General features: G+C 53.4%; 43 protein-coding genes and 3 tRNA genes (2 of these 46 cut by a window edge). 18 read left to right on the top strand and 28 right to left on the bottom strand.

All coding sequences use genetic code 11. The features are described from left to right. Both tsf and rpsB read right to left on the bottom strand, forming a co-directional pair. Positions 1 to 157, bottom strand: the beginning of a protein-coding gene (gene tsf / locus AC2A1E_RS12595) for a translation elongation factor Ts (protein WP_459401550.1). 695 nt of this gene lie to the left of the window's left edge; only the first 157 of its 852 coding nucleotides appear in the window; the start codon lies at positions 155 to 157; its stop codon lies beyond the left edge, outside the window. 117 nt (positions 158 to 274) lie between these two features. Further along, a complete protein-coding gene (rpsB, locus tag AC2A1E_RS12590) occupies positions 275 to 1,000 on the bottom strand; it encodes a 30S ribosomal protein S2 (protein WP_459401549.1) in 726 nt (241 codons plus the stop codon). 352 nt (positions 1,001 to 1,352) lie between these two features. Here rpsB and map point away from each other — a divergent pair, with 352 nt between their 5' ends. The 5 genes from map (at position 1,353) to AC2A1E_RS12565 (ending at position 7,411) form a co-directional block, all read left to right on the top strand. Beyond that, positions 1,353 to 2,150 (top strand): type I methionyl aminopeptidase, encoded by a 798-nt coding sequence (gene map / locus AC2A1E_RS12585; protein WP_484384024.1) that lies wholly within the window; start codon positions 1,353 to 1,355, stop codon positions 2,148 to 2,150. A gap of 58 nt (positions 2,151 to 2,208) precedes the next feature. Then, entirely contained in the window at positions 2,209 to 4,887 is a 2,679-nt protein-coding gene (glnD, locus tag AC2A1E_RS12580) for a bifunctional uridylyltransferase/uridylyl-removing protein GlnD (protein ID WP_484384023.1), read from the top strand. Between the two features lie 167 nt (positions 4,888 to 5,054). Continuing rightward, positions 5,055 to 5,879: a 2,3,4,5-tetrahydropyridine-2,6-dicarboxylate N-succinyltransferase gene (dapD, locus tag AC2A1E_RS12575; RefSeq protein ID WP_473188331.1), complete on the top strand. Its 825-nt coding sequence runs from the start codon at positions 5,055 to 5,057 to the stop codon at positions 5,877 to 5,879. A gap of 187 nt (positions 5,880 to 6,066) precedes the next feature. Continuing rightward, positions 6,067 to 6,456, top strand: a complete 390-nt coding sequence (locus tag AC2A1E_RS12570; protein ID WP_459401545.1) for a DUF3461 family protein — start codon at positions 6,067 to 6,069, stop codon at positions 6,454 to 6,456. 220 nt (positions 6,457 to 6,676) lie between these two features. After that, positions 6,677 to 7,411, top strand: a complete 735-nt coding sequence (locus AC2A1E_RS12565; protein WP_484384022.1) for a glucosamine-6-phosphate deaminase — start codon at positions 6,677 to 6,679, stop codon at positions 7,409 to 7,411. 32 nt (positions 7,412 to 7,443) lie between these two features. Here AC2A1E_RS12565 and AC2A1E_RS12560 read toward each other — a convergent pair whose 3' ends face one another. Genes AC2A1E_RS12560 through AC2A1E_RS12550 form a run of 3 tightly spaced genes read right to left on the bottom strand, consistent with a single transcriptional unit; the run spans position 7,444 to position 9,139 of the window. Next, positions 7,444 to 7,893: a flavodoxin gene (locus tag AC2A1E_RS12560; protein WP_484384021.1), complete on the bottom strand. Its 450-nt coding sequence runs from the start codon at positions 7,891 to 7,893 to the stop codon at positions 7,444 to 7,446. 47 nt (positions 7,894 to 7,940) lie between these two features. Further along, positions 7,941 to 8,708: a tRNA pseudouridine(65) synthase TruC gene (gene truC, locus AC2A1E_RS12555; protein ID WP_484384020.1), complete on the bottom strand. Its 768-nt coding sequence runs from the start codon at positions 8,706 to 8,708 to the stop codon at positions 7,941 to 7,943. 17 nt (positions 8,709 to 8,725) lie between these two features. Further along, on the bottom strand, positions 8,726 to 9,139 hold the full coding sequence (locus tag AC2A1E_RS12550; protein ID WP_484384019.1) for an Exc2 family lipoprotein: 414 nt from the start codon (positions 9,137 to 9,139) through the stop codon (positions 8,726 to 8,728). A 376-nt stretch (positions 9,140 to 9,515) separates the two neighbouring features. Between AC2A1E_RS12550 and AC2A1E_RS12545 the strand changes: the two genes are divergently transcribed. Both AC2A1E_RS12545 and dapF read left to right on the top strand, forming a co-directional pair. Continuing rightward, positions 9,516 to 10,262, top strand: a complete 747-nt coding sequence (locus AC2A1E_RS12545; RefSeq protein WP_484384018.1) for a lipoprotein YafT — start codon at positions 9,516 to 9,518, stop codon at positions 10,260 to 10,262. Between the two features lie 131 nt (positions 10,263 to 10,393). Then, positions 10,394 to 11,236 (top strand): diaminopimelate epimerase, encoded by an 843-nt coding sequence (gene dapF / locus AC2A1E_RS12540; RefSeq protein ID WP_484384017.1) that lies wholly within the window; start codon positions 10,394 to 10,396, stop codon positions 11,234 to 11,236. A gap of 122 nt (positions 11,237 to 11,358) precedes the next feature. Here dapF and AC2A1E_RS12535 read toward each other — a convergent pair whose 3' ends face one another. Next, positions 11,359 to 12,975, bottom strand: a complete 1,617-nt coding sequence (locus AC2A1E_RS12535; RefSeq protein WP_484384016.1) for a SulP family inorganic anion transporter — start codon at positions 12,973 to 12,975, stop codon at positions 11,359 to 11,361. 161 nt (positions 12,976 to 13,136) lie between these two features. After that, positions 13,137 to 13,622 carry a hypothetical protein gene (locus AC2A1E_RS12530; RefSeq protein ID WP_484384015.1) on the bottom strand — a complete coding sequence of 162 codons (486 nt, stop codon included), beginning with the start codon at positions 13,620 to 13,622 and terminating at the stop codon, positions 13,137 to 13,139. A gap of 626 nt (positions 13,623 to 14,248) precedes the next feature. On the opposite strand from AC2A1E_RS12530, the gene AC2A1E_RS12525 reads away from it, so the two are divergent. Further along, positions 14,249 to 15,535 (top strand): alpha/beta fold hydrolase, encoded by a 1,287-nt coding sequence (locus AC2A1E_RS12525; RefSeq protein ID WP_484384014.1) that lies wholly within the window; start codon positions 14,249 to 14,251, stop codon positions 15,533 to 15,535. Between the two features lie 51 nt (positions 15,536 to 15,586). On the opposite strand, the gene pbpC is transcribed toward AC2A1E_RS12525, so the two are convergent. The 3 genes from pbpC to AC2A1E_RS12510 all read right to left on the bottom strand — a co-directional run bounded on the left by pbpC (position 15,587) and on the right by AC2A1E_RS12510 (position 24,585). After that, complete coding sequence (pbpC, locus tag AC2A1E_RS12520; RefSeq protein ID WP_484384037.1) at positions 15,587 to 17,953, bottom strand: penicillin-binding protein 1C; 2,367 nt, start codon at positions 17,951 to 17,953, stop codon at positions 15,587 to 15,589. Between the two features lie 60 nt (positions 17,954 to 18,013). Then, positions 18,014 to 24,007, bottom strand: coding sequence for an alpha-2-macroglobulin family protein (locus AC2A1E_RS12515; RefSeq protein WP_484384013.1), 5,994 nt, complete (start codon positions 24,005 to 24,007; stop codon positions 18,014 to 18,016). A gap of 248 nt (positions 24,008 to 24,255) precedes the next feature. Next, positions 24,256 to 24,585 (bottom strand): YqcC family protein, encoded by a 330-nt coding sequence (locus AC2A1E_RS12510; RefSeq protein WP_484384012.1) that lies wholly within the window; start codon positions 24,583 to 24,585, stop codon positions 24,256 to 24,258. A 163-nt stretch (positions 24,586 to 24,748) separates the two neighbouring features. Here AC2A1E_RS12510 and AC2A1E_RS12505 point away from each other — a divergent pair, with 163 nt between their 5' ends. Continuing rightward, positions 24,749 to 25,987 carry an MFS transporter gene (locus tag AC2A1E_RS12505; RefSeq protein ID WP_484384011.1) on the top strand — a complete coding sequence of 413 codons (1,239 nt, stop codon included), beginning with the start codon at positions 24,749 to 24,751 and terminating at the stop codon, positions 25,985 to 25,987. 623 nt (positions 25,988 to 26,610) lie between these two features. On the opposite strand, the gene syd is transcribed toward AC2A1E_RS12505, so the two are convergent. Then, positions 26,611 to 27,159 (bottom strand): SecY-interacting protein, encoded by a 549-nt coding sequence (gene syd / locus AC2A1E_RS12500; RefSeq protein WP_484384010.1) that lies wholly within the window; start codon positions 27,157 to 27,159, stop codon positions 26,611 to 26,613. Positions 27,160 to 27,222: 63 nt separating this feature from the next. On the opposite strand from syd, the gene queF reads away from it, so the two are divergent. From queF to xni, 3 genes are all read left to right on the top strand, one after another. Beyond that, entirely contained in the window at positions 27,223 to 28,068 is an 846-nt protein-coding gene (queF, locus tag AC2A1E_RS12495) for an NADPH-dependent 7-cyano-7-deazaguanine reductase QueF (RefSeq protein ID WP_484384009.1), read from the top strand. 217 nt (positions 28,069 to 28,285) lie between these two features. Beyond that, the gene (ppnN, locus tag AC2A1E_RS12490; protein ID WP_459401531.1) at positions 28,286 to 29,638 is read left to right on the top strand and encodes a nucleotide 5'-monophosphate nucleosidase PpnN; all 1,353 of its coding nucleotides are present in this window, start codon (positions 28,286 to 28,288) and stop codon (positions 29,636 to 29,638) included. Positions 29,639 to 29,692: 54 nt separating this feature from the next. After that, positions 29,693 to 30,451: a flap endonuclease Xni gene (gene xni / locus AC2A1E_RS12485; RefSeq protein ID WP_484384008.1), complete on the top strand. Its 759-nt coding sequence runs from the start codon at positions 29,693 to 29,695 to the stop codon at positions 30,449 to 30,451. A gap of 41 nt (positions 30,452 to 30,492) precedes the next feature. Here xni and rlmM read toward each other — a convergent pair whose 3' ends face one another. From rlmM to AC2A1E_RS12470, 3 genes are read right to left on the bottom strand one after another with little or no spacing between them, the layout of a single operon-like run. Continuing rightward, positions 30,493 to 31,593 carry a 23S rRNA (cytidine(2498)-2'-O)-methyltransferase RlmM gene (rlmM, locus tag AC2A1E_RS12480; protein ID WP_459401529.1) on the bottom strand — a complete coding sequence of 367 codons (1,101 nt, stop codon included), beginning with the start codon at positions 31,591 to 31,593 and terminating at the stop codon, positions 30,493 to 30,495. Continuing rightward, positions 31,586 to 31,981 (bottom strand): DUF423 domain-containing protein, encoded by a 396-nt coding sequence (locus AC2A1E_RS12475; RefSeq protein ID WP_473188348.1) that lies wholly within the window; start codon positions 31,979 to 31,981, stop codon positions 31,586 to 31,588. Before AC2A1E_RS12475 ends, rlmM begins: the two co-directional genes overlap by 8 nt. A 30-nt stretch (positions 31,982 to 32,011) precedes the next feature. Then, positions 32,012 to 32,929 (bottom strand): transcriptional regulator GcvA, encoded by a 918-nt coding sequence (locus AC2A1E_RS12470; RefSeq protein WP_484384007.1) that lies wholly within the window; start codon positions 32,927 to 32,929, stop codon positions 32,012 to 32,014. A gap of 480 nt (positions 32,930 to 33,409) precedes the next feature. On the opposite strand from AC2A1E_RS12470, the gene csdA reads away from it, so the two are divergent. Continuing rightward, the gene (csdA, locus tag AC2A1E_RS12465) at positions 33,410 to 34,615 is read left to right on the top strand and encodes a cysteine desulfurase CsdA (protein WP_484384006.1); all 1,206 of its coding nucleotides are present in this window, start codon (positions 33,410 to 33,412) and stop codon (positions 34,613 to 34,615) included. 7 nt (positions 34,616 to 34,622) lie between these two features. Then, positions 34,623 to 35,057 (top strand): cysteine desulfurase sulfur acceptor subunit CsdE, encoded by a 435-nt coding sequence (gene csdE / locus AC2A1E_RS12460; protein WP_484384036.1) that lies wholly within the window; start codon positions 34,623 to 34,625, stop codon positions 35,055 to 35,057. Here csdE and tcdA read toward each other — a convergent pair. After that, complete coding sequence (gene tcdA / locus AC2A1E_RS12455; protein ID WP_484384005.1) at positions 35,048 to 35,854, bottom strand: tRNA cyclic N6-threonylcarbamoyladenosine(37) synthase TcdA; 807 nt, start codon at positions 35,852 to 35,854, stop codon at positions 35,048 to 35,050. The two genes, csdE and tcdA, sit on opposite strands and share 10 nt — an antisense overlap. Positions 35,855 to 35,937: 83 nt before the next feature. After that, entirely contained in the window at positions 35,938 to 37,083 is a 1,146-nt protein-coding gene (mltA, locus tag AC2A1E_RS12450; RefSeq protein WP_484384004.1) for a murein transglycosylase A, read from the bottom strand. Positions 37,084 to 37,297: 214 nt separating this feature from the next. On the opposite strand from mltA, the gene AC2A1E_RS12445 reads away from it, so the two are divergent. The 3 genes from AC2A1E_RS12445 to AC2A1E_RS12435 all read left to right on the top strand — a co-directional run bounded on the left by AC2A1E_RS12445 (position 37,298) and on the right by AC2A1E_RS12435 (position 37,656). Continuing rightward, a tRNA-Met gene (locus tag AC2A1E_RS12445) sits at positions 37,298 to 37,374 on the top strand. Positions 37,375 to 37,440: 66 nt separating this feature from the next. Next, positions 37,441 to 37,517 (top strand) — tRNA-Met (locus AC2A1E_RS12440). Positions 37,518 to 37,579: 62 nt separating this feature from the next. Beyond that, a tRNA-Met gene (locus AC2A1E_RS12435) sits at positions 37,580 to 37,656 on the top strand. A 93-nt stretch (positions 37,657 to 37,749) separates the two neighbouring features. On the opposite strand, the gene amiC is transcribed toward AC2A1E_RS12435, so the two are convergent. Then, complete coding sequence (gene amiC, locus AC2A1E_RS12430; RefSeq protein ID WP_484384003.1) at positions 37,750 to 39,000, bottom strand: N-acetylmuramoyl-L-alanine amidase AmiC; 1,251 nt, start codon at positions 38,998 to 39,000, stop codon at positions 37,750 to 37,752. A 229-nt stretch (positions 39,001 to 39,229) separates the two neighbouring features. Here amiC and argA point away from each other — a divergent pair, with 229 nt between their 5' ends. Beyond that, a complete protein-coding gene (gene argA, locus AC2A1E_RS12425; RefSeq protein WP_459401522.1) occupies positions 39,230 to 40,555 on the top strand; it encodes an amino-acid N-acetyltransferase in 1,326 nt (441 codons plus the stop codon). Between the two features lie 27 nt (positions 40,556 to 40,582). Here the strand turns inward: argA and recD are convergent, their stop codons facing one another. The 11 genes from recD to ptsP all read right to left on the bottom strand — a co-directional run. Beyond that, entirely contained in the window at positions 40,583 to 42,427 is a 1,845-nt protein-coding gene (gene recD, locus AC2A1E_RS12420) for an exodeoxyribonuclease V subunit alpha (protein ID WP_484384002.1), read from the bottom strand. Then, positions 42,424 to 45,975: an exodeoxyribonuclease V subunit beta gene (gene recB / locus AC2A1E_RS12415; RefSeq protein WP_484384001.1), complete on the bottom strand. Its 3,552-nt coding sequence runs from the start codon at positions 45,973 to 45,975 to the stop codon at positions 42,424 to 42,426. Before recB ends, recD begins: the two co-directional genes overlap by 4 nt. Next, on the bottom strand, positions 45,972 to 48,863 hold the full coding sequence (gene ptrA, locus AC2A1E_RS12410; protein WP_484384000.1) for a pitrilysin: 2,892 nt from the start codon (positions 48,861 to 48,863) through the stop codon (positions 45,972 to 45,974). Before ptrA ends, recB begins: the two co-directional genes overlap by 4 nt. 218 nt (positions 48,864 to 49,081) lie before the next feature. Next, the gene (recC, locus tag AC2A1E_RS12405) at positions 49,082 to 52,453 is read right to left on the bottom strand and encodes an exodeoxyribonuclease V subunit gamma (protein ID WP_484383999.1); all 3,372 of its coding nucleotides are present in this window, start codon (positions 52,451 to 52,453) and stop codon (positions 49,082 to 49,084) included. A 159-nt stretch (positions 52,454 to 52,612) separates the two neighbouring features. Further along, the gene (locus AC2A1E_RS12400) at positions 52,613 to 52,972 is read right to left on the bottom strand and encodes a prepilin-type N-terminal cleavage/methylation domain-containing protein (RefSeq protein WP_484383998.1); all 360 of its coding nucleotides are present in this window, start codon (positions 52,970 to 52,972) and stop codon (positions 52,613 to 52,615) included. Continuing rightward, positions 52,962 to 53,414, bottom strand: coding sequence for a YgdB family protein (locus AC2A1E_RS12395; RefSeq protein WP_484384035.1), 453 nt, complete (start codon positions 53,412 to 53,414; stop codon positions 52,962 to 52,964). The genes AC2A1E_RS12400 and AC2A1E_RS12395 overlap by 11 nt, the downstream gene beginning before the upstream one ends. Further along, positions 53,411 to 53,983 carry a prepilin peptidase-dependent protein gene (locus tag AC2A1E_RS12390; protein WP_484383997.1) on the bottom strand — a complete coding sequence of 191 codons (573 nt, stop codon included), beginning with the start codon at positions 53,981 to 53,983 and terminating at the stop codon, positions 53,411 to 53,413. The genes AC2A1E_RS12395 and AC2A1E_RS12390 overlap by 4 nt, the downstream gene beginning before the upstream one ends. Beyond that, entirely contained in the window at positions 53,971 to 54,477 is a 507-nt protein-coding gene (locus AC2A1E_RS12385) for a prepilin peptidase-dependent protein (RefSeq protein WP_484383996.1), read from the bottom strand. The genes AC2A1E_RS12390 and AC2A1E_RS12385 overlap by 13 nt, the downstream gene beginning before the upstream one ends. A gap of 207 nt (positions 54,478 to 54,684) precedes the next feature. After that, a complete protein-coding gene (gene thyA / locus AC2A1E_RS12380) occupies positions 54,685 to 55,479 on the bottom strand; it encodes a thymidylate synthase (RefSeq protein ID WP_484383995.1) in 795 nt (264 codons plus the stop codon). 6 nt (positions 55,480 to 55,485) lie between these two features. Beyond that, a complete protein-coding gene (gene lgt / locus AC2A1E_RS12375) occupies positions 55,486 to 56,358 on the bottom strand; it encodes a prolipoprotein diacylglyceryl transferase (protein WP_484383994.1) in 873 nt (290 codons plus the stop codon). Positions 56,359 to 56,530: 172 nt separating this feature from the next. After that, a protein-coding gene (ptsP, locus tag AC2A1E_RS12370) for a phosphoenolpyruvate--protein phosphotransferase (RefSeq protein WP_484383993.1) crosses the window boundary here: on the bottom strand, positions 56,531 to 57,671 show its 3' portion. The gene runs 1,106 nt beyond the window's last position; 1,141 of the gene's 2,247 nt are visible here — the last part of the coding sequence; its start codon lies off the right edge, out of view — the gene reads right to left on this strand; the stop codon is at positions 56,531 to 56,533.

The raw sequence follows: 57,671 nt of genomic DNA, 5'->3' as shown, positions 1-57,671 counted from the left end.
CTTTTTTCGCCGCTTTGATCGCACCAGACTTACGCATATTTTCGATAGCCAGTTCGATGTCGCCGTTAGATTCAACCAGCGCTTTCTTACATTCCATCATGCCTGCAGCAGTACGCTCACGCAGTTCTTTTACCAAAGCAGCGGTAATATCAGCCATTTCTTTTTCCTCGGTTATCTCACGTGGAGACAGTTCTCATTCAGATAAGCAAAGGGGGCCTTTAAAGGCCCCCCTAACCAACATATTCAATACCTGGTTAATAAGGGCTTGACCTTATTATTCAGCTTCTACGAAGCTTTCTTCCGCCTGAACGGCCAGATCTTGAGAACGACCTTCACGGACGGCGGCAGCAACGGCAGTCAGGTACAATTTGATTGCACGGATTGCGTCGTCGTTACCAGGGATAATGAAGTCAACGCCGTCTGGATCGGAGTTGGTATCAACGATAGAGAATACCGGGATACCCAGGTTGTTGGCTTCTTTGATCGCGATGTGTTCGTGATCGGCATCGATAACAAACAGAGCGTCTGGCAGACCCCCCATGTCCTTGATACCACCCAGAGAGTTTTCCAGCTTATCCAATTCACGAGTACGCATCAGCGCCTCTTTCTTGGTCAGCTTGTCAAAGGTGCCATCTTGAGACTGGATTTCCAGATCTTTCAAACGTTTGATTGACTGACGAACGGTTTTCCAGTTAGTCAGCATGCCGCCCAACCAGCGATGGTTCACGAAGAACTGGTCGCAGGTGTTGGCATATTCTTTTACCGCTTCGCTTGCTGCGCGCTTGGTACCAACGAACAGGATCTTACCTTTACGGGAAGAGATCTTGGTCAGCTCAGCCAAGGCTGCGTTGGCCATTGGTACGGTTTTTTCCAGGTTGATGATGTGAACCTTGTTACGTGCGCCGAAGATGAAAGGCTTCATTTTCGGGTTCCAGTAACGGGTCTGGTGACCAAAGTGTACACCGGCCTGGAGCATGTCGCGCATGGAAACAGTTGCCATGATTAAACCTCTATAGAGTGATTGGGGTTATGCCTCCACGTATCCCATAACGCCGACCCGGACAATGACCTCAGTCATCTCAAGGCACCCCGGCGAATGTGTCGATACGTGTGTGTTATTTACACAATGTGAGTGCAGTTAAAGTATCTCGGTCATTTCCGCACCACTTACAAAGATTGAAGTGCGGATCTGCCGGCGCGCTTTATACCATAAACCCGCCCCTGACACCAACATTTGTTGCATTTGCACCGCCGTTTCGAAATCAAATTTGGCAGCCTCTGGCCGGGCTGATACCATAAGTCCAAGCCTTTCCTTAATACTGTCTACGATAAGACACCTGCGGACTAATTTCATGGCAATCTCAATTAAAACACCTGATGACATCCAAAAAATGCGCGTTGCAGGCCGCTTGGCCGCTGAAGTGCTGGAGATCATCGAGCCGCACGTCAAACCTGGCGTGACCACCGGCGAACTGGATCGAATCTGTCATAGCTATATCACCAACGAACAGCAGGCCATTTCTGCCTGCCTGGGTTATCACGGCTTTCCGAAATCCGTCTGTATTTCGGTAAATGAAGTGGTGTGCCACGGTATCCCGAGTGATGAAAAAGTGCTGAAAGACGGCGATATCGTCAACATCGACGTGACCGTGATCAAAGACGGTTTCCACGGCGATACTTCCAAGATGTTTATTGTCGGCACCCCCACTATTCTGGGCGAGCGCCTGTGCCGTATTACGCAGGAAAGTCTGTATCTGGCGCTGAAAATGGTCAAGCCGGGTATCCGCCTGCGTACCCTGGGTAAGGCGATCCAGCAGTATGTAGAAGCCGAAAAATTCTCCGTGGTGCGCGAATATTGCGGCCATGGCATTGGTGAGGTGTTCCACGAAGAACCCCAGGTACTGCATTACGATGCTGATGATGGCGGCGTCGTGCTGCAAGCCGGTATGGCCTTCACCATCGAACCTATGGTGAATGCAGGTGATTACCGCATCCGCACCATGAAGGACGGTTGGACGGTAAAAACTAAAGATCGCAGCTTGTCGGCACAGTATGAGCATACTATTGTGGTCACTGATAACGGCTGCGAAATAATGACGTTGCGCAAGGATGACACCATCCCCAACATCATTACGCACGAACAACAGTAAGCACTGCTGTTTCTGGTCACAAGCCGGCTGATGCCGGCTTTTTTATGGGCTGCGAATCATGTCTGAAAATTATCGTGAGCAAGACACACCGGTCAATCTGCAACAGGCCGTGCCAAAGCAGCCTGAGTCCCCCAACGCCTATGGCGATGAAGAGCTCAACTGCGTGGCGCTCAAACAGCGCCTTGAGCTTTTCCAACAGTGGCTGGCGGCGGCCTTCAATGCCGGTTCCAGCGCCGAAAGCCTGGTGGCTGCCCGCAGTAAATTCATTGACCGGCTGCTGCGCCGCTTGTGGGTGTTCTACGGTTTTGAAGCTATCCCGGAAACCGCGCTGGTTGCCGTAGGCGGTTATGGCCGTGGCGAGTTGCACCCGCTTTCCGACATCGACGTGCTGGTGCTCAGCCAACACCGCCTGAACGATGAACAGGCAGCCCGCGTAGGTGAGTTGATTACCCTGCTGTGGGATCTGAAGCTGGAAGTCGGCCACAGCGTGCGGACGTTAGAAGAATGCCTGCTGGAAGGGCTGGCCGATCTGACCGTTGCCACTAACCTGATCGAATCACGCATGATCTGCGGCGATGTCGCCCTGTTCCTGCAAATGCAGAAACACATTTTCAGCGATGGTTTCTGGCCATCGCCCGAATTCTTCCACGCCAAAGAGCTCGAACAACAGGAGCGCCACCAGCGTTACCACGGCACCAGTTACAACCTGGAGCCGGATATCAAAAGCAGCCCCGGCGGCCTGCGCGATATCCATACCTTGCTGTGGGTGGCACGACGCCACTTTGGTGCTACCTCGCTGGACGAAATGGTTGATTTTGGTTTCCTGACCCAGGCCGAGCGCAACGAACTGAAAGAGTGCCAGAGCTTTCTGTGGCGCATCCGTTTTGCCCTGCATCTGGTGCTGCCGCGCTACGACAACCGCCTGCTGTTTGATCGCCAGCTCAGCGTGGCCCAGTTGCTGCGTTACGAAGGCGAAGGCAATGAGCCGGTAGAGCGCATGATGAAAGATTTCTACCGTATGACGCGTCGCGCCAGCGAACTGAATCACATGCTGCTGCAATTGTTTGACGAGGCGATTCTGGCGCTGGATGCCACGGAAAAACCGCGCCCGCTGAATGACGATTTCCAACTGCGTGGCGATCTGATCGATCTGCGCGACGAAACGCTGTTTATTCGCCAGCCAGAAGCCATCATGCGCATGTTCTACCTGATGGTGCGTAATCGCGAAATCAAAGGGATTTACTCCACCACGGTGCGCCAGTTGCGCCATGCGCGCCGTCACCTGAAGCAGCCCCTGTGCAATATTCCCGAAGCCCGCGATCTGTTTATGGCCATTCTGCGCCATCCCGGTGCGGTTTCGCGCGCATTGGTGCCCATGCATCGTCACAGCGTGCTCTGGGCCTATATGCCGCAGTGGGGCAACATCGTCGGCCAGATGCAGTTTGATCTGTTCCATGCCTATACCGTTGACGAGCACACCGTCCGTGTCCTGCAAAAATTGGAAAGCTTCGCCGATGAAGAAACGCGCCCACGCCATCCGCTATGCGTAGAGCTATATCCCCGCTTGCCGCATCCTGAACTGCTGTTACTGGCGGCGCTCTTCCACGATATTGCCAAAGGGCGCGGTGGCGATCACTCCATTCTTGGCGCGCAGGACGCACTGGAGTTTGCTGAGCTGCACGGCCTGAACTCCCGTGAAACGCAGTTGGTTGCCTGGCTGGTACGCTGCCACCTGCTGATGTCCGTCACCGCTCAACGGCGCGATATCCAGGATCCTAACGTGATCCAGCAATTCAGCAGTGAAGTGCAGAGCGAAACCCGCCTGCGTTATCTGGTGTGCCTGACGGTGGCGGATATCTGCGCCACTAACGAAAACTTGTGGAACAGTTGGAAACAGAGCCTGTTGCGCGAACTGTATTTCGCTACCGAAAAGCAACTGCGCCGCGGCATGCAGAACAGCCCGGATCTGCGTGAACGCGTGCGCCATCACCGCCTGCAAGCGCTGGCGTTGCTGCGCATGGATAATATCGACGAAGAGGCACTGCACCACATCTGGAGCCGTTGCCGCGCCGATTACTTCCTGCGCCATTCACCAAATCAGCTGGCGTGGCATGCCCGCCATCTGTTGGTGCATGACTCGACCAAACCGCTGGTGCTGGTCAGCCGTCAACCTACGCGCGGGGGCACCGAGATCTTTATCTGGAGCCCGGATCGCCCTTACCTGTTTGCCGCCGTGGTCGGTGAACTGGATCGGCGTAACCTCAGCGTGCACGACGCCCAGATCTTCACCAACCGTGACGGGATCGCCATGGACACCTTTATTGTGCTGGAGCCGGACGGCAGCCCGCTGGCACAGGATCGCCACGCTGCGATCCGCCATGCGCTGGAGCAAGCGATCACCCAGCGGGAATATCAGCCACCGCGCGCGCGCCGCCCCTCCTCCAAACTGCGCCATTTCAGCGTACCGACCGAGGTTAATTTCCTGCCGACCCATAACGATCGTCGCAGCTATCTGGAACTGATTGCTCTCGATCAGCCCGGCCTGCTGGCGCGGGTCGGTGAAGTGTTTGCCGCGCTTGGGCTGTCGCTGCATGGCGCACGTATTTCCACCATCGGCGAGCGGGTCGAGGACTTATTTATTTTGGCCGACAGCGATCGGCGTGCTCTGAATCCAGAAACGCGCAGAAAGTTGGAACAACGGTTGACAGAGGCACTCAATCCAAACGATAAAATGTGATATACCCGGCATACTTCAAGTTGCAGGTGTGTTGGCTACGCGTGCTCACCCTAGTCACCTACCTAAGTAGGCTCCTAGGGATTCGCTCGCTTGCCGCCTTCCTGCAACTCGAATTATTTAGGGTATACAAGTAACCTTTCGTAACTAAAACCAGGACAGAGAACAGAATGCAGCAATTACAGAACGTTATTGAAAGCGCCTTCGAACGCCGTGCGGATATCACCCCGGCTAACGCAGACACCGTAACGCGTGAAGCGGTAAACCAAGTGATCGCCTTGCTGGACAGCGGCGCTCTGCGCGTTGCCGAGAAGATTGACGGTCAGTGGGTAACGCATCAGTGGCTGAAAAAAGCCGTGCTGCTTTCTTTCCGCATCAACGACAACAAAGTTATGGACGGTGCCGAAACCCGTTACTACGACAAAGTGCCGATGAAGTTCGCCGATTACGACGAAGCGCGTTTCCAGAAAGAAGGCTTCCGTGTGGTGCCACCGGCAACCGTCCGTCAGGGCGCATTTATCGCTCGCAACACCGTGCTGATGCCGTCTTATGTCAACATCGGTGCCTACGTCGATGAAGGCACCATGGTTGATACCTGGGCCACCGTGGGCTCCTGCGCGCAAATTGGTAAAAACGTTCACCTGTCTGGCGGTGTCGGCATTGGTGGCGTGCTGGAACCACTGCAAGCCAACCCAACCATCATCGAAGACAACTGCTTCATCGGCGCACGTTCCGAAGTGGTGGAAGGGGTGATCGTAGAAGAAGGTTCGGTGATCTCAATGGGCGTTTATCTCGGCCAAAGCACCCGCATCTATGACCGTGAAACCGGCGAAGTGCACTATGGCCGCGTACCTGCTGGCTCAGTGGTGGTTTCTGGCAACCTGCCTTCCAAAGACGGTTTATACAGCCTGTACTGCGCGGTGATCGTGAAGAAAGTCGACGCTAAAACGCGCGGCAAAGTCGGGATTAATGAGTTGTTACGCACCATCGACTAATATTGAAGAGCGGGTGAATATCACCCGCTCTTTTTTTGCCTTCAATACGCGAACCGTCACAGTCTCTGGCGGCAGTTTTCACCATAATTCTCACAGTGAAACATCCCTGATGAATGTCAATTTTCAGCTAACATCACTGAGAATTGAAATGAAACCGGTGTAAAATCCATTAAAAGGTGACGCGATTATGTATGACAACCTGAAAAGCTTAGGAATCAATCAACCGGAAGATGTCGATCGCTATAGCCTGCGTCAGGAGGCCAATAACGACATTCTCAAGATTTATTTCCGCAAGGACAAAGGCGAGTTCTTTGCCAAAAGCGTTAAGTTCAAATATCCGCGTCAACGCAAGACCGTAGTAGCCGACAATGCGGGTCAAGGTTACAAAGAAATCCACGAAATTAACCCCAATCTGCGCTACGTGATCGACGAGTTGGATCAGCTTTGCCAACGCGATCAGATCGAAGTGGATCTGAAACGTAAAATTCTTGACGACCTGCGCCATCTGGAAAACGTGGTTTCCCACAAGATTGCCGAGATTGAATCCGATCTGGACAAACTGACTCGCGGTAAATAGCCCCAGCAACAAGGCATTAAACCCGCCTGTTACTGAGTTCACATTTTGACCGTTCCCGGTATGCTAGGGTTAACCTGTCATCAAGATAGGATTGTTACTGCTTAGCAGGCAAAACCTAACTCTTTAACGTTTCCCGCGTATTGGCCTGGGGAGCAGTTAAGGGGTTAGGTTTTTTTTTGCCCTGCATGACCCGGTAATCTATATCATCCAAGGAAAACAGATGAGAATTGAATTATTCCCCAACCAAGAGTTACTCACCACGCAGGCGGTCACTGACATTTTACAGGCCATGCGAGAACGCTCACGCTTTAACTTTGCCCCAACCGGTGGATCAACACCCTTGGCGTTGTATCAAGCATTAACCCCACATCTGTGTAATAACCCGCAATATCGCCATGTGCATTATTACACGCAGGATGAAGTGCCGTTTCATCCGTTTGAGAACGATCAGGGTGCCATTTATCGCCACTTACAACGCCATCTGTTCGAACCTGCCGGAGTACCTGATGAACGGATCCATGCACTGAACGGTAGCAATTATTCTCAAGCGGACCGGCAGATAGAAGCGGATGGAGGTATAGATTTACTGATTCTGGGGCTAGGCAGCGATGGACATATCGCCGCTAATCTGCCGGGTTCGTCGTTTGACAGCGAAGCACGCCGGATTGCTGTTGATCGCAATAACCCCGAACTGACAGCCTTATTGGCAAACGAAGTAGGAGGTAAAGAGTTCGTTCCTGACGCTTATTTCTCTCTAGGGCTCAAAACTATCATGCAAGCCAAAAATATCCTGCTGTTGGTAACCAGTGAGAAAAAAGCGCCAATACTGAAAAAGACGCTGGAAGGCCCGCTGACGGAAGCCATCCCTGCTTCCATACTGCGCTTGCACCCGGCGTGCACATTGTTTGCCGATCTCGACGCAGCACAGTTGCTTACCAACAGCCACGAGCGTTGAGCATCGCAAGAAACACTGCGGCCAGGGGTTTATTATTTCAGCAATAAACCCCACTGCTCGACCCAAGGGCAGGACACCACTTCTGGCTCGGGTTGTTCCTGCGCATCGATTTCCAAGACGGTTCCCACCCGTGTTGCCCCTTGCTCCTGCAGCAGCGCATCAAAAGCACGCCCGGCACCGCAGAAGTTGTCGTAGCTGCTGTCACCGAGCGCAATCAGCCCATAATGCAGTTCCGGCTGATAACCGACCTGATCGCGCAAGGCATGAAACAGCGGCGCAATGCTATCCGGCAGATCGCCCTGCCCGGTGGTCGACGTCACCACTAACACATAGTGCTGGCGATAAAACTGCCAGGCCTCCAGTTCCCCTTCTTCAAACAGTTTGACCTCATGGCCCTGCTCTTTAAGGATATTTTCCGCTTCTTCCGCCACCAGCAATGAATTACCGTAGATCGTCCCTACGAAAATACCAACCTGAGCCATCGCTCCTGCTCCTTTGATGATTTCTTTGGATATGTCTTAAAAAATGCTCAGTTATCCTGACCGTTAGCCGTGGGAAACTCAACCCCAGCAAGCTCAGGGATAACGTCGAGCCAGCCAAATTGAGACATCACCCCCTGCCAAGTCGCATCCCAAGGGGCGGAAATATGCAGCTTTTCACCGGTAATGGGGTGATTAAGTTGCAGATGGCTGGCGTGGAGCATCAGGCGCGGGCAGGCAAAATGCTGTGCCATACCGCGATTCTGGCGCAGATCGCCATGTGCGGTATCTCCAATGATCGGATGGCGGATATGCACCATATGACGGCGCAACTGATGCTTACGGCCGGTTTCCGGCTTCAGTTCAACCAGGCTGTAGCGCGAGGTGGCATAACGGCCAATCGCCACCGGCATTTCCACCGTGGCTAAAGACCGGTAATGGCTCACCGCCGATTTTGGGCCTTTATCTGGGTCGGCATGCTTATCCGCCAGTTTGTCCAGCTCTTCCGTCAGCGCATAATCGATAGTGCCTTCTTCAAGCACATAACCCCGCACCACCGCATGATAAGTTTTCTGCACTTCATGCCGTTCAAACTGCTGCGACAGCATGCGCGCAACGTCGCTGGACAACGCCATCAGTAATACGCCGGAAGTGGGGCGATCGAGGCGATGCACGGTAAATACATGCTGGCCAATCTGATCGCGCACGGTTTGCATCACAAACTTGGTTTCATGACGATCCAACCAACTACGATGCACCAACCAGCCCGCAGGTTTGTTGACTGCAATCAGGTGTTCGTCCTGATACAAAACTTTCATATAAAGATATTCCTAATTCAAGACCGGCCTTCGTACCCATCCCAGTAGGTAGCAACAGCGGCATCCACCAGTATCTGGCGCTGTTTTTGCGGGTTATCTGCTGAATATTTTTGGTTGATAAATATACTTTTCTGTTCCGATTCTTGAAGGAATTCGGGGCTGCGGAAATACGCCTCACGCTGCTGAGCCTGCTGGCGCGTTAGCCCTTTTGCCCGATCGGCTTTCCCTGTCTCATAGAACTGCTTAAAAAACGGTGTGGCGTGCTTTATCGAGCCTGAAATATCCATTCGGCTATTGGGATCAAAATGCACCTGATCCAATTGATAAACAGCACGCTTGGCGTGGCGCTCTGAGCTACTTTGCTGGCCCGAGCAGGCCGTCAGAAATAGGATTGTCAACAAAACAATGGTACGAGGCATAGTAAGGGTCATTATACTTCCTTGAAATAGTAAATCGCTTTTTAACTCATTGAAAAATGGTAATTCGTGGTAAACACTTTATCTTATAAAGAGAGTAACCACTAAACAATAACGGTGTCGTCGGCCTAACCTTTTTAAAGGTTACCCTGTATGGGGCCGGGCCAATATGCTCCGGCACATAGCTCCCCCTCAAAGTTAGGCCACAATGACTGCATATGACTGCTTCGTGTAAAGCCAACCGAACGAGCTCTACCTTTCTACCCACTGCGAATAAATAGACTGTTAACTATCGGGATTTTATTAGATTATTAAATGTGCAATGGGGTAAGTTCTGCGTTCTGGTAATCTTTAATATCAGCTAGCTATCCATAATTTAGGGAATGAATATATGAAAAATAGCTCTATGGGTAAATGGTGTGGGTTATTGTTTGTCGTCTTAGGCATCCTGATGGTATCAGGCTGTGAAACACGTTCCATTTCCAATGCCGGTAATGGGCAAAATCAGTTTTATAACGGTGAATTAAGGGATCAGGACGTACTGGGCGCGATGCCTGAGCAGGGTATTACTGATAACGATATCAAAATGGCCCTCAACAATGCCCGCTCCATTTTCAGACTACCTAAGAATTCGTCTATTTTGCTGATCCAGTCAGGTGCTATGACGCCCGATCCTGCCATGCAGAATGCCCTCAAGCAGTTTTATTCCGTAGCCGTGTTTTCCGGGATCCCCCCAAACTCATGTCGTTATGGCGAAAGCCAGAGTAAAGACTCTACCGTTGATTATCCTAAACTTCTGCGTCTGACAGCCGCTAACGGTGGTAAGGATAAGATTCTGGTTTACTGGGGACAGTTAGAAAGCGGCAGCGAAAATGAAGCCACTAAAGTCATTTCGTGGGTGCCTTTTGTTGGCAGTGTATTACCTGACGAAACTCAGCATATGCGAATCGTGTTGCGTGTTGCTCTAATTGACGTTCTGACTGGTCGCTGGACGAGCTTTACGCCGCAAACTTTCGAGAATTCCGCCGTCAGCAGCCGCCATAACCGGGACTCTAAAGATATGAAGCAGATCATGGAGCTGAAAGCGTTAGCTTATGAAGCCGCCGCTAAAGAGATCTTTGAGCGGTTTAGTGATTGATAAGTAAGCATCCGGCGATCTCACTTCGCTATGCAAGGTGAGATCGATATGAAGAGTCCGTTAACAAACGTTGTTACGAACATGATGCTTTACCAGTATGAATAAAACCGCCACCACTTAATGAGATGCCAATGAACGAACTTATTTTTCACCGCTATCATGGGTTAGGTAACGATTATCTGGTCTGTCAGCGCAAAGTGGCGGAACGCCTGACCAATCAGCAAATACGGCGTATTTGTGATCGTCATTACGGGCTCGGTTCCGATGGATTACTTATCGATATCGACGACCTTGATGTCCCAACTTTACGCATAATCAACCCGGATGGATCTGAAGCTGAGAAGAGTGGTAACGGCCTGCGTATCTATGCTCGTTATTTATTTGATACAGGTCGAGTTTCCCATTCGCCATTCTATGTGAATACCGTGGGTGGACAAGTACGCTGTGAAGTCACGGAAGATTTGCATCAAATCATTGTCGACATGGGGCAAGCCAATTTCACACCGTCTGTACTACCTGCTTTGGTCGAAGGTGAAACTGCGCTGGCATTACCACTTCCTATTGATGGCCATACACTGAGGGCGACATTGGTATCGATGGGTAATCCACACTGCGTTGTTCAGGTGAAAGAATTGGATCTTGCCTTGGTGAAAGAACTGGGAAGAAAAATAGAAACATTATCCATCTTCCCCAAACGCACCAATGTCCAGTTTGTGGAAGTGCAGGATCGCGGCAATATTCACATTGGCATATGGGAGCGTGGTGCAGGCTATACATTGGCGTCAGGTAGCAGCAGTTGTGCCGCCGCCAGTGCGATGCGTAAGCTCGGGCTGGTTGATGACAAGGTTACCGTGCATATGCCCGGTGGGCGGTTGACTATTAGCTTCAGCGGTGATTTCCAAGTCAGAATGTGCGGCCCAGTGCAGAAAATAGCCACATCAGTACTCGATGAAGATTGTTTTTTTGATATGTAACCTGCCATCGGGTAACAATGAAAAACGAGCGTGGCTTAGAGTTTATCGTTAATGCCCATCAACATTGATGGGCATTAACGCGAGGAGAAATAGAACACTCAAATTAACCGCTGACTCACTGGCTATAATGGCACCAAATCCTCAAAACGTTCGACGATCTTGTCTGGTGATACCAGATTTGGGATCAGTCCAATCTTTTCTAACATACTTCGCGGCTGTGCCTGCAATGCGCAGAACATTATCTCAATGCCATTTTGGCGCAGGTTAGTCATCGCGTCCTCGAACGCATATAATCCGCTCTGGTCAATATAAGGCACATTCTCCATACGGAAAATCACGGTTTTCACCTCAGGCAATTCCCGAATGATGCGGTTAAAGCCAAAGATAAAACCAAAGAAAATCGGCCCGTCAAAATGTTGTATATAGACTTGTTCTTCGTGCCCGTGCAGCCATTCTTGCTCATCGGGCAGAACCACTCGTTGATCTTTTGATAGCAAATGCCCTTGGGATTTTTGTTCTGTCAGATCGCCCATCTGTTTCATAAACCACAGTGCGGCCATGACCATCCCAATCCCCACCGCCTGTAAAAGATCGACAAATACGGTGAGTAACGTCACGCTCAGCATAATCACCACATCAGCACGGGGAATTGACCGCAAGTCCCTCAGACTACGGTAGTCAATAATACCGATCCCTACCGTGATCAGAATACCAGCCAACACTGGCACCGGGATCAAGCCAGCATATTTACCGGCCCCCAGCAGAATAAATAACAGAATCAGGCCATGCGTTATTCCTGATAGCCGAGAGTTGCCGCCGGAACGAATATTAACTACCGTTCTTATGGTGGCCCCTGCGCCAGGAAGCCCGCCGAATAACCCCGCCACCGCATTGCCAATCCCCTGCCCAATCAATTCGCGATTAGAGCTGTGCTGGGTACGCGTCATATTATCGGCTACGACAGAGGTAAGCAGGGAGTCGATCGCTCCCAAACTGGCCAGGGTCAATGCGGTAAAAATGATAATGGCAGGGTCATGCCACTCGATCTGAGTAAAAGCATTCAAATGCAGTTCCGGTAACCCCTGTGGTATATCGCCGATGGTGGGGACCTGCAATTTTAACACTATCGACAATATGGTAAAAAACACCAGGGCAACCAGCGTGGCTGGGATGACTTTGGTGATTTTTGGGAACAGATAAATGGTCGCGATGGTTCCCAAGGCCAAAAATAGCGCCTGCAGATTGATACTACCGATGGCCGAACCAACGGCGAGCAGGGTGCTCAACGGCGAACCGGGCGAAGCCAGGCCCATGAGTGGAAAAAGTTGCGTAATGATAATAATCAGACCGATACCGCTCATAAATCCAGAGATAACGGGGTAAGGCATGTAACGAATGTACTGCCCTACTTTGAGCATCCCCATGAGGATCTGTAACAGTCCCGCAAGAACAAATGTCACCACTATGGAGGGTAGCGCAGCTTCCAAGGAGCCAAAGTAGGCAATCTCTGCCGCAATAATGGCGCTGGACACCACGGTCATCGGCCCGGTTGGGCCACTGATCTGCGTACGTGTGCCACCGAACAGTGCTGCCAGAATACCAAGAACAATAGCCCCATAGAGCCCGGCTACAGCCCCCATACCTGATTGTACCCCAAAGGCCAGAGCCAATGGCAAAGCCACGATCGCCGCTGTCAGCCCACCGAAAAGATCGCCGGAAAAACCTTTGCTGATATTCATGACGCACTCTCTCTGCTGGTTCCGTGAAATTAATTTGCGGGCTAATGGAAGTTGTAATGATGTTTTTTATACTTGTAATACTTCAGATTACAGGTGCTTTGGCCCCTTGGTTATTAGCCTCCTCCAGGGCCGCGGCAATTCGTACATATAATCAAGCTGTATTATTTGGCCGGAGGAGTAAAAGGCAACGCTGATTTATGTGCACATAGGCGCAACTGACCATCTGCACAGCGACGGAAAACAAACGTCTTATCGACCATCACTTGCTCGTTATTCTCGCTAATCAGATAGACGTTGCCCATAGTGATCGCAATATCACCATGAATCTGAATACCATTCTCAGCGGCATTGTTGTCGTACCAGACTTTTTGCCACACTTTTAAGGCAAAGCCCGCATCATCAGGAAAATCAGGGTTCCCACCGACGAAGTAAGAAATAGCTCCCTCACGACTACAGCGGAATGTCTTGGCCCCATGTGCCAAAGTGGGCTTGAAGAACACAACGCCATCTTTGTAATCGTATAGTGTATCTACAACAGCCGCAGCGACAGCTTGGTAATCCCCACCCTGACGATACGTCGCCCCGATTCTCACCAAACCATCGCACCAGTCCTGCTGGGCCTGATTGACTTGCGCTTCTGTAATCATGGCTTACTCCATATAGTTATTACGGGGGTGCGTTCGCCTTTCACGATCATGATTTACGACGAAAACAATAAGGTCAGGCATAAAACCTGACCCTGTTTTAAGATATAGTTCCCTATTAAAGGGGTGTCCAATTTTACTTTGCCTTACATGAACGTAGGCCATTTTCGGTGAGATTAAAGAGTTCGCACTGGCGAGGGATGGCGCATCATTAATGACCACACTTAAGCAATCACCGTTGTGCTAACGACCCAGTATCGAACGCAGCAAAACCAGCTTGATCGCTCAGCATGAACGCGGGCATTAAAAGCTATCATCAATATTGTGATGGCGATCATTTTACATTGCGTTAACGTACTAGCACAGATCCGTCTTCGCGAGTTATGTTCATCATGTTCGGGGTCGTTTGATAAAGCCTCACCTCTGCTTGTAGGTCAAACCAAGCACGATGTAAACCAAACGAAACTAACCTTTCAGTCAGGAAAATCAGTCGGTTCTGAAAAGAGCACCTTATTGACCCAATGAGATGGTCTTGGCCAATTCCTTGGTGCTAGAACAGCTTCGTAAAATGCCGTTGGCAGTATAAAGCCACTGAAAAGTGAGGAAAGAACAAAAGGGAAGAAAACAACATGACTGTTAAACGAGAGTATTTGCTACCCGCAATTTGGGTGCGTGAACATATTATCCAGGTACCATTGAAATGGTTCGACGATCAGGATACAAGCACCATTGAGGTTTTTGCCCGCGAATTGGTGGATCCTACACGTCGCGAAGAACAACTACCTTGCCTGCTGTTTCTCCAGGGTGGGCCCGGCGGGAAAAGCCCACGCCCCACCGCGCGCAGCAGTTGGATCGCAGAAGCCCTGAAAACCTACAGGGTGATCTTGCTCGATCAGCGCGGTACCGGGCGCAGCAGCCGGGTTGAAGGCAAAAGCCTGGCCGGGCTCAGCGACGTTCAGGCAGCCGATTATCTGTCCTGCTTCCGGGCAGACTCGATTGTAGCTGATGCCGAATATCTGCGTAAAACCTGCTTTGGCGATCGCCCCTGGAGTACGCTCGGGCAAAGTTACGGCGGCTTTATTACTTTGACTTACCTTTCCCAGGCACCGGAAGGCTTACACACCTGTTTTATGACCGGTGGCCTTGCGAGCTTGCAGCCAGACGCCGATCAGGTTTATGCACATACCTACCCGCAAGTGGTAGCGAAAAACCGGATTTTCTATCAGCGCTATCCGCAGCTTGAAGAACAGATAGGCTTGATCGCCGATCGGCTTGAGCAGCAGGAAGTCTTGCTGCCCGATGGCGATCGCCTGACCGTCAAACGCCTGCAAAGCCTGGGAATCGATCTGGGTATGAGCGAAGGTTATGAACGGCTGCTGTGGCTGTTCGACGAGGCCTTTAATCCTGATGGGCAGTTCAGCGATACTTTCCTGTCACAGGTTATGACCCTCACCAGCTATGCGGAAAACCCGCTGTTTGCCGTGCTGCATGAAAGTATCTACGCGCAGGATAAAGCCACCAATTGGGCCGCGCAGCGCCTGCGGCATAATTTTGATGCCTTTGCGGAAGATCGTCGGCCACTCTACCTGACCGGTGAGATGATCTATCCTTGGATGTTTACCGACATTGCGGCACTGCGCCCGTTCAACGACGCCGTCAAGTTATTGGCCGAACGCCGGGTCTGGTCACCGTTGTATAACAGCGAGCGCTTGCTCGAAAACCAAGTACCGGTATTCGCCGCGGTTTACTTCAGCGATATGTACGTCGATGTCCGGCTGTCGCTGGAGACCGCGCAGCAAGTGGGGAATCTGACCCCCTGGATCACCAATGAGTATGAGCACAACGGTCTGCGCGTCGGTAATGTGTTTGGCCACCTGCAATCTATGGCGCAGAAAGCCGGAGTGCTCTGCGTATAACGACAGTGACCGGCAGTGCTCAAGGAAGATATTCCTCTTGTACAACGCCGGTCAATTCACCAGTTCAATCATTATCATCCGGCTGTCCGCCCGGCCACGATCGTCCACCGCCCTGATGCGATACTGGCCGTTATTGACCGGACGCCAGTCGATTGCTGTTTTGCTGGCGCTGCTGCCAAGATAGATATCATCCACAAACCAGTACACCGTTTTACTGTCGGCATCGGTAACGGCATTGAAGGCTATTTTGTCCCGCCCTTGCTGCGACTGCCTTAAGGTATAGGTCGTATTTTTCAGCGGTGAAGTAATGCGCGGCGGATTGCCGCTGATGGCAATACCGTTATCTTTACAACGATTCACCGGAGGAGCGCGTTTCGGCAAGCCAGCCTGCGCAAACACGTTCGCCAGATCGGAAGGCCAAAACTCAAACACTTCGGTGCGGGTTTGCGTTTCATCATAGGGCGGGCAAGCCACCTCCCCACTCTGGATATCCAGCACTACCGGGCGATATACGGTATCCACCTTAATCGGCGATTTGCCAGGGATAAACCAGGTTTTGCCTTTTTGCTGGCACCATGGTGTCGGCAAATTACCACTGGCTAGGCAGATATCCACCCGCTTAAGCTGTTTTGGCAGCGGACGCTTCGGCTCCTGCAACGCCGGGTAGCTGGCATTCACACTGTCGATGATATTGAAAAACAGCGGTGCGGCAGCGTCAGCGCCGACAAACACGTTGTTGCCTTTGCTGTCAAAATTCCCTTCCCAAACCACCAGCACATAGGGGCCGAAAATACCCACGCTCCAGGCGTCACGGAATCCCCAGGAAGTGCCAGTTTTCCAATAGACCGGCAGCGAAGATGAACGCTGGGCCAGAGTATCGCCGGGCCGACGGTGCTGGCGCAGCATATCCAAAGTGATAAAGCTGGCTTCTTCACTGAGCAAACGTATCGGCTGAGGGGAAACATCATTTTTTTGCATGCGTAACGGGCGCAGTGCGCCGTGATTTGCCAACAGCGCATACAGTTTTGCCAGTTCCTGCGCCGTGACTTCGCCACCGCCTAGCACCAGCGAAAGCCCGTAGTGGTTCTCACTGGCCATATTAGCCACGCCGGACAAGCGTAAAAACTGATAGAACGTCGGCTGCCGTAGCTGTGAAGCAACATAAACGGCTGGAATATTACGGCTGAAATTGAGCGCATCCGTGGCAGTTACCGGCCCCAGAAAGCGCCGATCAAAATTCTCCGGCGCATAAGCCCCAAAAGATGAGGGCACGTCTTTCAAAATGGTCATCGGGTGCAATACGCCCTGCTCCATACCCAGCGCATAAATAAACGGCTTAAGCGTGGAACCCGGCGAGCGTTTAGCATTGGTGCCGTTCACCTGCCCCTGGATCTCGCGGTTGTAATAATCGGCAGAGCCCACCAGCGCGCGCACGCCCATATCCCGGCTATCCACCAGTAATACCGAGGCATTATGGATCCCCCGGCTCTGATTGCGAGTAATGAACGCGTTCACCTGCTTTTCAATCAGCCGCTGCAAGCTTGCATCCAACGTGGTATCGATGCGGGTATCACGCTGAACCAGTTGTTGCTTCTGTTGGCGCAGTTGCTCGATAAAATGCGGGGCAATATATGGCATCTGCTCCGGTTGGCGCAGTGCAAGCGGTAACTGAAACAAGGCTTGCTGGCTGCTGTCAGCGGCATAAACCCCTTGCCAGCGCAGGAACAGGCGATTGCGTGCCTGCGTCAGGGCATTACCCAGCACACCGGTTTTTGGATCGATACGGTAACTGGGGGATTGTGGCAAAACGGAGAGCGTCAGCGCTTCCGGCAATGTCAGATCTTGCGGTGCCTTGGCGAAGTAAATCAGGCTGGCGGCACCGATGCTTTCAATGTTGCGGCCATAAGGGGCGTAATTCAGATAGGCTTCCAGAATATCGTGTTTGGAATAGCTGAGTTCCAACTGTACGGCTCGCACTATCTGCATCAGTTTACCGCTTGGCGTGCGGGTATTCAGATGCCAATGCATCCTTGCCAGTTGCATGGTGATGGTCGATCCGCCCTGCATTTTGCCCCCGGCAACATAACTGCGCCAAAAACCACGCACCAGGCTGATCGGGTTAAAACCAGGGTTGTAATAGAACCAGCGATCTTCATGCAGCAAAATGCCGCGCACCACCAGCGGAGAAACCTGTTCCAATGGTGTCCACAAGCGATAACGATCGTCATTCGCCAGCGTAATGCGCATCAGCACACCCTGGCTATCGTAATAAACCGAAGAGAGAGGCACGCCCTGAGATAGCGGCGGATGCGGCCAGAGGCGCACACCGAGGAACACCAGTGACAGCAGAATGATCGCCATAAAAATATTCTGCAACCAGCGTTTAACCGCCGCAGAGAAAGCCGGGGGGATTTTCATCATTGACTCACTACATCCCCCCCGCCGTTGATCAACGACAGGGGGGTTGATGGTGGTTTATTAGTTTTTCGCTGGTACAACAACCAATTTACCGCTACTGACCGATACCGCCTGCACTTCACGATCGTACATGGCTTCACCGTAAGCAGGTGGGATCACAAAGCTACCGGTGTTGGTCGCTTTGATCTGGTAAACAAACTCCTGCACATCGGTCGTGGCACTGCCATAAATGATCACCCGATCTTCGCGGATATCACTGTAGTCCGGCGCCCAGGTGGAACCTGATACCGCCAGCGGCGACTGCCAACCAGCGTCTGTATCATCACTACCTTCCCCTTCGCTCTCCGTTGCCGGTGGTGGAGGCGTTTGCTGCACCACCTCAAACCCGCCAGGCAACAGATCGACAATCGCCAGATTATCCTGCCCCTCTTTCGAGTTGGCGCGGATTTTCAGATGCACATTGATTTTCTGCCCCAGCGTCACCTGCGCTAGCGGTTTACCTTGCTCGTCGGTGTAATCACGGGTGATTTCCAGGCCGCGCGAAATCGCTTTCTGTGGCGCAGCCAGATCGTAACCGGCCTGCGTCACCACGTACCAAGCTGGCGCGTCACGAGTATTCTCAAAGTGGATAGCTTGCGCATCAGCAGTAAACTGCCCTTTGATAAACCGCCCTTCCAGCGCCGAAATGATCTGTGGATCAATATCACTACGCTTGCTGGTTTGCGCGATCTTCAGCGTCTCCGCCGAGGAAGACTGCGCCGTCACCTGTGCCGAATAGCTCTCCAGCGCCAGAATGCTCATGGCCGAAGAATAGGTGGTATAGCGCTCTTCTCTCAGCGCCTTGACCATATTCTCCAGCACCTGCGGAGGTATGGCAGACACTTTTTCCGGGAAGTGGCGGGTAATCAGATACAACCGCGTGGCGTCCTGCACCAGCGGATCGAAGTAATTCTGCGTCCACCAGCCCTTATCATAGGCTTTGCTGAGTTGATTCCAGCTTGGTTGCAACAGAGCATTGGCTTCATCATCCATTTTTAACAGGCGGTAAGACGAAGCCAGATACAACGCGCTCAGATCGGTTTTCCAGCTCTCTGGATACAGTTTCTGCAACGTATCCTGCACCGAAGCCAGCAAGTTAGTGGTGATTTCCCCCTGTAGGGTCAGCAGGTAAACCGCCCAGGTACGCAGGCGCAAATGATACAGATCGTCATAACGACTGGCAGCCAGTTCACGCAGCGCACCGTTGGCATCCTCCAGCATACCGGTTGGTAACGCGTAACCCGCCGCTTTGACCTCCAGCAGATATTGCACCACATACGGCGTCACAAACGGATCGGCATCCGGCGATGAACGCCATGCGCCAATCGCACCGCTGTCATTCTGGCGTGAACGCAGTACGCCGAGCAGGTTTTTCAACTGTTTGCTGACTTCTGCCTGGCTCAGGCTGCTGTTCATTTCCGGGTGCTGTCCTTGCAGCATCAGCGGGATTGAGCGGCTGACAATCTGTTCAGAACAGTAATACGGATAATCCGCCAGATATTGTGCCAAGCCGCTGGTCAGCACCAATGGCGAATAAGAGACTGCCGCTCGGCGTTGTGCGTAAGCATCAAACATCTGGCGCAGATTGTCGATATTCTGGTTGCTGCCGTTCATCCGGCCCATCACCGACTGCGTGCGATAAGGCATCGCCGGGCGTACCGAGGTGCTGATGGTACGGCGGCTGGTTTTGTCGCCATAGCGGGCATCGAACACCAGCGGTGCATCGCCGAGGGATGATTTGGCACGCAGGCGGAAGCTCACCACCCCTTCGCGTTTTTCTGCCAACGACAGGTTTTGTTCAGCATTGCCTACCACTTCCAGCTGTGGCGGCGGTGTCAGTTGGATACTCACCGCAACGGCTTGGCCATTCAACCCTTCGAGGTTGTTGCTGACCCCTACGCTGACATCAAACTCATCACCCGGCGCCACCATCGCAGGCACATTCGGCGTCATGATAAAGTTGTCACGCACCGTTGCAGAAGTCTGCGCTTTGCCGATTTTATCCGGCGTAACCGAAATCGCCATCACCCGAATTTTGCCGTTGAAGTAATCCGGTACCGGATAGTCGAACTGTTTCTCACCGTTCACTTCGGTAATACCCGACCAGTAGGCAACCGGCTTATCACGCTTACGCTTGAACGGATTCAGGTTGAGATCAAGCCCTTCACCACCATCACCGCCCGGTGCCGCGGTCAGCGCCATCAGTTTGCTGAACTCCGGCAGGATCAAATCGAGAATTTGTGAACTTTCAACCCTCAGTTCCCGCTTACGGAAGAAGTACTCCAGCGGATCTTTCAGGCGATAGCGTGCCACCTGCAGGATCCCTTCATCTACGGCAAACAGCGCTACCTGCTGCGGGCCGTCGGTTTTCACCGTCATTGCCAGATTTTCACCCGGCTTGATCACCTCAGGAGCCAACACTTCAAGGCTGTTCTGACGGGCGCGAGTGCTGATTTTAAACGGCATCACGCCGTAGCTCAGCGGGCTCATAAAGATTTCGCTGGAATTCACATCACGCACAAACTGCACGTTAACGTAACCGTTACCTTCCATCCCGGCAGGAACACGGATTTTTTGTACCGAACTGGTGGTATCGGTATGGAACCATTGCCAGCCGTACACCCGATCTTTCTCAATGGTGATCAAACCGCTGCCGGTATAAGGAGCATTGATCGAGACTTCGATCTCTTCACCAGGCTGATATTCCGCCTGGTTCAGTTTCAGCTTCAGTTCGGCATTGCGATCCAGTGAACGGCTGAGGTTGGCATTGCCCGCCACGCTGTAGCCAATGCGATTGAGCACTTTGCCTTGCGCATCTTCAATCACCAGCACAAAGTCGCCCGGTTTATCGGTCGCCAGCGTCAGATCGTTACCCTGTTCAGTCAATGCCAGTGGCTGTTCGGAGAGCTGAACTTCTTTCATCTTCGACTGGTATTTGTAAACCCCGGAATCCTGCTTGGTAAGCACAGAAATGTAGCGTTGCTCGATCAACACCAGCTTCAAATCAGGTAACGCAATCTGCTTGAGCGCAGGATCGATGGCAATCACGTTCAGGTGACGTGCCGCATCACGGTTGATATAGCCTAAGTCGCCGTCCGGCTTCACGCCGATCAGATAATCATAAGGTGATACCAGCACCCGCGCAGTCGCTGCCACTGAGCGACCACCACCGGCGACAAAAGCTTCAGACAGCAATTGCAGTTGGTAAGTGGCATCCGCATAGGATTTCAGATCCAGCGGGATATTTGCCACACCCTGCTCATTGGTGGTTCTGTCTTCCAGTTCGGTTTCAAAACCATCGCTGTTCTGGCGGTTCTCGTAGAAAGTGTAATCTGGGAATTGGTCAAAATTCGGATACATCGGCCGCAGCGTCAGCTTCGAGGTTACCCGGCGATCTTGCGCTGGCGTGCCGAACAAGTTTTGCACATCAATATTGGCCTGCAATTCAGAGGGTTTCACCCACCCTTGCTGGCGGTTTGGCGTCAGTTCCAGCTTCACTTTCAACTGATCGGGCTCGAATTCCTTCACGTTCACGGCGGTATGGCCGAGCAACGCCGTGGTGTCATTATTCTTGCCAATCAGGTACAGGTAGACGTTCCATTCACCCGTAGGCGCGTTTTCGTCGGTGGTATAACTCAGTTCGTTGAAACCACTGCTGCCGAGAGTCAGCGGCACCGTGGTCATCAGTTTGTCGCGCGGATCACGGATCTCGGCACGCACCGGCACACCGGCAAGAGCAACGCTCCAGTCGGCAGCGCGGGTAATCAAGCCGATATTAAAGCTATCCCCAGGCCGATAAACGCCCCGGTCAGAGAACAGGTAGCTGCTCAGAGTGCGCGGATCAACCGGCGTTTCTTCGCCTGAGATATCAAAACGTGAGAAATCCAGCCCACGATCGTTATAGTCACCGGTTGGCAGGAAGGAAACGTCACCTTCTTTTTCCACCAGGAACATCACTGGCTTACGCTCGTTGGTATAGACATCTAGCGCAGGGAAACGCACATGGCCGTTGGCATCGGTCGTCTGGCTGAGCAATGCCACCCCGTTTTTAGCAATCACCGACACTTTGGCATTGCTGACCGGCGCCCCGTTATTGATCGACTGCACAAAGACATCGCGCGTTTTATCCTGAGAGCGCTTGGCAATAATCCCCAGATCGGTCACGACGACAAAGCGCGAGTCCCCTACGCTGGGCACATCATCGCTTTCTTCTTCGGTCTGTTCACTTTCCTCTTCTTCCACAACCTGTGGCTGTTTCTTCTTCTCCGGCTGCCATTCCGACAGCGTTAACAAAAATACGCCGCGATGGGAGTCTGGGTTAGTAGAAAGATAACGAGAGAGATCAATACCCTGATAGTTCACTTCACCCGGTTTATCATTGTTGATCACCGTCTGGTATTTGAAGTGTTCAGTAAAATACTCGTCATTAAGCTGGTTGAACTGTGCCGATGAGTATTCACTGCTTTTGAAAGAGACAATATGTTGTAACTGGCTCGGGATCACCCGCTTAATGTCTAAACGCAGGCCCGGTACGTTGCGGGCCGCCACGCTGATTTGCTTGTCACCATTGACCGACAACAACGAACCCTGCGACATAAACTGCAAGGATTTTGGATAATCGGGCACTTCGACAATGCGATAGACCTTTTCCGGCATTTTATAGCCGCCGGAGGAGGTCATCAGATCATCAATTTCTATCAGCATAAAGCGGTGAGCAGGTGCATCAAACTTGAAGCTGAACTGCGGCTGATAGCTTTCTTCCGCCTCGTTGAGCGTGATACTCAGCGGCGTCGACTGCGCCAGCACGCTATTATCAACGCTCTGGACACTCCAGCGATAAAACTGGTTCGGATCCCAATCGACTTCAGCCTCATTAGGGTCGTGCTGCGGCAGCAACCAGGCTTTGACCGCACGGCCAACGTCGGTATCTTTCACCGCATCGCTAAAGGCGACGATCAATGCACGCTGGCCTTTAGCCCCATCGGCATCCACCACTTGAGCATTGGTATCCTTCACCATCAGGCTGTACAGCGTTGGCACAGATACCCAGTTATCTTTGGTTTCCGTAGTCGCATTGGCAGATACCACAGATTTAACGCCCTGACCGATAGCAAGATGCACGGAACCACCGTGATCCAATGCTTTCAGTGGTTCCGAATGTACCCAGGCATTCAGTTTTTTCTCGTCATAGACCAAAGAAAAATTGAGTTTCTTTTCCGATTTGGCCTTGGCTTCCGTCAGCCCAAGCGCGATCTGCTTTTCAAAACTCGCCACATCGACTGGCGCATTGAATTTTACGTTGAAGATAGCGCTACGCTTTTGCGGATCTTGTGGGTCCTGATAATACTCGGCTTTCCCCAATTGATAGCCGAACGCAGGCACGTTAAAACTGTAGCTTGTGTTATTAAGCTTAATTTGCGGAGCAAGCAACACGGCAGGATCGAGGTTAACCTCAAATTTAGCGCCCATCGGCAACGGATTTTTTGGCGTAAATACCAGAGTCCAAGCATTACGCCATTGCCACTGCCCCTCTGCGGCGGGGTTAAGCGTAACGCCTTTTTCCACCACTTTACCCACATCGGTCAGCGGAGCGACCGAGTTGCGGAAAGCAAGAACCACTTCCTGCGGTGCAGATTTTGCTAGCGCATAATTGACGGGTTCGGGATCAGAAACCTTGACGCTGGTCTCCTGATATACCATTGGTGCCGGTTCAATCGGCTGCGGCCGGTTTAGCCACCAGTTCCAGCCATAGAACGCGCCACCAGCAGCGCACAATAACACCAGCAGCGCCAGGCTGATGGCTTTTGGATATTTGTCCACCCCGCTTTCCAACCGCAGGAAACCACGCTTCAACCCACCTGACAGCACTACCGCCCAGGCAGGGGCATTCCAGTTAACGTTGCCGATCACCGGCTTGAACAGCCGCCCCAGCAAACCCAGAATAAAAGCCAACAGGCGAAACACGCCTTTTATCAACGTAAACGGCAGACGAAGGATGAACTTTAATAAATCCATTATTGCAGCACCTTATGATCCCTTATAGATACCCAGAAGAATCTTCTAATTCTTAAATCCACCTATTGAATGCAGCGTTATGCATACAAGTGAATACAACGAAATAAATCGGCTTCTTAGTCTATATATCATCAAAAAATTTAGCTTCATTTTTCAGCAGAATTGCTTCACAGGCCGCACAACGGCCTGCAAATCTGCAAAAATAGCCTAAAAGGCAATGTATCTCTGAGCCGAAACACAGCAATACGTTATTGTGGTTCTTTATTCAGTAACGAATCCAAACGCTGCAACAACACCAACAGTGGCATACAGTTTGGCTGCTTATCCTTCAGCGCCTCTTCAAAATAAGGTGCGATCATAAAGCGCGTTGGTAATGGAGCTTTGGCATCCAGCAACGCGGTCATACGCGGTAGCAACACCCACTGCAGCCACTCCTCTGCCCGCATACTGTCTAGGCAGAAAGGCTCAGAGCTGGAGAAAGCCTCAGGCTCAGGCGGTGCAGCCTGCCACAGTGCCAAATCCCGCATGGCTTGTTCAATCGCCTGTAAACTGCGGCGAACCTGGTTTTCTATACTCATTTGCCTTCCCAAACTGTGTGGCCCTGATATCAGCGCGAAAGCATAGCATTTAAGCCATGCGTCCCCCAACTCCGCTGAGTTGGTGATATATGTATATTTTATCTGGTGACGCCGCGCGCGGCACGGCACAATACGCCCACTCAAAACCACACAGATGAAAGACATGTCCGCAATCTCATCAACAAAAAATCACGCGACACCCGGTAAAGCCATGTTGGCTTCGGTTACCGGTTATGCAATGGATGGCTTCGATTTGCTGATACTCGGCTTTATGCTGCCGGTGATCACCTCTGAATTGGGTCTGACCTCATCGGAAGCGGGTTCTCTGGTCACCTGGACGCTGATCGGCGCAGTGATTGGCGGCGTGATCTTCGGCCACCTCAGCGACCGTTTCGGGCGCATCCGCATTCTGACCCTCACCATTTTGATGTTCTCCCTGTTTACCGGCCTGTGTGCTATCGCCGTTGGCTACTGGGATCTGCTCGCTTACCGCACGTTAGCCGGTATCGGGCTAGGTGGTGAGTTTGGCATCGGCATGGCGCTGATCGCCGAAGCCTGGCCAGCAGAAAAACGCAACCGCGCCTCAGCCTATGTCGGCATGGGTTGGCAGCTTGGTGTGCTTGCCGCCGCCTTCCTGACCCCGCTGTTACTGCCTTATATCGGCTGGCGTGGCATGTTCCTGGTTGGCCTGCTGCCAGCGCTGGTTTCTTTCTTTATCCGCCGCACCATGGGTGAACCCAAAGAATTTGTGCAGCAGCAAGCCGGTGAACAACATCTGTCCTTCACTCAGCGGGTAAAACTGCTGTTCAAGGATCGTGCTACAAGCAGAGCCAGCGTAGGGATCCTCATCCTTTGTTCGGTACAAAACTTCGGTTATTACGGGCTGATGATTTGGATGCCAACCTATCTGGCAAAAAACTTTGGTTTTTCGCTGACCAAATCCGGTGTCTGGACTGCGGTCACCGTGCTTGGCATGACCTTTGGTATTTGGCTGTTCGGGATATTGGCTGACCGCTTCCCACGCTGGAAAATCTTCGTGATCTACCAGATCGGTGCAGTAGTGATGGTGATTTGCTACGCCCAGCTCAGCGACCCAACCTTGATGCTGTTTGCGGGTGCGCTAATGGGAGTATTTGTTAACGGTATGATTGGTGGCTATGGCGCTTTGATTTCGGATACTTACCCGGTGCAGGCGCGTGCTACGGCGCAAAATATCCTGTTCAACCTGGGGCGTGGCGTTGGCGGACTTGGGCCGTTAGTGATTGGTGCGCTAGTGACGCAGGTTTCCTTTACGGCAGCTATCAGCCTGTTGGCGGGTATTTACCTGTTGGATATTTACGCCACTCTGTTCCTGTTGCCAAAGAAGCAAAGCACGGGGGATGTATTGGGGGCTATTGGTTAATAACGGAAGTTAATTATTAACAACATTAATCATTTTTAGTTATCGGGCACTGAAAGCCAAAAAGTTGGGGGCACTGCGTTAACAGTGCCCCCGGTTCGTTTTATAGCAATCCCGCTAAACAGTGTGCTCCCTGCTCAATCCCTGAAAACTTTTCCTTCGGCCATCCTGACCAAACAATCCTTGCTATGTCCTGTAGCATCGTCCTGACGCGGTTCCTTAGTCTTCCTGACCCACCAGCAGTCCTGCGCTAGCTCTCAATCTCCGTCCTGGAGGTGTCCTTGGTTTCAATCCTGAAACATCCTAGGCATCGTCCTGATACCAATCCTTTTCACTCTTCCTGAGTGCATCCATTTCTTCTTCCTGAAGCTACATCATCCTGATGTTTTCCTGCTCCAACCAGTTCCTATCCGGTAGACATAAGATCGCTTAATTCCTTCCGTCTCACAAGGCTATGTAAGACAGATTACATCAAACTTTATTAAGGGATTATCCTAAGTCCATTTTAACTGATTGATCTGGATAGCAATAAGTCCAATCTAAGCCACCCATCAGAAAAAATTAAAAGCGATCTCTTACAGCCTTTGTAAGAGATCTCTCACACGCGCCCGATACAAAAAGGACAACTAATCCAACACAGGACGTAGCATACGGAGAAAATCAGCCAGTGAGTTGGACAAAAACGTACGCTTGTCGCTGCCAAATTGCTCAAGCACCACATTACCGCTGACGTTACACAGTGATACCATCGTCATCTCTGATTCTGTCGTTGCCAGGAATAACGTTGGGGAAAGTTTGAGGCGTTTTTGTGTGACCAGATGCCCGATCAGGTTCTCCTGCAAGCGGATAAAATCATCCTCGCTCCATACCTGTAACAGCGTCATTCGATGCGCTTCAAACTGCGCACTCATATCCCCAGCATATTGCTGGGTATAAAAGGTATGGATATCCGGCTGTAATTGCAGTTCCAGTGCATTTTCCACCTTCACCAACGTCGCCTCAGGGATAAACGACTGCGGCAACCACAACACTTGATCATCACGGTTTTCTACAATGCACGGTGAAGCGACACCGTACAGCTCCTGGCTTGCGGGCGCATGACCACGCTGCTGCTGCCAGAGATCGACATAACGCCGGGTAAATTCACGCAGTGCGTGCGATACATCCTGGTCCATATTTTTTCTCACATACGCTAAACTGGCGGCTATTGTACCTTTCCAAGACCAAGGTGACAGCTTATGTCCTCTTATCAAGACCATCAGGCTCTTTCGGCGCTGACGCTGGGCAAACCGACCGCTTACCATGACCGCTACGACGCTGCGTTGCTACAGGCGGTTCCACGCAGTATGAATCGTGAACCTTTGGGGCTTTATCCCGATAACCTGCCGTTCCATGGTGCCGATATCTGGACGCTGTATGAGCTTTCCTGGTTGAATGCAAAAGGCCTGCCGCAGGTCGCGGTTGGCGAAATCAGCCTGAATGCCAACAGCATCAACCTGATCGAATCCAAAAGCTTTAAGCTCTACCTCAACAGTTTTAACCAGACCCATTTCCCTGATTGGGAAACAGTGCGCAATACGCTGCAACGCGATTTGTCAGCCTGCGCACAGGGGGAAGTCGGCGTGACCTTGTACAGCGTCGAGCAGATCGCAGGTTCGCCGATCGCCCATTTTGCGGGTGAGTGTATTGATGCGCAAGACATCAGCATTGATGACTATGAATTCAACGCAGGTTATCTGGAGGGTGCCACCAGCGAACAACAAGTGGAAGAAACGCTGGTCAGCCATCTGCTGAAATCCAACTGCTTGATCACCCATCAGCCGGATTGGGGTTCCGTGCAAATCCGCTATCGTGGCCCGCAAATCAACCGTGAAGCGCTGCTGCGCTATCTGGTTTCATTCCGCCATCACAATGAATTTCATGAGCAATGCGTTGAGCGCATTTTTAACGATCTGCTGCGTTTCTGCCAACCGGAGCAACTGAGCGTTTATGCACGTTATACCCGGCGTGGCGGGTTGGATATCAACCCATGGCGCAGCAATGTGCTTTTCGAGCCTACTCGCGGCCGTCTAGCCCGCCAATAATGCGAGACAGTGCTCAACAACTGAGCTAACGAGCGGTTTTTATTGGTAAAAATCCGGGGACGGCGGTAAGGTTAAATCAAGAGTGTCTGCCATTTAGCCCGATATTCTGGCAGGAAATTCAAAATCCTTACCGCAGTGTGCAAAAGATGAATGCACAAAAGCTGTTCTGCTGCGGTATGGATTATTACCGCCCCAGCGTGGGCGTAAAGGAGTGACCTTGATTACACATATCAGCCCGCTTGGCTCTATGGATCTGTTGTCGCAGCTAGAAGTCGATATGCTAAAGCGTACTGCCAGCAGCGATCTGTACCGTTTATTCCGCAATTGTTCTTTGGCAGTGTTGAACTCCGGCAGCCAGACTGACAGCAGCAAACAGTTGCTGTCCCGCTATGAAACTTTTGATATCAACGTGCTGCGCCGCGAACGTGGGGTGAAGCTGGAGCTGGTCAACCCGCCAGAAGACGCTTTCGTTGATGGCCGCATCATCCGTTCACTACAGGCTAACCTGTTTGCCGTTTTGCGCGATATTCTGTTTGTACATGGTCAACTCGTCAGCGCCCGGCATCTCCAGGAAGATTCCATCCATATCACCAACCTGGTGTTCTCTATTCTGCGTAATGCCCGCACGCTGCACCTTGATGAAGATCCAAACCTGGTGGTGTGCTGGGGCGGCCATTCGATTAACGAAAATGAGTACCTGTATGCGCGCAAAGTGGGTAGCCAACTGGGCCTGCGTGAGCTGAACATCTGCACCGGCTGTGGGCCGGGAGCCATGGAAGCCCCGATGAAAGGGGCCGCCGTGGGCCATGCACAGCAGCGCTACCGTAACAGCCGTTTTATCGGTATGACCGAGCCTTCCATCATCGCCGCAGAGCCGCCGAATCCACTGGTGAATGAACTGGTGATCATGCCAGACATCGAGAAACGCCTGGAAGCCTTTGTACGTATCGCCCACGGTATCATCATCTTCCCTGGCGGGGTTGGCACCGCAGAAGAACTGCTGTATTTGCTGGGTATTCTGATGAACCCGGAAAACAGCGAACAAGTGCTGCCGCTGATCCTCACCGGGCCGAAAGAGAGCGCCGACTATTTCCAAGTGCTTGATGCATTCATTATGAATACGCTGGGTGATGCAGCACGCCGTCATTACACCATCATCATCGACGATCCGGCAGAAGTTGCCCGTCAGATGAAAAAAGCCATGCCATTGGTGAAAGAGAACCGCCGTAATAGCGGGGATGCTTACAGCTTCAACTGGTCGATTCGTATTGCGCCGGATCTGCAACTGCCATTTGAGCCAACCCATGAAAACATGGCCAACCTCAACTTGTATCCGAATCAACCCGCAGAACAGCTGGCTGCCGCGCTGCGTCGGGCGTTCTCCGGCATCGTGGCAGGTAACGTGAAAGAGAATGGCATTCATGCCATTGAGCAGTTTGGCCCCTACAAACTGCACGGTGATACGCAGATGATGAAACAGATGGATAGTCTGTTACAGGGTTTTGTCGCCCAGCACCGCATGAAACTGCCGGGGACCGCTTACGTGCCCTGTTATGAGATTGTGGCCTGATCATCAATCCCGGGCGGCGTGAAGCCGCCCCTCTTTTTTCTGATGTTGCCGCCCATGCCAATACACTTACTGATCGTTGACGCACTTAACTTAATCCGCCGCATTCACGCTGTTCAGGGCTCTCCATGCCTGAATGCCTGCCAGAACGCGTTGCAACAGTTGATCCAGCACAGCCAGCCAACTCATGCGGTCGCCGTGTTCGACGAAGACGATCGCAGCGAAAGCTGGCGTCACCAAGCGCTGCCTGATTACAAAGCCGGGCGCTCACCAATGCCGGAAAACCTGCAACAGGAAATGCCGCAACTGCGCCAGGCTTTTGCCGCCTTAGGTGTGGCCAGTTGGCATTCGGCAGGTAATGAAGCGGACGATCTGGCCGCCACGCTGGCCACCAAGGTGGCTAACGGCGGCTATCAGGTCACGATCGTTTCTACCGACAAAGGCTATTGCCAGTTACTGGCACCGAACATACAAATCCGTGATTACTTTCAGAAACGCTGGCTGGACTTGCCGTTTGTGCAAAACGAGTTCGGCGTACTGCCGCAGCAGTTGCCGGACTATTGGGGATTGGCGGGGATCAGCAGCAGCAAGATCCCCGGTGTCGCAGGTATCGGGCCTAAAACGGCGGTCTTGCTGTTACAGCAGGCAGGTAACCTGGACGCCCTGTTCGCCGACCTGCAACAGGTGCCAGAGAAATGGCGTGGCAAGCTACAGCAACACCGTGAGATGGCCTATATCAGTAAACAGGTAGCCACATTGCGCACCGATCTGACCTTGACCGGTAACCTACAGCAACTGCGGTTACCGGCGCGGTAATCTCCCTTGGCGCAACGGAACGCCAAAGGAGAGTGTGGCGATCAACGCTCGTCGCGACGGCCAGGAATGGCCGACCACATGCGGCGCACATGCACGGTGACTTCTTCACGATCGTGGTACAGCTGTTTGGCATGAATTTCTGCGCTGATATCCGCCGCGGCCAAAGCTTCCCGAATACTTTGCAGATTCTGGGAAACCTCTTCATAGCGCTTCTTCATCGGCAATTTCAGGTTGAAGATTGCCTCGCGGCACCAACCGTTGATCAGCCAGTGAATCATCAGGCCCGTCACGCGCGCCGGTTGTTCCACCATATCGCACACCAGCCAATAGATTTTGCTGCTGGTCGGTTCGAATTTAAAACCGTCAGCGCGGTGATGAGTCACCTGCCCGGTATCCATCAGGCTCTGGGCCATCGTGCCGTTATCCACCGCATGTACCATCATGCTGCGTTTTACCAGTTGATAGGTCCAGCCTCCGGGGCAAGCCCCCAGATCGACCGCATGCATACCGCTGCCCAGGCGCTCCTCCCACTCGTCGGCAGGAATAAACACGTGGAACGCCTCTTCCAGCTTCAGCGTGGAACGGCTTGGCGCATCCGATGGGAACTTCAGGCGCGGGATCCCCATATAGAACGGGGAGTTGTTGTTACTGTAGGAGTAACCCACGTAGCAGCAACCGGGGGCGATAAAGAACACATGCACTACCGGACGCGTTGGGTTTTCACGCGCCATCAGCACCTTTTGTTCGCGCATGGCAATACGCAGCGGCACCGTCAGTTTGCGGCAGAACTTCATCAGTTCTTTGCTTTCGTTGGTATCCGGCACTTCCACCCGCAGTTCACCACCGCGATCAACCACGCCCATCAGCATCCCGACAATCGGCGATACCCGATCTTCCGGCGGTAAATCACGCAGCAACTCCCCCACCACGATCATCTGACGAACAAAGATCAGCTCACGGAACGGAATTTCTTTGGCCAGACGATCGGCATCGTCCGGCTGATAGCATTCAAACAGCACATAACCGCTGTTCTCTTTGACCCGCGCAAAGCCGAATATTTCCAACTGGGCGGCTTTGTCGGTAATTTCCGCCGCACACTCTTTTTCAAAACCAGGGCGGCAGTACAACGCGATTTTATTCATGGCGCTCGGCCTTTTTCCTCAGACGCAAAGCGCCAATCAACATCAATGCCCAACCGATCAGAAAGCACATGCCCCCCACCGGTGTGAGATAAACCCAGAACTTCAGGTGAGACAGCGCCAGGCAATACAGACTGCCGCTGAAAAACAGAATACCTAACGCCAACAGCGCCCCACTCCAGTAAAACCACAGGCTGACCCGGCGCTGCATCGCGATAGCCAAGGCCAGAATAGCCAAGGTGTGAAAGCCTTGGTACTCAAGCCCGGTACGTATCCAGGCCATTTCGTTGGCCCCCAGCGTATTACTCAATACGTGCGCACCAAATGCTCCTAAAGCGACATATAAAAAACCACTGATAGCGGCAAAAATCAGCATAGAACGACTACTCATCGTTATTCACCTTATAGAGATTAACCGGCCTTACTGTTCATAGCGAAAGCGGAACTTTTCCTGCTCACTGGCTGCACGCGCCAGGATCCATTGGCGAAAGGCGGCTATTTTACCCAGTTCTGCCTGGCTGTCATGGCATACCAGATAAAAAGCATTTTTACTTACCAGCACATCGTTGAACGGGCATACCAAGCGCCCGGCTTCGATTTCGGTTTGCGCCATCACGTTATTGACCAGCGCAATGCCTTGGCCATGCACCGCCGCCTGAACCACCATGGCACTGTGGCTGAAGATGGGCCCCTGCTGCACATTAATGTGCTGTAATCCCAGCTGCCGGGTATAGGCCAGCCAGTCGCGGCGTGAAGTATCATGCAGAAGCGTGTGATAAGCCAGATCGGCTGGCGCTTTTAGCGCATGTTCGCCCGTCAGCAGCGTTGGCGAGCAGACCGGCAGCAGATATTCCGCATACAGACGCTCGGCACGCACCCCCAGCCAGTTGCCACGGCCATAGAAGATTGCCACGTCAACGTCGTCTGCCAGTTTATCTTCTTCACGGTCAATGGCTTGTATACGGACATCGATCCCCGGATAAGCTGAATTAAAGCCAGAAAGGCGCGGCACCAGCCACTGAATGGCAAAGCTGGGTGGCAGGCTTACCGTCAAAGCCCCCTTGGCGCTACGTGCCTGAAGCTTGCGCGTTGCTTCATTAATCGACGTGAAAATCTCTTTTATATCCAGGTAATAACTTTGCCCTTCCTCGGTTAGCAGCAGTGAACGGTTACGCCGCCGGAACAGCTTCAACCCAAGAAAATCTTCCAGCGATTTAATCTGGTGACTCACTGCCGCTTGAGTCACAAACAGTTCCTCTGCCGCTTTGGTAAAGCTCAGATGACGGGCTGCCGCATCAAAAACCCGCAGCGCATTAAGAGGTGGTAAGCGTTTAGACATGAATTAGCTACTTTTGTGTAACAACTTTCCGAATTATTCGGCATAAAAAATCAGGCAGCGTTATCTATAACGCAGTGGCCCCGCCGGAGTGAGTTATTTCCATTAGTTTTTTTAATCCGAGCCATTATAAATTGTCCGTTGAGCCTGCGCCAGTAAATACCTATAGTGGCGACACTTCCTGAGCCGGAACGAAAAGGAATTGGGTGTCGAAGACGCCGATGAACTTTTGGCTCTGTGGTTGTGATGTTGTGTTTGCAAATTGTCCGCGAGTCCGGACGTGGTAGCTAAGCTACTGTTTTTTCAATTTCTGTATATTTACCCTGTCTGTCCATAGTGATTTTATGCAGCACCGCAAGATTTGCGGTGCTTTTTTTTGCCGGTAATTCAGCATTCTTTTCACCTCGAATTATTCAGGAAACTTGTCTCAGCCGAAAAAATAGGACAGGATCATGGCCTGACAAAGCCAGTGATAACCCGCTTATGACACCTTTCGATCCCACCGATTTCCGCCGCCAGTTTCCGGCCCTCAAACAGCCTGGAATCTATCTCGACAGCGCCGCAACTGCACTGAAACCGCAGGTAGTGATCGACGCCACGCAGCAGTTCTACAGCGCAGATGCTGCCACCGTCCATCGCAGCCAGCACCGGGCAGCGCAGGATCTGACTGCCCGTTTCGAGCGTGCGCGTCAGCAGGTGGCAACGCTGATTAATGCTCCGCAGGCAGATGACATCGTCTGGACGCGTGGGACCACCGAAGCGATCAACCTGGTCGCACAAAGTTATGCCCGCCCGCGCCTGCAACCAGGCGATCAGATCCTGGTGAGCGAAGCCGAACACCATGCCAACCTGATCCCCTGGCTGATGGTGGCGGAGCAAACCGGAGCTCAGGTGGTGAAACTGCCGCTGGGTAGCGATCGGCTGCCGGATCTGGCGTTGCTCCCCACCCTGCTCAGTGAGAAAACCCGGATTTTGGCGCTGGGGCAGATGTCCAACGTCACCGGAGGTTGCCCGGACTTGGCTTTCGCGATCGAACAGGCGCACGCCGCCGGTGCCGTGGTGATGATCGACGGGGCGCAGGGCGTGGTGCATTGCCCGGCAGATGTTCAGCAACTGGATATCGATTTTTACGCGTTCTCGGGGCATAAAATCTATGGCCCGACCGGCATTGGTGCACTGTATGGTAAAACTGCGCTACTGGCAGCAATGGGCCCATGGCAAGGCGGCGGCAAAATGCTGACCGCAGCTTCCTTCAGCGGTTTTACCGCACAAAAACCACCACACTGTTTTGAAGCGGGTACCCCCAATATCGCTGGCGTACTTGGGCTGGCTGCGGCCCTCGATTGGCTAAACACTCAGGATATGGCGGCAGCCGAACAATACAGCCGCGATTTGGCACGCAGTGCCGAGCAGCGCTTGGCCCGGTTGCCGGGGTTCCGCAGTTTCCGCTGTTCCGGCTCCAGCCTGTTGGCGTTTGATATTGCCGGTATTCATCATAGCGATATCATTACCTTACTGGCTGAACAGGGCATCGCGCTGCGTGCCGGCCAGCATTGCGCTCAACCGCTAATCGCCGCCCTTGGGGTCAGCGGTACGCTGCGCGCCTCGTTCGCCCCTTACAACCGGCCAGAAGATGTGGATGCTTTAGTCAACGCGCTGGAAAGCGCCATCGAATTGCTGGCGGAATAAGATGAACCTGCTTGCCCCTCATCCTTTTGGCAGTGAAATTACCGCCGAAACGCTGACAGCTAAATTTAACGCGCTGAAACAGTGGGAAGACCGCTATCGTCAGTTGATCATGCTGGCAAAACAGTTACCACCGTTGCCAGAAGAACTCCGGCAAGCGGAAATGGAGCTGAGCGGTTGTGAAAACCGTGTCTGGCTTGGGCATCAGCGGCTGGAAGATGGCTCATTGCACTTCTATGGCGACAGCGAAGGCCGCATCGTGCGCGGTTTGTTGGCGATCCTGCTGACCGCCGTAGAGGGCAAAACACCACAACAGATCCTGGCCGCAGATCCCCTGGCTTTGTTCGATAGTCTGGCGCTGCGTAGCCAACTCAGCGCTACGCGCGCCAGCGGCCTGCAAGCGCTGGCTACCGCAGTCAAAGGTATTGCAGCGCGCTACGCCTGACGCGCTGCCTTGGCCATCATCTTTTTCAGCGCATGAGAAACGGCAACAAAGCCAAAGGTGGCGGTAACCATGGTTGCCGCGCCAAAACCTGCACTGCAATCCATTTTCTTCGGCCCTTCTGCCGTGCTGCGGGAAGCGCAGACGGTGCCATCCGGCTGCGGATAAACCAGCGGTTCGGTGGAGAACACACAATCAATTCCCAGCTTGCCTTTGCTGTTTTTCACCACGTTGAAGTCATTCTTCAGCCTTTCACGCAGTTTCGCCGCCAGCGGATCCTGAATGGTCTTTGACAGATCGGCGACTTCAATCCGCGTTGGATCGATCTGCCCACCGGCCCCACCGGTAGTCACCACCGGGACTTTGAAGCGGCGGCAATAGGCCAGCAGCGCCGCTTTCGGCCGCACGCTGTCAATCGCATCAATCACATAGCTGAAATTATGGTTCAGCAGCTCAGCGACATTGTCTGGCGTAATGAAGTCATCTACGCAAGTCACTCGGCATTCTGGGTTAATCGCCAGAATACGCTCCGCCATTACCTCAGTTTTGGACTGGCCAACATGCTGGCGTAACGCATGGATCTGACGATTGGTATTCGTGACGCACACATCATCCATGTCGATCAACGTAATAGCACCGATACCGGTTCTTGCCAGCGCCTCCGCCGCCCACGACCCTACTCCGCCAATGCCAATCACACACACGTGCGCCTGGGCAAACAGCGCCAGCGCAGGCTGGCCGTACAAACGCGCGGTGCCGCCAAAACGCTGTAAATAGGCCTCTGAATAGGGTGTACTCATCTCGCTTTTATTACCTTAAACTTGCAAATGATAAGGGCCGGAAGATCCGGCCCCTGCGGGTCAAATTCTATGTCTTTTGCCCTTCAGCGGGTGACCAGTTGGGAACCGCCCGAGGTAGACTGCGGCTGGTAAGCACCAAACTGCGGCATATCGCCATCGGCCCCTTTCAACACCCACACGCGGCCATAGTGGTTATAGTAACCCGCCGAATGACCGGCTTCTGGGCCAATACCCTGATACATGTCGAAGTGCTGGCCTTTAATCGCGCCACCCACATCTAAGGCGACCATCAGACGCATTTCGTATTTTCCCGTGAACTTGCCCTGGTTGTCCAGCAGAGGAACTTCTGCCAGCAACGTGGTACCCGCCGGGATCAATGAACGATCGGATGCCACCGAGGCTTTGGCCACCAGCGGTACGGCACTGGCGCCCTTCACCGGGGCAAAATGTTGCGGATGGAAAAACACAAAGGAAGGATTCTGCTCCAGCAGTTCGCGCACTTCTGCTTCGCTGTGGTTCTCCGCCCACTGGCGGATCGCCTGCATCGACATATCGGCCTTGGTCACTTCACCACGATCGATCAACACCTTGCCGATACTGCGATAGGCATGGCCATTCTTGCCGCTATAGCCAAAGAACACCAACGGCTGGCCGTTGCCGAAATCGACATAACCGCTGCCCTGGACTTCCATCATAAAGTTATCCATCAGCGAATTGGTATAAGCGATGATGTAACGGCTATCGAGTGCGCCGGAATAAATGGCCGCGCGATCCGGCAAGCGGCGTTTACCTTTGGTTGGCATGCGGTATAACGGATAGCGGAACTCGCCCTGTTGAGTATAACGCGCCTGCAAAACCGGGGTGTAATAACCGGTAAACTGGACGTTACCGTAGTTATCCACGCCTTCCATCTGATAGGCGCTCAGGCCGAACTGACTCAGTTGGCGAGTATCCGCGCCGGAAGCCATCCAGTTTTGCACCGCTTGATAAGTGGTGTTGTTGCGGCCAAAAAGGGCTGGAGAAGCATTCTTAATCTGCATCAATTGCTCGGAGTAGTCTTGGGCGTTAACGGGAACGCCTCTGGTGTTGGGCTGATTCACCAACTCCAGCGCCTGATCCAGACGGCCGTCTTTATACTGCTGCCCGTGGTCGGTCGGTTTTGATGAACACCCTGCCAGTACGGCAATCACTAATCCACCCAGCAGGTATTTGCCCCAACGTCCTTTCATTACATGCTCTCTCAGGCTGATATGTTCTATCGGCGAACGATAACAAACGGCTATAAATAAAGGAATCTTTGCCGCCAAAAATTCCCGGTCAAGTGATTATGATGAAAAAGAAGCCAATCTGAGGACTAATTCAGCATACAGATGGCTTTGAGGGGAATATTTGCAAAAAGGGTTGCAACAAAACGCATGGAGAGTATAGTGCGCTTCCATCGGACGCGGGGTGGAGCAGCCTGGTAGCTCGTCGGGCTCATAACCCGAAGGTCGTCGGTTCAAATCCGGCCTCCGCAACCAACCGATACTGCAACAGCAGTATCAGATAAAAGGTTGAATCCGATGGCAAAACAGGTATTATACGGACGCGGGGTGGAGCAGCCTGGTAGCTCGTCGGGCTCATAACCCGAAGGTCGTCGGTTCAAATCCGGCCCCCGCAACCAGCCGATACTGTACCAGCGGTATCACATGAAAGTGGGTTCGATAATATCAGTATCAAGACGGACGCGGGGTGGAGCAGCCTGGTAGCTCGTCGGGCTCATAACCCGAAGGTCGTCGGTTCAAATCCGGCCTCCGCAACCAATCTTGATAACCACGAACAAGCACCTTAACTGGTGTTTTTTTGTATCTGGAGTTTGTGAAACTGGCCATTAACCGGGCATCCTGCCCTACTGGTTAGTGACGAGCCTGCGCCCCGCCGTTGGCGAAGTAAGCCTTAATCCCCGCCAGAATAGATTCCGCGATCTGCTGCTGAAAATGGCTGGTACGCAGTTTGCGTTCTTCCTCAATATTACTGATAAACGCCGTTTCAACCAGGATTGATGGGATATCCGGCGCCTTTAGCACGGCAAAACCGGCCTGATCGACACTTTTTTTGTGCAAAGGATTAATTTTCCCCATTCGGCTGAGCACTTCCTTGCCGAACTTCAGGCTGTCATTGATGGTGGCGGTTTGCAGCAAATCAAACAGCGTATGATCCAGATAGCGGTCACCGCTCTTGCTTACACCACCAATCTCATCGGAAGCGTTCTGGGTCTGCGCCAGAAATTTGGCGGTATTGCTGGTCGCGCCCTTGGTCGACAGGGCAAAAACCGAAGAGCCGCGCGCTGTGCGGTTGCTAAACGCATCGGCATGGATGGAGACAAACAGATCGGCGCGCTGCTTGCGGGCTTTTGCCACGCGCACCTTCAGCGGGATAAACACGTCATCGTTGCGCGTCATAAACACTTTCATGTTTGGCTCACGCTTGATCAGCGCACTAAGACGGCGCGCAATCTGCAACACCACATCTTTTTCACGCGTCTTATTTTTGCCGATTGCACCAGGGTCTTCACCGCCGTGCCCTGGATCCAGCATGATCACCATCGGCCGATCGCGCCCTGCTTTACCAGCCTGCGGCGCTTCCGCCGGTAACGATCGCTCCAGATCCCCTTTGTTGTAATCTTCCAGCAATGCCAGCAGCGGATCATACTCTTCGCCGGTGCCGCCCTTGGTGGGATAGAGATCCACCACCAGTCGATTGCGGTATTCAGCCACCGGCGCCAAGGTAAACATATTCGGGCTAACGCTCTGCTTAAGCTCCAACACCAACCTGATGGTGTTTTTATCGAACTGGCCGACGCGCGCCTGCTTCAGGTAAGGGTCTTCCTTGCGCACCTGCCCGGCCAGCCCTTTGAGCACGCTATTGAGGTGAACACCTTCGATGTCGATCACGATGCGGTCAGGATTGGCAAGCGCAAACTGTTGGTATTTCAGCGGCACGCTGGATTCCAACGTCACGCGGGTGTAGGTCGAGGAAGGCCAGACGCGAACGGCAATCACATTCGCAGCGGCGGCAAAACCTACGCGGCTCACACTCAGCAACCAGGTTGCGGCAACCCCCTGTAACAAACGACGGCGGCCTGGATTGTGGTTAGCGTTAGTCATGCGGCTCCAGCGGCGATAAAGATTTAAGAAAACACCCAAAAGTGAGAATGGCAAAAACTTTAACCAATCCATTCGTGGCTGTCATTAGGAAATCTTTTTATGTTTTTTCAATTTGTTAATGAAATAACTGAGTTAACCAAGATCGCCACGCAAATTCCTGCTTGCCATCGGGGCAATAAAAGAATAAAAATACAAAAATACCGTATAAATATGCAAAAGAGGTTTTGCCGTGAAGGAACGTAGCACAGAGCTGGTCCAAGGATTCCGTCACTCAGTTCCCTATATTAATGCTCACCGTGGCAAGACGTTTGTCATCATGCTGGGTGGGGAAGCCATTGAGCATGAAAATTTCTCCAGTATCGTCAATGATATCGGGCTCTTGCACAGCTTGGGGATCCGTCTGGTGGTGGTGTATGGTGCACGGCCGCAGATTGACAGTAATCTGGCGCAGCACAATTACGAACCGATTTATCACAAGCATACCCGCGTTACCGATGCCCATGCGCTGGAGCTGGTCAAACAGGCTGCTGGCCTGCTGCAACTGGATATCACTGCACGGCTCTCCATGAGCCTGAACAACACACCGCTGCAAGGGGCGCACATCAACGTGGTAAGCGGCAACTTTATCATTGCCCAACCGCTCGGTGTGGATGATGGCGTTGACTATTGTCACAGCGGCCGTATCCGCCGCATCGATGAAGAAGCCATCCATCGCCAGCTCGACAGCAATGCAATTGTGCTGATTGGCCCGGTGGCGGTTTCCGTTACCGGTGAGAGCTTCAATCTGACTTCTGAAGAGGTAGCCACGCAGTTAGCCATCAAACTGAAGGCAGAAAAAATGATTGGTTTCTGCTCATCGCAAGGGGTGGCTAACGCAGAGGGGCAGATCGCACCCGAACTGTTCCCCAACGATGCGCAAAAACGCATTGAGCAACTGGAAGCAACCGGCGATTACTACTCTGGCACCGTGCGTTTCCTGCGCGGTGCGGTCAAAGCCTGCCGCAGCGGCGTACGCCGCAGCCACCTGATCAGCTATCAGGAAGACGGGGCGCTGGTGCAGGAACTGTTCTCACGCGACGGTATCGGTACTCAGATCGTCATGGAGAGCGCAGAACAGGTACGTCGTGCGACGATCAACGACATCGGTGGCATACTCGAGCTGATTCGCCCGCTGGAGCAGCAAGGCATTCTGGTGCGCCGTTCGCGGGAACAGCTGGAAATGGAGATCGACAAGTTCACGATTATCGAGCGCGATAACCTGACGATCGCCTGTGCGGCACTCTATCCATTCTTGGAAGAGAAAATTGGTGAAATGGCCTGTGTGGCAGTCCACCCGGATTACCGCAGTTCGTCGCGTGGCGAAATGCTGCTGCAAAGGGTAGAAAGCCAGGCACGGCAAATGGGCTTGCAGAAGCTGTTTGTGTTGACCACCCGCAGCATTCACTGGTTCCAGGAACGTGGCTTTACACCGGCGGAAGTGGACGTTCTGCCAATGCAGAAACAGGCGCTGTACAACTATCAGCGCCGTTCAAAAATCCTGCTGGCCGATCTGTAAGCGTTTACGGGCGCTGTATCACAGCGCCTATTCCCCTGCCTGCAACCGTTCTGCCAACCCACTGCGGCGTTGAGTTGGCGTGCGGATGGCGCTCAGCAAAACCTTATCCGTGGCGTAAAGCGAAAGCTGCTTACGTGCACGGGTGATGGCGGTATATACCAGCTCACGGGTCAACACCGGCAGAAAATGATTCGGCAACACCAATACCGTATGGTCAAACTCCGATCCCTGCGATTTATGCACCGTCATCGCATAAGCGGTTTCATGCGCCGGTAAACGGCTCGGCTGCACCGACTTAATGCTGCCGTCCGGTAACTGGAAATGCACCCGAAGATCGCCCTCCTCACCGGGCAAGGCGATGCCAATATCGCCGTTGAATAACCCCAGTGCGCTGTCGTTACGGCCAATCATCACCGGCCGCCCCAAATACCAACGCCCCGCTGGGCCAGGATTACGGCGGATCAGACCCGCACGCTGTAACCCGCTTTCAATGCGTTCATTCAACCCGGCAACGCCAAACGGCCCTTCGCGCAAAGCACACAGCACCTGAAAACGAGCAAAGACTTCCAGTATCGTGGTGGCATCAGCACCTTCGGCCACCTGCCTGAGATAATCACGATACCCCTCAACGCACGCATCCAGCAGTTGCTGATAATCCTCGGTTTCTGCCAGCGGATAACCCGCTACGTCACCATAGCGGCCATTCAGCGCCGCCATCGCCTGTTTGCCATCTCCTGCATTCACCGCCAAGGCCAACTGACCAATGCCGGATTTGGCATCGAATCGATAGCTCTTACGCAGCAGACACAGGCTGTCACGCACTGCCGCCCCCGCGGGCTGCCCCTGCAACGGATATCCCGTCAAGCGTGCCAGTTGGGCTGCACGAGCCTCACTGTAGCCTTGCTCGGCAAAACGGCAGATATCCCCTAACACCGCCCCCGCCTCTACCGAAGCCAACTGATCGCGATCGCCGAGAAATATCACCCGCGCCTTAGGCGGCAAAGCGGCAATCAACCGCGCCATCATCGGTAAATCCACCATTGACGCCTCATCCACCACCAACACATCAAGATGCAGCGGATTGCCTCGGTGGTAACGCATCCGCTGGCTGTTGGGCTGCGCGCCCAGCAAACGATGCAAGGTGGCGGCTTCCGCCGGGAACAACGCGCGCTGCTCCGGTGTGAGGGGGAGCAGACGGCTGGCAGTGCCCAGTGATTCCGTCAGCCGCGCTGCCGCTTTGCCGGTGGGAGCCGCAAGCTGGATACGTAAGCGCTCATCACCACCAAGCTGCACCAGTGCGGCCAGCAATTTGGCCACGGTGGTGGTTTTACCGGTGCCTGGGCCGCCGGAGATCACGGCGATGCGGCGAGTGGCAGCCACGGCGGCAGCGATCTTCTGCCAGTCTGGCTCATCTGCCGCCTCACCAAACAGTTGATCGAGGATCGCGCGAAGCTGTGCCTCTTCAACCGGTTGCGAAACCCTGTCGCTGCTAATAAAGGCCGCGACTTCGCCTTCACTCTGCCACATACGCTGCAAATACAACCGATGCTGCTGTAACACCAGCGGCGTGGCTGAGTTGCCATCGCTCACGGCAGCCGAAGCCGCCAGGCATTGTTGCCAACGGGCTAAATCCGGCTGCCCCGCCGCCTGCCATGCGGCCAGTGCCAGCTCTGGCTGGCGGCCATTGAACAGGTTTTCTGGTAACAGCTGATCCAACAGCAGGCAGACGTGGCCGGCTCCCGCTTCTGCACTCAGGCAGGCGGCTGCCAGCAGGAGTTCCGGTTCGTCATCTCCAGCGACAATCTGGGCGAAATGCACATCCAGAGGCCGTAATGCGCCCAACACCAACGCCTGATTCAGGATCTCAATCATTGCCCATCCTCCGCGCTGATGGCTGCTCCGCTGAACAGACGATCCATCCCTTGCACCAACGCTTCCTCTGGCCGACAGGCAAAAATCCCGTTGCCCGGATGTTCAGCATCAACGCCGCGTAAAAACAGATAAATCACTCCGCCAAAATGATGGTTGTAATCATAATCCGCCAGGCGATGCCCCAGATAACGGTGCAACGCTAGGGTATAAAGCTGATATTGCAGATCGTAGCGATGCTCCGCCATTGCCCGCTCCATAGCCTGCTGGGTGTAAGCGCTACTGTCTTCACCCAGCCAGTTGGATTTGTAATCCAGCAGGTAGTATTTACCTTGCCAGCAAAACACCAGGTCGATAAAGCCTTTCAACATGCCTTGCACCTGCTGGAAATTCAGCTCAGGGCAATGCACAGAAAGCGGATCGTAACGCTTCACCAGTTGATCCAGTTCGCGAGCCTGCAACACCCCGTTGATCGGCAAATAGAACTGCATTTCCGCCTGCTTGAATTGCGGCTTCAGGGCAGAGAGAGCCACACCGCTGTCATTGAGCGGCGTATTCAGCAACACCTGCATCCACTCCTTCAATACTGGCAGCCAATGTTCTTCAAAACCCTGCTTCTGCAACTGTTCCAACAATGTTTTTTCATCAAGCGGCTGCGTGAAATCCAGGGTTTCAAACAGGCTATGCAGGAAGGTCCCCGGCGCGGCACCACGTGGGAAGGTATGCGGAGTCAGTTCTGGTGCTTTATCTGCCACGTACTCCCCGGCGGCATCGACGTCCAATCGCGGTAACAACTCCTGCATTCCTGCCGTACCGTGCTGCTGTAGGCCGGTATAACTAGTCACGCGCCAGAAATCCTGCATCCGACGCGAAAAGTGTTTTGCCGCCAATTCGGCCACGGCGGTGGTTTGAGGCTGCCAAGGGTGTTCATCGGGCGCATCCACCAGTGCGAGTTTAATACCGCCAGTGGCCAGCTTTTGCAGGCTCTCTTTCAGATAGGCAGCATCACCGGCCTGCCCCGCCTGCACCAGATACCCCAGCGCACTGCGGTGCAAATCGGTCTCCCCCTGTTTTTTACGCGTGCCCAGAAACAGCGGCGCGATACCGATACTACAGTGGTATACCGAGCGGGTTAGCGCCACGTACAGCAGGCGTAAATCTTCCGCCAGCCGTTCTTCTTCGGCCCAGGCGATACTTTCTTCATTGGCATTAAGATCCAGCAGCGCTTGGAAAGTCTTGCGGTCGTGATACAGCACCTGCTGCTGTTGGCGGAAATTACCAATAAACGGCAACCACACCAGATCGAACTCCAACCCTTTGGATTTGTGGATGGTAATCACCTGTACCAGATGGCGATCGCTTTCCAAGCGCAGTTGCTGATTATCCGACTGGCGATTCGGTTGAGCGATCTGCTGTGCCAGCCAACGCACCAACGCATGTTCGCTGTCCAACTGTGCCGTAGCCTCCTGCAACAGTTCCCCCAAATGCATCACATCCGTCAAACGGCGCTCACCGCCGGGGCTGGCCAGCAAGTTTTCAGCCAGATGCCGCTGGGCCATCACCTCACGCAGCATCGGTAAGACGCCACGCCGCTGCCAGTGGGTACGATAGGTATCAAACTCGTCAACCAATGCATCCCAGGCCTGTTCATTCTGATTCAGGCTATCCAGCGCAGCCGCATCCAGCCCGAGCAACCCGGTCGCCATTGCGCTACGTAAAGTACGCTCCTGTTCCGGTGCCAGCACCGCCTGCAATAACCACAGCAGGTCTTTAGCTTCCGGCGTATCAAATACGCTGTCGCGATTGGAAAGGTAGACCGAGGGGATCGCCAACGCACTGAGTGCGTCACGCACCAGCGCCGCCTCGGCACGGCTGCGCACTAGAATGGTAATATCCGATGCCTGCACGCTACGGCGTTTATCACCATTCACCAGCCAGGCTTCACCTGCCTGCCCAGCGCTGAGCCAATCCCTGATTTGCGCCGCACACCAGCGGGCCATCAATTGTTGGTAATCACTTACTCCAACGCCATCCCCCTGCTGCAACCAAAACTGCATTGCCGGTTGCGGCTTGTTTTGCCATTCAAACACCAACCCCTGATTCTTCTGCGCCGCAGCAACATCAATGAACGGGATCTGACTGAACAGAAACGGGTTTTCCACCTGGGCAAACAGCCGATTCACGCTGCCCACCATCGCCGGTGATGAACGCCAGTTAGTCTCGAGCGTATAGTGGGCGCTCACCTCTGAACGAGCACGCATATAGGTGAAGATATCCGCACCGCGGAAAGCGTAAATCGCCTGTTTTGGGTCGCCAATCAGCAGCAAACCACAGTCTGGCTGGCCAATATAAAGTTTTTGGAAGATACGGTATTGCTGAGGGTCGGTATCCTGAAACTCATCGATCATCGCCACCGGATAACGCTGGCGGATCGCCTGAGCCAGCTGTTCGCTACCGGCACTTTGCAAGGCCGCATCCAGCTTGCTGAGCAGATCATCAAACCCCAGTTCGGCACGCTGGCGCTTCTCTTGCGCAATGGAGGTACGTATTTCGCTCAAGGCGCGGGCCATAATCAGATCGCGCAGCGTTAAGGGTTCAGCAAACAGCTCATCAATCGCCACAAATAGCCCATGGCGCGGTGCTTCTCCTTTTTTGGTTTTCTCCAGCAATATCGACTGGCGGAATTTATCCAACTCTTTCGGTAGTTGATAATCCTGCGTTTCCTGCCCAGCCCATTCGCCGACCTTATTCAACCAATTAGGCAAATGTTTGCTGCTGTAGCTGCGCTTATCGACGCCTGACTGGCTGATTAATGCCTCCAGTTCCCCGGCATTGGCCCGCCATTGCGTTTTAATGGCATCAATACGCGCAACAATCTGCTCATGGCGCATCAGTACCGTTTCATCATCTTTCGGTGGCTGGCGCAATGCTGGCGCCTCACCCTGCAAATAACCGGCAAGATCGCTCAACAGCGCCTCCGGGCCGCTCCACTCCTGGCTTACCGCCCTTGCCACGTTCAACGGCAAGGGGTAGCAATGACGCCGCCAGAAGTCTGCGCAGGCCTGACGCCGCAGCGGCAACTCATCCTGTATCAGCGTTTGTTCAAACAGGATGCCGGATTCGAACGCATTGTGAGTGAGCATTCGCTGACAAAAACCGTGGATGGTGTAGATCGCCGCTTCGTCCATCTGCCGTTCTGCCGCCAGCAGTTGCGCCGCCGCATCAGGCAGATCGCCAATTTCTGCCATCAGTGAAGAAAACAGTGGATCTTCACTTCGCCCGCGCACGCAGGCAATCCGCAATGCGTGGATATTGCTGCGAATACGGCCGCGTAACTCCTCGGTAGCCGCCTCGGTAAAGGTGACTACCAGAATTTCCTCTACCGTCAGAGGACGATGAAAGGCGGCTGCCTGGCCTAAGCCAAGCAGCAAACGCAGATAGAGCGCGCCAATAGTAAAGGTTTTGCCGGTTCCCGCCGAAGCTTCAATCAACCGCTCACCAAACAGCGGTAACGTCAGTGCATCAAGCCTCTGAGGAACAACGGGGGTCATGGCGTCGCCACCTGGCGTGGCAATGTTTGCTGCAACGCAGAAGTATTGGGATAAGTCACCCAGCCTTCACCCGGTGCGGCAAAATCGGCTTTCTCCTGGTTGCTGCCACTCACCTGTGACAACACGGCCAGCCCCTGTGGCTGAATGACTGCCTGCTGGAAATAATCCGCCAGCTTGGCTGGTGTTATCGCCGTAATCTGGGTAATCAGTTTCTGGCGGGTATCGAAAGCGAAGTTACCGCGATCAAAATCATTGCTGAAGCGGCCAGCCTCCTCACCCAAGGTTTGTGGGCGCTGCTTCAGTTCATTGATCATCGCCTGCTTATACTGGGCGAAGTCGGCCTCACTCATCTCACGCAAACGTTTCTCAGTCTTAGGATAGAAATCCTGATAGCGCTGATAAAGATAAGCTGGTTGCTTACTGTTGCTTTGCAACAGAAAACCGACGCCCCACTGGCGGCCGACCGACGTGGCAAAGGCGAATACGGCATAACCGAGCTGCTCTTGGGTACGCAACTGGCTGTAGAACCAGGGCTGAATAATCTGCCCCAGCAAAGAGCTGTAGGCCATGCCGGTCACCTCATCGTAACCCGTCGGCACATACACCGCCGCCAATGCCGAGTCGGTACTGCTGCCTGGGCGCTGTAGGTTTGCGAACTGACTCTTGGCCACCACCACTTTTTCACCATGCCACCAGGTCACTCCTGTGCAACCTAAGTGCTGTTTTAGCGTGAAAGCCAGCGTATCTACCTGCTGCTTACTCATGTTGCCTACCACCAGCAGTTCTGGCGTGGCTTCGGTCATCAAGCTGTCACGGTAAGCCAGAACATCTTTCAGCGTCAGCGTTTTCAGCACTTCGCGGCGCTCACTGCGCTCGGTATAAGGTACCCGAGAAAGCATCTGCACCGGTTGGATTGCCAATTCAAACGCTTTGCCCTTCTCTGCCGAATCTAACTGTTCCAGATACCAGGATTTAGCCTGCGCGAGTTGTTCGTCGGTTGGCGTGAAGCTGGAATACCCTTCAATCAGCGAAGTCAGCAACTGTGGTAAGCGCTGGGTAAAACCGCTGGCATTAAACATCAGGCCATTGTTTGGCGAGGTGGAGAAGCTCAGCCCGCCGACGGAAGCCTGATAGCTCAACTGATCGAGCGAAAGACCGGCCAGATAATCCATCAGGGAAAACAGCACCTGATTGCGTGCAGAATCCATAGTCTTAGGGTTGCGTAAAGCCACGGTGACATCGGCCTTCGGCTCATCGGCAAAATAACGGCTCGGCATATACAACACACGCAGGCCCGGCTGGTTCACCACCATTTCTGGTTTGGTAAACTCGTGCGACGGCGTATTCAGGGTAAAATCATCAGGGATATAAGGGTTCAGCCCCGGCATAGAAAGCACAATCCCTTTGCCCAACTGCTGCCACTTCTCGAATCGCTCCGGCGTAATTTTGTCGACCTGATAAGGGGCTTCAACGAAGTAAGCCGTTTTGTTATGCGGCTCATCCGGGCTGATAAACCAGATGCGCGCATTCTGCGGTGTCATCTGGTTCAAACGTTCTGTAATGGCTTGCGGATCGAAGCGGTCTGCCAGATAAGGGGCATCCAGCGTGTGCTCGATCGGCACACGCAGCATGGTATCTACCAGCCATTCGATATAATCCATATTGCGGGTAATCGACGGATAGCGGAAGTCCAGATTCAGGACGTTGGCAATCTCATCAAAATAACTTTGCTTGATCCCTTCACTGCGCAACATGTTCAAATAACTGAAGATGGCCGCAACCACCTTGTCACGTTCCATCAGGCCTTTGTCGGTCAGTGAAACGTTGATCGAGAAAATACCTCCGTTGCGATCCACCATAGGATCGGCACCGGCATTGATGGCATCAGCCAACCCTTGCTTTTGCAGCCAGTCGGAAAGCGTATTCTTGCTGCGGTTACCGATCAGGTAGCTGATATAGGTATCGGTTTTACTGCGAAACTCCGCGCTGTTATTGTCGATGCGGAACTCAACTTTCAGTTGTTTGCTCGGTTGCGCTGGCACGTAATGAATGATGATGCCCTGCTGCTCAGCGGTCACACTAGGAACTGTGATTGGCGGCACTTTCACCTCACGGTTGGGTATACGGCCAAAGGTTTTGGCCGCCAGTTCCGCCATGTTCGTCAGTGACTGGTTGCTGTATAAAACCCCCATCATCAGATTGGCAGAATAATAACGCTGGTAAAACCCGGTCAGTTCATCGTGCAATTTGCTACCCGGTTTATCCTTCAGGGTCTCAAGATTACCACCGGCAAAACGGGCACTGGGGTGTTCAGGGTTCAGCGTTTCGGCCCTTACCTGAGCCATGCGCATACCGTCACGAGAACGGGCCATAGTCAATTCGGCATTCACCGCATTGCGTTCACGATCGGCATTGCCTGGATCCAGCAGCGGTTCTGCAATGGCATCAGCCATACGATCCACCGCCGCTTCCAGCGCGTTATTTTCCACTTCCAGATAAAAAGCGGTACGGTAAGACGCGGTACTCGCGTTATGGCTACCGCCATGTTTTTTCAGGAATTCAGCGAGATTTTCTGCTTCTGGATAGCGCTTGGATCCCATCAAGACCATATGTTCCAGGTAATGGGCCAATCCGAGCTGACTGGCTGGGTTTTCCAGCGACCCGACCGGCAACGCCAGCGCAGCCAGTGATTTCGGTGCCTGTGCGTCGGAAACCAGCAGCACCGTCATCCCGTTCGCCAATGTGATTGCCTGGTAATGGCGCGGATCGTGATCGCTTTTGTGGATCTTCTCCGCCAGTGGTTGCCATCCTTGAGCTGCCCAGCTTAACGGCACCCAAAACATGACTAACAACACTAACCCAGTAATGCGGACCAACTGTCTGCGCATATCCAAAATAAACCCCTATTATCTTGCCGTTACGCCGACTCACTGACGTTAACGGCACTCTACAAAACGAAAAAATAAAAAGACTTCAAGTTACACCGCTTGAAAGGCAACGAGTCTAATGTCTGTACGCCATGTAAGACCGGAGACAACCTCAATGGTTGAATATAAATCTAGCTATTTTTTATCATCTCCCACTAATCAGTACCACCTGAGGATTCTTATCCTAGGTTATTACGTGCCACTGGCAGCAGGTAACGTTCGGTTTCACCAAGAATTTGCTCAAGATAGACGTTATCCATTTGCCGGAAAACTCGCTGGATATAGGGATCTTCGGCTTCCCCCGGTATCCGTTGATCCCCCTGCCAGATTTGCAGCAGCTTGGCGCGCGCTTTGATTTGCACCTCTTCAGCCCAGTCAATCTGCTGCGTTTCCGCCTGATAACACTGGCTCAACCACGCCCAACCGCTTTTGTTTAACAACATCAGGGGTTGTGACAAACCACGCTGATAGCCGGCAACCAGTTCTGCCAACTGGTCATGGGCTTCCACGGCGGAGAGTGCCGCAAAACGCCAGATAGAATTCTTGCGCCCGAACATGCGGCTGGTTCCCGTGCCACCAGCACAGCAATACACCAGGTGTTCCAGCCAAAGCAAAATGCCATCTACCGCCGAAAGCGTGGCTGGCCGCCAACGCAGCAGGCCATCCTGTTGGACTTGATGCAGCCAACCACTGATACGTATGCCCGCAACGTCAATATCCAATTCCAGGCTGCTGTTTTCCTGCCGCTCATTGCGTACCCGTTCAGCCAGTTCGCTCATCTCTTCCTGCTGAGTTTGCCAGTAGATCTCACCAAATGCCCCATAGGGTAAACCACCAGACGCACGCACCCGCTGGAATAACAGCGCTGTATCTTCTTGCTCTATCAGGGTATTCAGCAGTTGGCTGTTGAATTGATAACGGCTGAGGTTATCTAGAATAAAAGGTTCTTCTTCCGGTAGTTCGGTCTCTTCCAGAATGAAGTTGACGCCGAGGCGCAATTGAAAAAACGCCCGTATTGGATGGCGATAGAAGCGCAGCAACTCATCCAGCGAAATTTGTGTTTTCTCTTCAACCAGCAATGGTTGATTAAACGCCGGATAGGCAGCCCCACGGCCATCTGCCGCTGGCAGCCACTCTGCGGCATAGCTTTGTGCTTCACTCCCCGGCAGGAAGTTTTCGGCAGCAAACGGCATGCGGGGGTGCCACCTAAGTAAATGTTTGCCTACCCGATGCGCACTGACGTCTGCATTACAGGCCTCATCACCCGGTAAACAATAGCTCTGCTCCAGGTACTCCAGCAGTTCAGTAACCAGCACCGACGGATAGCGCTCGCTATTATCCTGAATCGAACGGCCAATAAAGCTGATATAGAGCCGCTGTTGGGCCGAGAGGAGAGCCTCCAGGAACAGATATCGGTCGTCGTCACGGCGGCTGCGATCGCCACGTTTGACCTGTTGAGCCATCAGGTCAAAACCCAATGGCGGTAAAGTACGTGGATAAACCCCATCGTTCATCCCCAGCAGGCAGACCACCTTGAACGGAATGGAACGCATCGGCATCAAGGTGCAGAAGTTGATCTGCCCGGCCAGAAAACGCTGGCTGATACGTTGCTGATCGAGCCGAGCCGCCAATTCATTGCGCAGCAGCGTCAGCGGCACAGTATCGGGGTAGCGAGCCGATAGCCCATATTCGATGATCTTCAACCAGTCCCGTTCAATCAGTGCTAATGCTTCTTCCGTTTCACTGTCCGTCTTAAAGAAGCTATCAAGCAAGCGACGGCACAGTGGTAGCCATTCGGCCAGCGATCGCTCTTCACTCAGGAGCTTGCGCCAGTCGCTGAGCTGAGACAGCAGATCGGCCAGTTGCCCGGCCAGTTCGGCCACCAGCCCGCTTGATTCGTCATACGGCAATACCCCCTGCCAATCACCCGCATTACTGTCCATCGCATATCCCAGCAACATACGGGTAATGCCAAACCGCCAAGTGTGCTGACCGGTTGCTGGCAATGACAGTTCACGCACGTTGTCATCGTCCAACCCCCAACGCACGCCCGCTTCACCCGTCCAATGACGCAGCAGGCGCAACCCCTCTTCCTGTATGGAAAAACGGGCGGCCAACGCGGGCACCTCCAACAGCGCTAATACCTGCTCGGAGGTAAAACGACTCTGTGGTAAATCAAGCAGTGAGATAAAAGCCTGTAAGGCAGGATGTGCCTGGCTAGCCTTGCGGTCAGAGATGGCAAACGGCAGGTAGCGCTCCGCTGACGCATTGCCGAAAACCGCCTGGATATAGGGGGTATAGCTGTCAATATCTGCCACCATCACGATGATATCGCGCGCTGTCAGTTGGGGATCTTCGGCCAGCATCGCCAGCAGTTGATCGTGCAGCACTTCAACTTCACGCTGCGGGCTGTGGCAGGCATGCAGGCTGAGAGAGCGATCCTGCGGGTCCAGTAGCCGTTTATTGCCACTGTGCTCAAACGTTTCCAGCGTGGTACCGATCACCGAGTGATCTTCCAGTTCCAGCATGTCGTGCTGAATGGCATGCAGCAAACCGTCTGGCGGAATATCGACAAAGGCATCGATTTCCTGAACTGCATCCATCTGCGAAAGCAAATACAGATGATCACGCCCCAGTTTGCCCCATGAAGCGAGCAGCGGGTTGCTCAGTTGCTGTTCACCCTCGGCATCAAACAACTGCGCGGCCTGCTCAGGCTGGCGAAATAACCCCTGTTCCCGCGCCTGATGGTAGTGACGACGTTTGCGGCTTTGCAGGCGGGCAAGAAACGCATAGTCCTGGATATCTCCCCAGTAATAACGGCAGGGATTGGTAAACATCAGGTGGATATCAATGTGCTTGCCGAGTGCCTGCAACGCCTCCAGATAGACCGGTGGCAAGGCTGAGATTCCACAGATAAACACTCGGGGTGGCAAGCCAGCCGGGCATTGCTCGGCGTTTTCTAGATCGCTGATAAAACGGCGGTATAAATTGGCACGGTGCCATTTCTCTTGCCCCAGCTCATCCGTATACTCAACCAGTCTGCGCCACAGGGCAGCCTGCCATGGTTGAGCCTCAGCCAACCCGTCAATCAGTTCCTGGCGCTGCCAGCTTTCCAGCCACTGCGGGCGATAAACCAGATATTGGTCAAACAGATCCGCCACTCTACCGGCAAGCTGGTGGATCTTGCGCTTGTCGCCGTCGTCGGTAAGGTAATGTTGCAGCGGTGCAAACTCAGGTTGCATCAACATCTCAGGCAGCAACCACATCAGCTTCCAGGTCATGGCATCTTTGCTGAAGGCGCTCTCTTTTGGGATCCCTGGCAAAACCTTAGTGAACATATCCCAGATAAAGGTGGCAGGCAGTGGGAAAGCGATATTTGCGGCGATCCCCAATTGCTCTGCCAATTGCATTTGCAGCCACTGCGCCATACCGGGGCTTTGTACCAACACCACTTCCTGCTGAAAAGGATCGGCCAAGGGTTCTCTGGTTATCAACGTACTGGTCAGCGTTTTCAGTAAATCCAACTGATTGGAGTGATAGACCCTAAACATGCTGCTCCTTTAAACCGAATAAATACCCAGCCGGTATTTGAGGTTGATGACAAAGTGGTTTTTAAGCCCGAGATACTCGGGCCTAGCGCACCGAGGGGCGCTCTCCCTAATATCTGGCTTTGTCAGCAGTCTGAAATACCAGCCGGTATTTCGTACTGATTACTGCCCGATGCAATACCATCGGCTGAGTTCAACCTGCTGCCGCAGTGGTGTTTGTATTTTTACCGTTCGCCGCAGGCAAGGCGCTTCCGCCGTTCGGGTTTCCACTTCGCGCTGCCAGTTGGGGGGTAACGGTAAGGCGTTATCCTGCGTGATCGTCCCGGCGTTAAACATTTCCAATTGGTGATGCGCCAACGACCAAGCCTGCTGGTATTGCCATTGCCGCTGAAAAGCCTGCAACAAAACCTGATGATATTGTAACAGCCCCAGCAGCGAGACCGCGAATAACAATGCCGCGATCAAGACTTCAGGCAGGCTGAATCCCTGCTGATAATGCACGTTGGTGCGTTTAATCGGCACAATCACTCTCTTTCTTCTCGGGGCAAAAATCCAGCCAGCCGCCTTTTTCCACTTGTAGCACAACATCACCCACCGTATTGGTTTCACTGGCCAGTTGGTATAACCACAGCGGTTCAGCATTGGCAATCACCCCAGCTCCGCGCACCACCACAATACCGGTACGAGCAGAACGGCGGACGCAGGCTTGCAGAGCATCGGTAGGTAACGGCTGGCAATGCCATCGGGTTGCGGTCAGTTGCTCACGTGGCCACTGCTGCACCAGCCCCCAGTTCAAGGCGGAAACTGCCTGGTTGTAGGCGCGCAGATAACGCTGCTGATCGACCGCCAACAACAGGGCGCTCTCCAGTTGCCGCTGCTGGGCATTGAGCAGCATCAATCCCATCACCAGCAACAGCATTACCGCCGCCAGCGTACTGCCCCCCTGTTGTGCCTGCATGTTCAGAGAGCCTCCATACTGACAACCCATTCCAGGCGCTGCTGAATATTTTCCCGCACCGTTGAACGCCCTCCAAGGCTGAACAGCACCAGGGACTTGCCGCCATTCCCTACCCTCTCGCTGACGGAGAAGGCATTAATGTATACCTCTTCCGGATCGTGCAGACGTTCCCAACCGTTACCGCGGCATTGAGTCACGCCACGCTGCCCTTCCAGGGTTCCTGCTCGCAGGCGATAACCGAAATACTCCACATCACCCGCATTTTCCCACTGACCATTACGATTAAGGTCATAGGCGACAATCACACAGCTGGCTGGAACTTCGCCTTCGGCATTGCCGATCAATAACGCCTGCCCCTGGCACTGCCCGGCGCAAAATCCGGCACGGCGCAGGTCTTTCTCAATACCGAAAGCCAACTGACGCAATACCTGTTCCAAGCGGTAATAGCGGCCCACGTCGGTAGTTTGCTGCCGCAGGACCGGCAAAGTCTTGGCCGCACCCAATGCAATCAGGCTGCCAAACGTCATCGCCAACATCACTTCAGGCAAGGTAAAACCTTGTTCTAAGGCTGGCATAGCGCAACACCTCGAATCACCGTTTCTTCGCTGCATAGCCGCAGGCGCCCTTTGGCAGACAGCACCAGGCGTATGCGGCCTGCACCGTTAGCCAGCAGGATATGCCCAGCCTGAGCATTGTTACGCAGCCCGTAAAAACCCATCTCTTTTTGGGTGAAATCCTGTAATTGCACATCAATATGGATCGGAGTAAACACCCAGCCAGCCGCAGGGGTGCAACGAGTCGCTACGGTTTCGCTGCCGATACACCAAGGCTCCCCCTGCTTGAACCACAGCAGAGCATTGCGATTACGCCAGTTGGCATCGGCCTGCAAGCGCGTCAGGAAAGCCAGCAGTTGCTGGGCTGTTTGTTCCAGCCGCAGAGCCTGTTGATAAAGATGCCACTGGCTGACGCCCCAAGAGGTCAATGTGCCAGCCAGCAGCATCACCACCAGCAGTTCAATCAGCGACAGGCCCTGCTGGCGGTGGCCATAGCGGTATGGATATCTGTTCATCAGGCGAGTGTAATGCGCCGGATTGTCGGCTGCATAAGCGTTTACTCAGGCTGGAAAATACCGCGCAAAGTTTTTATGCATTTATCAGGGAAACAGCAAAAAACGCGCGCGGCTTCGCATTGCTGGCGAAGTAAGGAGGGAGGGAGTGATACAAAAAATAAGGGCCCAGTTATCAATCAACTGAGCCCTTTTAGCTATCAAAGGATATCAGATGGCAACAGGTGCCTTGATAGCCGGATGCGGGTCATAACCTTCAATCTCGAAGTCTTCGAAACGATAGTCAAACAGTGACTCTGGCTTACGTTTAATCACCAGCTTTGGCAATGCGCGCGGCTCACGCGTCAATTGCAGTTGGGTCTGATCCATGTGATTGCTGTAAAGATGGGTGTCACCACCGGTCCAGACAAAATCACCCACTTCGAGATCGCACTGTTGTGCCATCATATGCACCAACAGCGCATAGCTGGCAATGTTGAACGGCAGACCAAGGAACACATCACAAGAACGTTGATACAGCTGGCAAGAGAGCTTGCCGTCTGCCACGTAGAATTGGAAGAAAGCATGGCAAGGAGCCAACGCCATCTGGTCCAGTTCACCGACGTTCCATGCAGAAACAATGATGCGGCGTGAGTTCGGATCCTGTTTCAACTGCTGCAACACGTTGCTGAGCTGATCGATCTGGCGGCCATCTGCTACGCCCCAGGCACGCCATTGCTTGCCATAAACCGGGCCGAGATCGCCATTCTCATCGGCCCACTCGTCCCAGATCGTGACCTTATTTTCGCGCAGATAAGCCACGTTGGTCTCGCCGTTCAAGAACCACAGCAATTCATGAACAATCGAACGCAGATGACATTTTTTGGTGGTCACCAACGGGAAGCCTTCCTGCAGGTTGAAACGCATCTGGTGGCCGAAAATCGACAACGTGCCAGTGCCGGTACGGTCGGCTTTAGGTGTGCCCTCGGCGAGCACTTTGTTCATCAAATCCAGATACTGTTTCATTTTTCCTCACGACAGTTGTTGCTGCGGGCGACGACGATACGCCCAGATCATCACTATTATACCGGCCACGACCATCGGCACGGACAGGATTTGCCCCATGCTGACAACGCCGTCAAACAGGCCAAGCTGGGCATCCGGCTGGCGGAACGCCTCGACGATAATACGGAATACGCCATAGCCAATCAGGAACAGGCCAGAAACGGCCCCCATCGGGCGCGGCTTGCGGATAAACAGGTTCAGAATGATAAACAGCACCACACCTTCCAGCACCATTTCATACAGTTGCGACGGATGGCGCGGCAACACACCGTACTGATTCAGTATCGGTAACAAACTCGGATCAGCGGCGGCGATGGCGATGTCTTCGGAGCGGGAACCAGGGAACAGCATGGCCCAAGGCGTGTTAGTGGTCACTCGCCCCCAAAGCTCGCCGTTGATGAAGTTGCCTAAACGGCCAGCGCCCAGGCCGAACGGGATCAGCGGTGCAATAAAATCAGAGACCTGGAAGAAGGTGCGTTTCGTGCGGTGAGCGAACCACAGCATCACCAAGATCACCCCCAGCAGGCCACCGTGGAATGACATCCCACCATCCCAGACCTTGAATAAATAGAGTGGGTTATCCAGGAACAGCGGCAGGTTATAGAACAGCACGTAACCTACGCGGCCGCCAATAAATACGCCCAGAAAACCAGCGTACAGCATGTTTTCCGCTTCGTCTTTGGTCCAGCCACTGCCTGGCTTGTTGGCGCGGCGTGATGCCAGCCACATGGCAAAAATAAAACCGACCAGATACATCAGGCCGTACCAGTGCAAGGAGACCGGGCCGATAGAGAAAATCACCGGATCAAATTCAGGAAACGCCAGATAGCTAGTGCTCATCTATCACCACAACATGTCTATTATTTTTCCCCATTTGGGGGCGGCAGGTGCCAAACGCGGTATCGGAGCTTTCCCGATAGACTTCGAATTGCAGCCAAGCTGCGTATCATAACATAGGCTTAACGGCGTTCGAGCTTGGCTACAGGGAAAAGTTCTGTAAAAAAGTCACCACTCAACGGCCACCGCGAATCAGCCCACCCATGCCGCGCCGCTCCATAAACGCCGCCACCTGATGGCGCACTTCGGTGGTCATTTGGGCGCTCAGCACGCGCTGAGCCAGCCCTTCTGCATCGGATAACTCAATATTGCGCAGCAGGTATTTGATACGCGCCACGCTGCGCCCGTTCATACTCAGATTACGGTATCCCATCCCCACCAACAGCAGAGCCCCCATCGGATCGCCCGCCAGTTCACCACACAGGCTAACTTGCAGACCGGCGGCGGTGCCTTGAGTAATGATCAGCTTCAACACCTGCAACATGGCAGGATGCAGGCTATCGTAGAGTAACGCCACACGGGTGTTATTACGGTCTACCGCCAGCAGATACTGGGTCAGATCGTTGGTGCCTACCGAGATAAAATCAACGCGCCCGGTCAGATAGGGGATCAGAAAAATCATTGACGGCACTTCCAGCATCACGCCGATCCTGGGTTTGGGAAGGTCATACCCCAGCACTTCTTCTACTTCACGCCCGGCGCGATCGATCAGGCGTTTTGCCTCGTCGATCTCTTCCAGGCTGGTGATCATCGGCAGCAAAATCCCCAGATTGCCCGTGCTGGCATTGGCACGCAGCATGGCACGTACCTGAACCAGGAAAATTTCCGGCTGATCCAGGGTAACGCGGATACCGCGCCAACCCAGGCACGGGTTCTCTTCGCTGATAGGCATGTAAGGCAACTGTTTGTCTGAACCGATATCCAGCGTGCGCAGCGTGACCGGTTTGTTCGGGTAGAGCTGCAACATGCCTTGATACTGCGATACCTGCTCTTCTTCCGATGGGAAACCGCTTTGCAGCATGAACGGGATCTCCGTGCGGTACAGACCAACGCCATCCACGCGCCCACCGAGCAGCTGCTCGTGTTCCGGGCTGAGGCCAGCATTCAGCATCACCTGGATCCGCTCACCGGTTTTCAGTTGCGCGGGTTGTTCAACGTCGTCTTCCGCCAGCTTGCTGAGTTCCTGTTCCTCACTGATCAGCCGCTGATATTCCTGCACCAACACCGGTTCAGGATCCACCAGCAACTCGCCACGATAGCCATCAACAATCAGCATCCGCTGGGCCAGCAGCGCCGGTTGGATATCCGCGCCCATC

Source organism: Serratia sp. HNCC26DJ206 (assembly GCF_057180605.1).
Note: the sequence above shows the minus strand (reverse complement) of the source record. Positions and strands in the feature narration are given on the sequence as shown.

Excerpts from the sequence above, each read along its gene's own strand:
- rpsB (WP_459401549.1), bottom strand. The coding sequence starts at position 1,000 with ATGGCAACTGTTTCCATGCGCGACATGCTCCAGGCCGGTGTACACTTT.
- map (WP_484384024.1), top strand. The coding sequence starts at position 1,353 with ATGGCAATCTCAATTAAAACACCTGATGACATCCAAAAAATGCGCGTT.
- glnD (WP_484384023.1), top strand. The coding sequence starts at position 2,209 with ATGTCTGAAAATTATCGTGAGCAAGACACACCGGTCAATCTGCAACAG.
- dapD (WP_473188331.1), top strand. The coding sequence starts at position 5,055 with ATGCAGCAATTACAGAACGTTATTGAAAGCGCCTTCGAACGCCGTGCG.
- AC2A1E_RS12570 (WP_459401545.1), top strand. The coding sequence starts at position 6,067 with ATGTATGACAACCTGAAAAGCTTAGGAATCAATCAACCGGAAGATGTC.
- AC2A1E_RS12565 (WP_484384022.1), top strand. The coding sequence starts at position 6,677 with ATGAGAATTGAATTATTCCCCAACCAAGAGTTACTCACCACGCAGGCG.
- AC2A1E_RS12560 (WP_484384021.1), bottom strand. The coding sequence starts at position 7,893 with ATGGCTCAGGTTGGTATTTTCGTAGGGACGATCTACGGTAATTCATTG.
- truC (WP_484384020.1), bottom strand. The coding sequence starts at position 8,708 with ATGAAAGTTTTGTATCAGGACGAACACCTGATTGCAGTCAACAAACCT.
- AC2A1E_RS12550 (WP_484384019.1), bottom strand. The coding sequence starts at position 9,139 with ATGACCCTTACTATGCCTCGTACCATTGTTTTGTTGACAATCCTATTT.
- AC2A1E_RS12545 (WP_484384018.1), top strand. The coding sequence starts at position 9,516 with ATGAAAAATAGCTCTATGGGTAAATGGTGTGGGTTATTGTTTGTCGTC.
- dapF (WP_484384017.1), top strand. The coding sequence starts at position 10,394 with ATGAACGAACTTATTTTTCACCGCTATCATGGGTTAGGTAACGATTAT.
- AC2A1E_RS12535 (WP_484384016.1), bottom strand. The coding sequence starts at position 12,975 with ATGAATATCAGCAAAGGTTTTTCCGGCGATCTTTTCGGTGGGCTGACA.
- AC2A1E_RS12530 (WP_484384015.1), bottom strand. The coding sequence starts at position 13,622 with ATGATTACAGAAGCGCAAGTCAATCAGGCCCAGCAGGACTGGTGCGAT.
- AC2A1E_RS12525 (WP_484384014.1), top strand. The coding sequence starts at position 14,249 with ATGACTGTTAAACGAGAGTATTTGCTACCCGCAATTTGGGTGCGTGAA.
- pbpC (WP_484384037.1), bottom strand. The coding sequence starts at position 17,953 with ATGAAAATCCCCCCGGCTTTCTCTGCGGCGGTTAAACGCTGGTTGCAG.
- AC2A1E_RS12515 (WP_484384013.1), bottom strand. The coding sequence starts at position 24,007 with ATGGATTTATTAAAGTTCATCCTTCGTCTGCCGTTTACGTTGATAAAA.
- AC2A1E_RS12510 (WP_484384012.1), bottom strand. The coding sequence starts at position 24,585 with ATGAGTATAGAAAACCAGGTTCGCCGCAGTTTACAGGCGATTGAACAA.
- AC2A1E_RS12505 (WP_484384011.1), top strand. The coding sequence starts at position 24,749 with ATGTCCGCAATCTCATCAACAAAAAATCACGCGACACCCGGTAAAGCC.
- syd (WP_484384010.1), bottom strand. The coding sequence starts at position 27,159 with ATGGACCAGGATGTATCGCACGCACTGCGTGAATTTACCCGGCGTTAT.
- queF (WP_484384009.1), top strand. The coding sequence starts at position 27,223 with ATGTCCTCTTATCAAGACCATCAGGCTCTTTCGGCGCTGACGCTGGGC.
- xni (WP_484384008.1), top strand. The coding sequence starts at position 29,693 with ATGCCAATACACTTACTGATCGTTGACGCACTTAACTTAATCCGCCGC.
- rlmM (WP_459401529.1), bottom strand. The coding sequence starts at position 31,593 with ATGAATAAAATCGCGTTGTACTGCCGCCCTGGTTTTGAAAAAGAGTGT.
- AC2A1E_RS12475 (WP_473188348.1), bottom strand. The coding sequence starts at position 31,981 with ATGAGTAGTCGTTCTATGCTGATTTTTGCCGCTATCAGTGGTTTTTTA.
- AC2A1E_RS12470 (WP_484384007.1), bottom strand. The coding sequence starts at position 32,929 with ATGTCTAAACGCTTACCACCTCTTAATGCGCTGCGGGTTTTTGATGCG.
- csdA (WP_484384006.1), top strand. The coding sequence starts at position 33,410 with ATGACACCTTTCGATCCCACCGATTTCCGCCGCCAGTTTCCGGCCCTC.
- tcdA (WP_484384005.1), bottom strand. The coding sequence starts at position 35,854 with ATGAGTACACCCTATTCAGAGGCCTATTTACAGCGTTTTGGCGGCACC.
- mltA (WP_484384004.1), bottom strand. The coding sequence starts at position 37,083 with ATGAAAGGACGTTGGGGCAAATACCTGCTGGGTGGATTAGTGATTGCC.
- amiC (WP_484384003.1), bottom strand. The coding sequence starts at position 39,000 with ATGACTAACGCTAACCACAATCCAGGCCGCCGTCGTTTGTTACAGGGG.
- recD (WP_484384002.1), bottom strand. The coding sequence starts at position 42,427 with ATGATTGAGATCCTGAATCAGGCGTTGGTGTTGGGCGCATTACGGCCT.
- recB (WP_484384001.1), bottom strand. The coding sequence starts at position 45,975 with ATGACCCCCGTTGTTCCTCAGAGGCTTGATGCACTGACGTTACCGCTG.
- ptrA (WP_484384000.1), bottom strand. The coding sequence starts at position 48,863 with ATGCGCAGACAGTTGGTCCGCATTACTGGGTTAGTGTTGTTAGTCATG.
- recC (WP_484383999.1), bottom strand. The coding sequence starts at position 52,453 with ATGTTTAGGGTCTATCACTCCAATCAGTTGGATTTACTGAAAACGCTG.
- AC2A1E_RS12390 (WP_484383997.1), bottom strand. The coding sequence starts at position 53,983 with ATGCCAGCCTTAGAACAAGGTTTTACCTTGCCTGAAGTGATGTTGGCG.
- AC2A1E_RS12385 (WP_484383996.1), bottom strand. The coding sequence starts at position 54,477 with ATGAACAGATATCCATACCGCTATGGCCACCGCCAGCAGGGCCTGTCG.
- thyA (WP_484383995.1), bottom strand. The coding sequence starts at position 55,479 with ATGAAACAGTATCTGGATTTGATGAACAAAGTGCTCGCCGAGGGCACA.
- lgt (WP_484383994.1), bottom strand. The coding sequence starts at position 56,358 with ATGAGCACTAGCTATCTGGCGTTTCCTGAATTTGATCCGGTGATTTTC.